A 54,237-nucleotide genomic window follows, 5' to 3' on the forward strand; every position below is an offset into this window, starting at 1 on the left:
AGATGATCGGACAAACTGAAAAGACTGCTCGGATCCATGAAAACACCTCCATGATCGAAGTGAATCAGAAATCACCTCCAATGGCGAGGTTGTTGCGGGTGTCCAGCTACCGTATTCCGCTTAATTTGCGCTACGTTAAAAGCCCCAGGAGACCAGGGCTACAGGCTAACAATGGCGGGGCCCAAAGCAAAACTGATGCGCACAAACTTTGCAATCAGAGTTAAGCGTATTAATTTTCGCAGGATACGCCAACGGTAGCCTGAAGCCTGTCCCTGACACTCGTCGGATTGGAGCGTCCAAATGCTGTGCCGAGCAAGTAGTCCAAGACACGACAGGATTGGTCTTTGAGAGAAAGTTCTTGATCTGCGCCGTTCTGAATAACATTCATGGCTTTCCGACGGTGCCCTGGGCCATATTGATGGCCGATGTTTATTAGGAGCGCTGCGAGCTGCGGGTAATCCTTAAACAGCGGTTGCTTTTGAAGCCGAATATACTCGCGATTACTTGAAGCAAGCCAACCGCGATAAGTTTCAGTGACGAGCTTTTTTTGTTCGCGTACTAAGTCAGTCAGTGTCGGCCAATTATCGTATGCGACTTTCAAGTCTCTCACACTCAGTTTTCGCATTGGTTCATTCAGGCACTGGTTTTGCAGATAGTAGGCCAACTCGCTAGAGGTATCGTCGCTATTAATTTTCTTTTCTGCGAGCTTCGAAAATAGCGTAGCGGCTTCCGGGTTCACCCCTATGTCATATTGATGTGGTCCGAAGCTAAGACCGCTATTTGCTAGTACAGCATCGACCATTTCAAAGGGAGATATTGTGCCGGTTTCGTTGCGAATAGTTACATCGCTGAGCTGTTGTTCGAAATCATTCAGGCCAAGTGTCCCTAGGTGTTCTCTCAGGAAATCCTTGTCCTGACGTCTTTGGGATGGGCCCGTTTTGAACGGTGCTTTTCGGTGGATGCGCAATTCAAGTGACATCAGCCACTCTGAAGCATACAGCAAAGACCTTCGGCAGGCAGAATTTGATTCATTTGGATTGCAACGGAAGTTGGCAATGCCGTTGCGCACTTTATCCAGATAGACAAATCTCTCTTTGATCAAAAAGAACTGACCGCTGTTTGCTTCTCCATAGTCAACGCTTCCGTTTGGCCGAATTTTTATTACATCTTCAATAGCGTGCCCGGTTGGTAGCGCCCTAAGTGTGAGTTCATAACCCTTGTCTTCTGTCGCCTTTACATCGTCAACACAGGCTACCCTGATCTTTGTACGGTAGCAACTCCATTGGCGGCTACTCTTGTCGGACATCAGAATAGGTAGAAAACGTTTTTTACCTACGGGTAAATCAAGTTCGATGGATGGGTCGGCAGCCAAAACACTATCGACAATATTGGATTTGATGCCACAAGTAGAGATTTTTCGATCCAAACGCCGTTTCAGCTTTCGCCAAGATGAGTCTTCGGCGAGTCGTTTAGAATTGAAGCGGCATGTCCTATCAATATTGTTGCTCGTATTATCACCACGTTGGCATGCGTTCGGATCATCGATGGCAAATTCGGCAATCAAAGGTAAGGACTGTGCGGGAAGAAAAATCGTCAACAAAAAAATGATCTTTAACACTCGATTGAATCTAATATTCATTTTAACCCCCAATCAGATGTTTAAAGGATCAATCGTGCAGCTTAAAACAATTCGCGCTTTGGCAAGATAGATTTGTATTTACTTAAGAAGGGCAGAGGGATGTACCATAGTCTGGCTGACCGTCCGCTTGAATATTCACGATCCTCTAGAATCAGTGAATGATGTAGCTGAACTTCATGCAGTTAAACCTATACAGGATTACTCTAACTTCTTTGCTGAGTATCCGACTACAACGAACTCATGAGTTGCTATGCAGTAGGATTCTTCACAAATTCTTCCGTCAAATAGATCGGGCAAAATTACGTTAGTGTAGTTTTGTTCAGAACCGGAAAAACGAATATCAATTCTCGTGTACGCCAAGTTCGAAATGTAAGATAGGTTAGTTGACCTGATTAAACTACAGCTTTCACGCTCTAACGCATTGAATGCCCAGCGTCTCCCAATATTATCTGCAACGTTTTCGTATGAAATTTCCATATATACTTCAATTTGTTTTAAGTTACGTAATTTAACACCTTCAATACCATAATACTCTAAAAAACTTCTGAGTAACTCGTGATCAATTCCACGCTCCGGTAAGTCTGAGTCAAAATTTAGTTTTATCGAAATAGACCTGCTTGGTTCTCTGTTAATTTCAGCAGTGCAAATTTGTGTAAATTTCTGAATTACACTATTTTTATTGGACTGAAACACAGATCCAATAGTAAGCGATTGCAGATCCTCTAAATTGCTTCCTTGTATTATATTATCTACGTAAGTTTCGTTCTTTAGCGAACAAGCAAACAAACTCTCACAGCTGCTTGCTGCCGAAGCTGAATGCATCAGGTAAAAAGGTAGCTGAAACGCGACCCAAAGAAACTGATATTTTGCTAACCTAAATGGAAGCATTTTTTTTCACGTTGATCGCAAAAAACTGATCTTTTCCTTGAATTCTTACGCTTAACCGCTTTCGAATTTTACTCTCCAATAGCTGTACGTTAACGGAACTCCCTTCTAAGGACTTTACGTCGATTTCAATATCGGCAACGTACGCTTTCTCAACCTGCCATTCTTTTGCCAAATACGGACATTCTTGAGCGAGTGCATAAAAAGCCTCCTCTAACTTTTTTCTGCCTATTTCTATCACCCTCAAGTTTGTAATATTTATCGTGATAGACTTCACATACTGAACGTCGTTTTCGCGAAACTCAAATTTGTCGCGTGCATCTTTAAGTCGCTTTTCAGGCTTAGATAATCTGAAAATACGACCGATATCGAAGCGGATGATCGAATCGATGAATGACCTTAGTGAAAACTCAAAATCGTAATTAATTTTCACATCTGGGAGATCTTTCTCCGTAACGTCGTTCAGAGAGTACAAAGAAGGTGGTGGCGCGCAACTATCTATCTTTGTCGAAGACCAAATTGCAGCTCGTCTGCGTTCATGGTCGACTTCAGCAACGATATGTTCTGGCTTCAACAGGACCCCAGGTAGGAACACAAAATTGTTCAGGGCGTGATCTCTTGAACCCGGCTTAGGTGCAGAGAAGGTTGGCCTCATTAGCACGGTATCTGCGCCAAGATGACTGTACACTGCTGTCCTGTCATCCAGTGAGGAGCAGGCACTTATCCATAGACAAGCGGCGAATGGAAGCCAATACTTTGACCCGTATGACATGTGCTTTCCTGGCTGGATCAAATTGCGATGAACAAGTTATGCATCAAGAGCAGGTTCGGTCGGTCAAAACCTTCCTCCAATACTTCTGAGTTGCAGCAAACGCGACGATGTTCTCGCCTGAAGAAAAAACAGCCATTTCTTTGCCATCAGCAGTTACGCTTCTGGTGAGATTTAAATTTGCACCTACTTTGGCACCGATGGATTCAATTACGAAGTCGACGAGTTTTCCATTAGCTGTTTGTTTAAAGATAAACTTCATTTCAATCTTACCTTCAGCAATGGAATTTAAAATGTATGTCCTTTTCGGTCCGCAAAAAACGGCCTTTTTACACCAGTCGTCATTCTGGTCGTCAAACATCGCTAAGACACCAACTTCATTTCGAAGTACGTTGTCCACTGAACTCACAATACTCGCGTCTCTAATCTTCAGGCTGTAAGATTGTATGTTGCTTGCTTCTAAGCTTAAAAGTGTAAATATGTCTTTTATCTCTAAATTTATTCCGCCAGAAGCCTCGAAGTCATATTGAATTTGGATCAATTCATAAGATAGGTTTGCCGCTAGTAGATTCGAAGAGGGTGCGCAGCTGCGTTGTGAGCTATTGTGAAATAATATATTGCGACTGGGACGTTTTATTGAGTCGTTTATTCCTGTGTGTACTGCACCAACTCTGATGGTTGAGTTTTTTGACCTTGCTTGAACTGGTAGAACTAGCTTAGCGCCACCAAAGGCAGTATTCAGTACATCACTGATCGCCGAAACCGAATTGTTAGTTACGTCTTTAGTAATTTCAGAGGCGATTGAACTGTAGATTCCTAAAAACAGGGAAAAAAATGAGAATATACTTAGAAAAACACTTTTCATATTGATGCCCCCCCCCCCGGCAAAAATCGTCACTAACGCGACGCAATGTTAAGGAAATATACATGTATTTCAACCTAGAATTTTAGTGATTTTTTTTCCCCTTAGAAGCTATTGAAAGAACTTAGGAAAATGTACCAAGGGTAGTTTCGCTCGGTGCTTTGGAAAGTTGCAAAAAAACAATGTGCGTAGATAACTCGGCTGTTGCCCCCGATTTCGACATCACCTGATTGAGAACCAAAAACGAGGATACGCTCAATGGCAAACACGAGTTAGCTGCTGTGCATCTGGGTTTGAGGCGTTGACAATGCGGTGCGGAGAGTACACAGAAGGGTGCACGTCGGATCATCCGCCGCCGTTCCGGGTTATGGGTCATTCTGAAAAAATAAATGAAATCAACTTATTATAGGAAATAGCCCTAGAACTCCCTCCGGGCCCACCATTTTCTTTTCCTGTCCGATCCGAAGACATCGGCCACGGTTAGTACCGGACATGGATTACACCCTTGTGCCGAACGGGTCGTTGGTTTCTTTCGTTTTCCTTGTTTCCCAATCGGTTTGTTGTGAAGAGGACGTGGGAGATTTTCCGTTCCGCTGAAACTGGGGGATTGACTTGCGCCTTGAAAATTCATCGTTTTTCGGTTGGCCGGGCCCTAATTGACGGACACGGCCGATGAAGCGATCCGGGATCTGCGGATAACAGACCATTGGGACTTTGAAAGAGCATGTGGCTGGCTTTTCCGCAGCCGAGCTTTGCCGCAATTCTGCGCTTTGCCGTTCAGATTTAATGTGATAGAAGCGCGCCGCACCTGGCTGACACTCACACGCCAGTTTCCGGTAAGCAATCCATCCCGACACACAAGTTGCATTCAAAAAAATGCAAATAAAATAATGCGCTTCCACTTTGGCTCGTCGCAAAATTTACGGAGTAATCGATGAGTGCTTGGTATGTTCTCTGTTTTTTATCAGCCGTTTCAGTTTTCCTCGCTTTTGCAAATCAGTATTTTCTAAGTACGCAAACAACCATTGCGATTACACGTGGTTCTGTTCTTTTGTCTGTTCTGCTGTTGCTTATGCTGAAGATCGGAGTTCACAGCCCAACGGTCATTTTGATTGAAAATGCTCTGGAAAATATCAATTTCAACGAACTATTACTCAAGGGGATGCTTGGATTTCTGCTGTTCGCCGGTGGTCTGGAGATCAATCTGAAGCTTTTGAAGAGCCAGAGATGGGAGATTGCGGTTCTGGCCTTGGGGTCCACCCTGTTGTCCACTTTCCTCATCGGCTATGCCAGTTACTGGCTGCTTGGTGCTCTGGGCTATCAGCTGCCCTTTATCTACTGCCTGCTGTTTGGGGCCTTGATCAGTCCGACCGACCCGATCGCGGTGCTGGCTATCATCAAGCATATGCGCGCGCCGGAAAAGATTGCGGTGCAGATCGAAGGGGAATCCCTGTTCAATGATGGTGTTGGTCTGGTCATTTTCAGCGTCATCTTTGCCCTTGCCTTTTCGGGTGTCGAGCCGACAGTCGAACGTGTTGCCGATATCTTTTTCGTTGAAGCTGTGGGCGGTATTCTGTTTGGGGGCGTTCTGGCTGTTGTCGCCCATTACATGATCAAAAAATCCAATGATCCCAGCATCGAGTTGCTGATTACCCTGGCGATCCCGACTTCCGGCTATGCCTGCGCCGTCATGATGGGCATTTCAGGCCCCCTGGCGATGGTGGTCGCCGGAATCGTGATTGGCAACATCACCAAGGCGCAAGGCTTCAGCAAGGACAGTCAGCGGACCCTGAAACATTTTTGGCATACGATGGATTCCTTCCTAAATGCCTTGCTGTTCCTGTTGATCGGCTTGATCCTGGTGATCCTGCCTGTTCAGTGGATGGAGGTCTGGCTGGGTCTGCTGATGATCCCTCTGGTGCTGGCGGCGCGTTTTATCAGCGTCTGGCTGCCTTACCTTGGTTTTACACGGTTCCGGCAATATGACGCCCATTCGATCAAAATTCTGACCTGGGGCGGTTTGCGTGGCGGACTGGCCCTGGCCATGGCGGCCTCCACACCCAAACATGCCGTGATGGTGCAGGGTGTGGATGTGCACACGCTGCTGCTTGTGATGACCTATATCGTGGTGATCTTTTCCATTCTGGTGCAAGCGCCGACCATCAGTCCGATGATCCGCGACAGTATTGCCAGACAGAATACCAAAGCGGGGTCTGCCGAAGAGCAGGCTGGTTGATTTGAGCCAATTGTCTGTTTGGGCGGTGAGGGGGAACCCGGCGGGTCCGTCGGACCAGCCCCTTTCAGGGCCGCGCCACCGTTTGGCGGTCTGTGCCTCAGGCGCCGCAGACCGGTTGCGCACGGTCACCCAAGATAGACAATGCCCGCCGGGTAGGAGATCCGCTTGGGTTTGCGGGTGGCCAGAAGAAAGCCGAGGGTAAGAGGGCCGACACGGCCGGCGAACATGATGAACATGATCACGATGCGCCCGGCCGTGTCGAAGTCGCCGGTAATCCCGCGGGACAGGCCGACCGTGCCGAAGGCGGAAACGGTTTCAAAGGCGATGTCCACGAAGGTGCCTTCGTGAAACAGCATCATCATGAACATGGCAACGAGGATCAGCAGCACCGTGGCCATGGCCAGCGCCAGGACCTTCATCACCTGATCGCCCCCGAGCCGGCGGCTGAAAACGTCAACATTCTGGCGGCGCCGGAAAAACGAGATCATCACCAGCAAGAGAACAATGAAGGTGGTGACCTTGATGCCGCCGCCGGTTGAGGTGCTGCCCGCGCCGATCACCATCAGGGTCATGAACATCAAGGTGCTGCCGTCGGTCAGGCCGCCGATTGGCACCGTGTTGAACCCGGCCGTGCGCGTGGAGGCCGCCTGAAACCAGCTGACCCATAGACGGTCCTGCCAGCTCAAGGGGCCGAGCGTGGCCGGATTCGACCATTCCATCATGGCAAAGGCCGTCGTCGACCAGAGGAGCAGCGCCGCGGTTCCAACCAGCATCAGCTTGGTGTGCAGCGAAAAGCTGTTCCAGCGGCGCTGGCGCCAGATGTCGGCGGCGACCGTGAAGCCGAGCCCTCCGAAAATGAACAGGGCCGGAATGACGATGTTGAGGAGTGGACTGCCAACCCAGCGGCTCAGACTGTCGGGAAAGAGGGCAAAGCCCGCATTGTTGAACGCAGAGATAGCATGAAAAACGGCGCTCCAGAGGCCTGGGAAAAACCCCAGATCCGGCACGAATACAAAACATAACAGACTCGCGCCAACCAGTTCACACAGGACCACGACCCGCAGGATGATCTTGGTCAGGGTCAGAAGATCCGTTGCCGAGGTCTGGTTCAGGTCCTCGCGCAGATAGAGCTGGTGGGTGAAGCCGACCGGCAGGCCGAGCATGGAAAGGATGAGGACGGCGAAGGTCATCAGGCCCAAACCGCCCAGCTGGATCAGGACAGCGATCACCGCCTGGCCGAAAAAGGTGAAATCGCTGCCCGTATCGAGAACCGCAAGGCCTGTTACCGTGACGGCTGAGGTGGCGGTGAAGAGGGCGTCGGACCAGGTGATCGGCCCGGTGGTTGCACCAGGTATCATCAGTGCGGCGGCACCCAGCAGCACAAAAGCGGCGTAGATCAGGATCAGGACGAGTGGCGGCGGCAGGTTCGAGACACGGTCTCTGGAGGGCGTGAGGGGCATTTCCAAAAGGCCTTTGCTTTCAGATCCGGTCGCGCATGTCATCGCCGAACTGCCGCAGCACCGTGCGCGTGCCGAGCAGCAGCAGCTTGTCGCCTTCCAGCAGAAGCAGCTCTCCGCTCTCGCAGGACAGAAATTTGGTGTCGCGCATGACCCCGAGGGCGCGCACTTCATATTTGGCAAACAGGGACGGGTCCTTGACCGCCTTGCCATGCAGCGGGGCAGGCACCTTGAAGTCGACGATATGATAGCCGTTGCCAAGGCTGACATAGTCCCGGATCAGGGAATTGTGCAGCATTTGGGCGATATGCTGGCCCACTTCCTGTTCAGGCAGGATTACCCGGTCCGCGCCGAGTTTCGTCAGGATCCGGTGATGGGTCTTGTTGAGGGCCTTGACCCAGATGGTCTCGACCCCCAGCAGCTTCACATTCATAGTGCACAGGATATTGGCTTCCAGATCCTCGCCGATGGCGACGATGGCCACATCATAATTGCCGACCCCTGCATCCTTCAGGGCGGCTTCATCTTTGCCGTCCGCGATGATCACTTCGGACAGGACGCCCGCCAGTCTGGCGACATTGCGCTCCTGGATGTCAATGCCGAGGACCGGGTTTCCGAAGCTGGCAAGCTCGCTGGCCACGGTGCTGCCAAAGGTTCCCAGGCCGATCACGGCGAAGCTTCTGACTTTCAAGGGCTCAGCCTCTGCAGTGTTGATGCTCACAGCATGTAATACGATCCGGAGGCGGGAAGAAACCGGCAGATGTCATTTTTAGCAAGAGCTGCTGCTGGCAGGCATTCCTCTGATGGACCCTCAGTGTGCTTTATTCGCTGCCGTTTGAAGGCGCGCGGACTGCGCTGAGACGGTCCGTCAGGCTGTGGATCGCGTCTGCGTCAGCATTGGCGAAGGCAAAGCGAAGGTAGGGCTCCTGCCGGGCGCCGAAGAAGGAGCCGGGCAAGGTGGCAATGCCGTGGGTTGTCGCAAGTTGGGTGGCCACCTGTTCGGACCCGATGCCGTCAAACGGGTGGCGGATATAGGCAAAATAGGCGCCCTTCGTCAGGAGCTGCCAGTCTTTCAAAGGTGCGAAGGCTGTGGTCAGGGCCTGCGTGCGCCGGGCGATCTCGGCGCGGTTGTCCTCCCGCCAGTTTCCCAGTCCGGCGAGGCCTTTGGCAACGGCCGACTGGGGCGGGCAGGGGGCGCAGATCTGAAGATTGTCCATGATCTTGGCGGCCGCTTCAATCACCTGTGCGCCCGCCGTGACCGCCCCCAGCCGGTGGCCGGGAATGCAAAAGGATTTGGAAAAGCTGTAAAGGCTGATCAGCCGGTCCTGCCAGCCGGGCCGGGAAAACAGGCCATGGGGCGCCGGGGTGGGGCTGGGCAGAAAGTCCCGGTAGGTTTCATCCAGGATCAGCCAGAGATTGCGCTCTGAGCACAGGTCAAACAGCTGGCCCAGCAGGGCGGGGGGATAGACCGCGCCGGTCGGATTGTTCGGGGTGATGACGGCGATGGCCCTTATGTCCGGGCTCAGAGCGGCGGCGATGTCGCCAAGATCCGGCAGAAAGCCGTTTTCCGGCTTTGCCGCAACGGTTTTTGTGCCGATGCCGAGCATGGCAAGACTGGTGTCGTGATTGAAATAAAATGGGGTGATCAGCAAAAGCGACTCCCCGGGGCGGGCCACGGTGAGGGCGGCCACCACAAAGGCCTGATTGCAGCCGGATGTGATTGCGGTCTCTTGGGGTGTGACCGGAGCCTGATAGAGATCAGCCTGATAGGCTGCGTAGGACTTGCGCAAGCTGTCCAGGCCTTCGATCGGGCCATACCCGAGGAGGGCTGGATCTCCGGCGGCTTCCTGCAGCCAGCCGCGCAGGCGCGGATGGGGTGGATAGCCGGGCACAGCCTGGGAGAGATCGATCACCGGCCCCGCGCTGCCGTCATAGCTGGCGAGCGCCCGTTGGACCCGCGGGATCGGGGGCGAGTTGAGCGTTTCGATACGCGGGCTGAGCGGAGCGGCGGGCAAGAGCGGGTCCCTTTTATGGTTTCGGAGCCCAGGTCTCGTCGGGCCCCGGGCCGTTATGCCGGTCAGGCGCGTTTGACGCCGGGCAGGGCGCACAGCATTTCAAACAGGAAGTTGGCGGCGATCACTGCCGTGTTGCCGCTTGTATCATAAGGCGGGGAAACTTCCACCAGATCCGCGCCGACCAGAGAAAGGCCCGCGCAGCCCCGGATGATCTCAAGCCCCTGGATTGTTGTCAGGCCGCCGACCTCCACCGTGCCTGTGCCCGGTGCGAAGGCCGGGTCCAGACTGTCAATGTCATAGCTCAGATAGACCGGAGCATCGCTGATTTTCTCGCGGATCTCCGCCATGAGCGGGGTCAGGGACTTGTGCCAGCATTCTTCAGCCGGGATCACCGTCCAGCCCTTGTCGCGGCCCCAGTCAAAATCGGCCGGGCTGTAGCCGCTGCCGCGCAGACCGATCTGGAACACCTTGTCGTTCTGCAGCAGGCCTTCCTCGTGCGCGCGGCGGAATGGACAGCCATGGGCGGCGGTTTCGCCGAACATGGCGTCATTGGTGTCCGCATGGGCATCCACATGGATCAGCGCCACCGGGCCGTGTTTTTGCGCCATTGCCCGCAGGACTGGCCAAGTCAGGGTGTGGTCACCGCCCAGCGTTAGCGGAACGGTGTCGTGGCGCAGGATCTCTCCATAGGTCTGGGCGATAATCCCGACGGATTTTTTGAGATCGAATGTGTTGATCGGAACGTCGCCAATATCCGCCACCTGGAGGCTGTCGAAAGGCGCGGCCCCGGTTGCCATATTGTAGGGGCGGATCATCCGGCTTTCGTCGCGTATCTGACGGGGCCCCAGACGGGTGCCGGAGCGGTTGGAGGTGCCGATATCCATCGGAATGCCGACAAAACAGGCATCAAGTCCTTCAGCCGTTGCCTGGGAGTGAAGGCGCATCATGGTGGCCGGGCCGCCCATGCGCGGCATTGTGTTTCCCCCGAGCGGCTGGTTCAAAAGTTCCGTCATTGTGTCCTCTTGTCCTTCTTGCCGTGACCTTCTCCAGCAGGGTTCTTCGTATAAATAGGTATTTTCCGAAAATAGCTTCGTGAAATGCCGAAGATATGGTCCGGAAACTGCCAAATGATCCTGCAGACTGGCCTTTCTTCAAAGTCAATTCCTGGAGCCAAAGCGGATGACGGTTACTTCGTTATATGTCGAAGTTATGCCCGTATTTTTTTGATGTTTTCCCAAGCCAGTCCCGCGTTTCCATGGAGGTAATACATCCAAAGGGGACAAAAATGTCTGAGCACTTCACGTTGATCAAACGCCGTACGCTTTTGAAATCCGCCATGGCCTCCGCCATGACCCTGGCAGCTCCGTCGGTCCTGAGAGCGGCTTCCGAGCCGCTGAAAGTCGGGGTCTATGGGGGGTATTTCCAGGACAGTTTCGACAAACATGTCTATCCGGACTTCACCGCCGCCAGCGGCATTGAGGTGGAGAGCATTGCCGTGCCGACCGGGGAAGCCTGGCTGATCCAGATGCAACAGGCGGCACGCGCCCGCCGGGCTCCGTCCGATGTGTCCATGATGGCGACCACCAGCGCGCTGCGGGGCATGAAGACCGAACTCTTCGCCAAACTTGACGAGAAAACGATCCCGAACCTGAAGAACATCAAGCCGGAACTGATGCTGCGCTACGAGGACGGTTCGGTTGCCGGTGCCGCTGCTGTATCCTGGTACATTACTCTGGTGCAGAACACGGATGTGTTCCCGGAGCAGATTGAAAGCTGGGCGGATATCTGGGATCCGAAATACAAGGATTCCCTGGGGATGCTGGCGCTGGTCTCCAATTCCTACCTTCTGGAAATCACCGCAAAGACGTTCTTTGGCGGTGTGGACTATCTGAAGGACGATGAGTCCATCATGGAAGTGCTGAACAAGGTGGCCGAACTGAAGCCGAATGTGCGGCTGTGGTACCGGGACGAGGCCCAGTTCGAGCAGGCGCTGAAATCCGGTGAGATTCCGATGGGCCAATATTATCACGATGTGGCCGGTCTGGCGGCCGCCGACGGTTTCCCCGTGCGCTCCACCTTCCCCAAGGAGGGCGGTCTGCGCGACAGCGGCAATTGGGTTGTTGCCGGTGCATCGGACAAGATCGATCAGGCCAAGGTCTTTATCGACTACATGTCCCAGCCGGAGATCCAGGCGATGCTCGCCCGCAAGCTGGGAACCGCTCCGAATGTGGACCGTTCGCTAATGGACCTGACCGACGCGGAATTCGCAGCCGTCTCCTCCGACATCGATCCGGTGATCCCGCGCTACGATCTGCACACGGAGCGGACCGAGTGGCTCAACCAGATTTGGTCGGAAATGCTCAACAGCTAAGCCCTCTTCCCCTGAAACCAGGCCGGCTCTGCTGCGGCGGGGCCGGTTCACTCTGCTTTTTTGGAAACCGCATGTCCGGATTAGTCGTAGACAAGCTGCACAAGTCTTTCGGTGGATTTGAAGCGCTGAAGGGCGTGTCCCTTTCTGTGGATCATGGGCAGTTCATCTGTTTATTGGGCCCGTCAGGCTGCGGCAAGACCACCTTGCTGCGGATTGTTGCGGGGCTGGAGCCGGCCAGCAGCGGGCGCGTTCTGCTTGATGGCCGCGACATTACCGGCGTGCCTGCCCACAAGCGCGACTTTGGCATGGTGTTTCAATCTCTGGCCTTGTTTCCCCATCTCTCGGTGGCTGAAAATGTGGCCTATCCCCTGGCGATCCGGGGTGTTGCCAAAAGCGAACGGCTCAAGCGGGCCGAAGCGGTGCTGGATCTGGTGCATCTGCCGGGCCATGGCAGCCGGGCGATCACCCAATTGTCCGGCGGGCAGCGCCAGCGGGTGGCGATTGCCAGGGCGCTTGTCATGGAACCGGCGCTGTTTCTTCTGGATGAGCCCATGTCCGCGCTCGATGCCAAGCTACGCGAATCCATGCAGGTTGAGGTCAAGCGGCTGCAGCGCCAGCTGGGCGTGACCTCCCTTCTGGTGACCCATGACCAGCGCGAGGCCATGACCACGGCGGATCTGGTGGTGGTTATGAACGGCGGTGAAATCCAGCAGATCGCTGCGCCGATCGAGATCTACCGCAGCCCGGCCAACGCCTTTGTCGCCGACTTTATCGGCATCACAAATTTGTTGAAGGGCGAAGCTAAAGCCGGTCTGTTTGAAGGGCCTGGCGGCAAGATCGCCGTGGACGGTCTGCCGGAGACCGGGCCGGTGACCCTGTCGGTCCGGCCCGAGGATCTGAGCCTGGCCACTGCGCCCTCAGATGCCTGCCTGAGGGGCACGGTCAGTTTCATCCGGCAATTGGGCGCAACAACGGAAGTCAGCATTTCCGGGGCCAACGAAAACGATCCGGAACTTACCGTCAGCCTGCCGGGCCGGGCGCCCTGTCCGGTGGCGGTTGGGGAGGCGGCCTATCTGACCTGCGACCCCAAGGCCGCCGTGGTGCTGGCCTAACCCATGCAGACCACTCGTCCGACGACCCCGCTGGGATATCTCCCGATCCTCTTGCCCGCCTTGGCGCTGGTGGCCTTTTACATGGTGCCATTCGGTACCATGGTCAGCCTGTCCTTTTTCAAAAATCTGGGCGGCGGCGCCTATGAAACCGTCTTCACAACGGCCAATTACGCCCGGCTGTGGTCCTCTTTTGTCTTCGGGGTGCTGATCACCTCTCTGGAAGTGGCCGTGCTGGTGTCTGTTCTGGCAGTCGCCATCGGCTTTCCCTTCACTTATGCGCTGGTGCGCAGCGGGCGCGCAACCCAGGTGTTCTGGCTGATCCTGATGCTGTCCGTTCTCTCCTTGTCGGAGGCTATTATCGGCTTTGCCTGGTCCACGCTGCTGTCGCGCACCGCCGGGGTCGGGGCGATGGCCGAGGCTCTGGGGCTCGTGGAGCGGGCCTCAAGCTATGCGCCGAGTTTCTTTGCTGTGATTGCCGGTGTCTTCTATATCGCGCTGCCTTATGCGGTGCTGCTGTTCTACCCGATCCTGAGCCGGCTGGATCCGGATATCGACCAGGCGGCCCGCACCCTGGGGGCTTCGCCCTTGCGCAGTTTCTTCGGGGTGATTGTGCCGCTGCACCGGGGGCCGCTGCTGGTGACCTTCATCATGATCTTTGTCTTCACGCTCGGTTCCTATCTGCTGCCGCAGGTGCTGGGGCGGCCGACCAACTGGACGCTGTCCGTGGTGATTTCCGATCAGGCGCTGCTGCAGGCCAACCTGCCGTTCGCGTCAGCCCTCGCGATCTTCCTGATGACGGTGGCCTGTCTTCTGGTGCTGACCGTCTATCTCTTCGGCAGAAAGGGGCAAAAGGCATGATTGGATCTTTGTTGAAACGCGCCTTTTTTACGGCGGTAGGGACTGTGATGATCGCGCCTTTTGTGGTGATTGCCGGGGTCTCGGTGAATGAGCGCCGGTCGCTCAACTTCCCGCCCGAAGGCTTCAATCCGAGCTGGTATGCGGATCTGTTTCTGGATCACGGCTGGCGGTCCGCGCTTCTGACCTCGCTCGGCGTTGCGCTGGGGGCGGCCGTCCTGTCCGTACTGGTGGCCTTTCCCGTGGCGTGGTTCAACTGGCGTTACCGCACCGGGTTTGGCCGGTTGGTGGCCGGGATCGGGGCCATGCCGTTTTTGCTGCCGCCGGTGATCACGGCGGTCGGGTTCTTGAGCTTCTTCATCATGATCGGCGCCTATGGAGAGCTTTGGACCGTCATTGTGGCCCATGCGGTGTTTCTGGTGACACTGCCCATTGTCACCCTGTCGCTGGGCTTTGAGGAAATCGATGACAGTCTGGTGGAGGCGAGCCGGTCCATGGGCGCTGATGAATGGACCTTGCTGCGTACAGTCGTGCTGCCGATGATCCGCCCCTATCTGGTGTCCGGCTTTGCCTTTGTGTTCGTCATTTCGCTGAATGAATACATCATCGCGACCATGACCGTTGGCGCTGTCACCGAAACCCTGCCGATGAAGATCTTCAACGCCCTGCGCTACGGCTACACCCCCGTGATGGCGGCTGCCTCCGTGGTGTTTGTGGCTGCGACCGTGCTGATCTTTGCCCTTGTCGCCTGGTTCGGTGACTTGCCTAAACTGATGGGAGCCCGCAAATCATGACATCTGCCCGCCGGATGCTGGCTGAAACCACGCTGTCCCCGTTCTGGCTGGACAATCCCGCTGCGCCGGAAACCTGTGCGCATCTGATCGGCCCCCGGGAGGCGGACTTGCTCATTGTCGGTGGCGGCTTCACCGGACTGTGGGCGGCCATCATCGCCAAACAGCGGGACCCGGACCGCGAGGTTGTGGTCATCGAAGCTGGCAAGGTCGCCCATGGGGCTTCGGGCCGTCCGGGAGGGATCGTCTCTGCCTCCGTCATGCACGGCCTTGCCAATGCCCAGCGCAATTTTCCCGAAGACCTGACGGTTCTGGAGGACTTGGGCCGGGAGAACATCAACGGCTGGCGGGCGGCGATCGAACAGTTCGGCATTGACGCCGATCTGGAATGGAACGGCGAGATGACCGTTGCTGTCGATCCCGCAGACCTGCCAAAACTTGAGCGTGAATACAAGCTGCATCAGGAGCATGGCCACAAGGTCGAGTGGCTGGACCGGGAGGCTGTGCAGAGAGAGGTTGCCTCGCCCATGTTCCAGAGCGCGTTCTGGAACCGGGGGCAGACCGGCACGGTGCATCCGGCAAAACTGGCATGGGGGCTGAAACAGGCCGCGCTGTCTCTTGGGGTTGCGCTTTATGAACACACGCCGATGGAAAGCGTGGAGGACAAGGGCAGCCACCTTGAGGTCAAGACCCATGACGGGCAGGTGCGGGCGCCGAAAGTGCTGTTTGCCACCAATGCCTGGGGAGCGGGGCACCGCAGGATCAAACGCTATGTCGTGGCCATGCGCGACCGGGTGATCGCCACCGAGCCCCTGAGCACAGAGCAGCTGGCCCGGGTTGGCTGGACCAGCCGACAGGGCATTTATGACACGCGGACGCAGCTGAACTATATGCGGCTGACAGCGGACAACCGGATCGTCTATGGCGGACGTATAGGCTATTATTTCGGCGATCAGACCGACCCGGCAGGCGACCGCAACCGCAAGGTCTATGAGCGCCTGGCTGGCTATTTCCTGAAGACCTTCCCGATGCTGGAGGATGTGCGCTTCACCCATGCCTGGTCCGGCCCGATTGACCTGACCACCCGCATGACCGTGCATTTCCAGCCCTATTATGGCGCCAAGGCGCTTTATACCGGAGGCTATTCGGGCTTTGGCGTCACCGCCACCCGCTTTGGCGCTCGCATGGGGCTCGACATTCTCGACCGGTCGGACCGGCCGGAAATGAAACTCGATTTTGCCAGGACCTTGCCTAATCCCCTGCCGCCGGAACCGTTCCGCTGGCTGGGCGCGGCGCTGACCATGCGCGCGCTGGATGAAGTTGACGAAAAGGGCGGCTGGCGCAAGGCCTGGATCCGTCTTGTCCATTCTCTGGGGTTTCCGCTATGAGCACTTTGATCCAAACCTTGCGTGACCGCCAGAACTGCGTTTTTCTGGATGGTGGTTTTCTGAAAGGGGAGGGGGCTGCCCGTCAGGCGGTGAACCCATCGACCGGCCGGGCATTCGCCGAATTTTCAACCGCCGTTCCCCGCGATGTGACCCAGGCAGCCCGGTCAGCCGAAGCTGCCCTTTCCGGCTGGCGGGATCTGGCGCTGCAAGAGCGCGCCAGGTATCTGCGCGGGTTTTCTGCAGGTCTGCGCTGCCGCCGGGAGGTCCTTGTGGAGCTGCAGATGCTCAACAACGGCAAGCCAAGGGCAGAGGCGGACTTTGATCTGGACGATGCGGCGGCCTGTTTCGACTATTATGCGGAGCTGATTGAGGGGGACGGTCTGAAAAGCGCCGACATGGCGCTGCCGGATGGCCTGCGCGGACACCAGACCCGCTTGCCCTATGGCCCGGCGGCCCTGATCGTGCCGTGGAACTTCCCTCTTGTTACAACTGCCTGGAAACTGGCGCCTGCTCTGGCTGCGGGCTGTCCTGCGCTGTTGAAGCCGTCCGAGTTCACCACGCTGGCCGAACTGGTCTATGGGGATATCGCAGTCGAAATCGGCTTGCCGGACGGGGTCCTGTCGATCCTGCCGGGGCTTGGCGAGATCGGGGCTGCGATGATTGCAGCCCGGGAAATCCGCAAAGTGTCCTTCACTGGCTCGACGGAGACCGGGGCCAAGGTGATGGCGGCGGCCGCCCAGCGTGTCCTGCCGGTTTCCCTGGAGCTTGGAGGCAAGTCTCCAATCGTCGTGCTGGAGGATGCGGAGATCGACAGCGCGGCGGAAATCGTTTGCGCGGGCATCCTGTTCAACACCGGTCAGATGTGTTCCGCGACCTCCCGGCTGATCGTGATGGACAGCGTGGCAGACGATCTTCTATCTGCCATCCGGGCCCGGCTGCGCAAATTGCGGGTCGGAGATCCCCTGTCCGGTGAGATCGATATGGGCCCGGTTACGACCTTGCCCCAGCGTGACAAAGTGCTCAGCTACTTTCTGGCCGCCCGAGCGGAGGGCTTGACCTGCCTTGCCGGGGGCACCGGAGGGCGGGGTGAAGGTTATTTTGTCGAGCCGACTGTCTATCTGGATGTTCCCGAAACAAGCCGCTTGTGGACCGAGGAAGTCTTCGGCCCGGTTCTGTGTGTCCGGCGGGTTGCGGAGGAGACCGAAGCCCTGCGCCTTGCCAATGCGACCGGCTACGGCCTTGCCGCCACCGTTGTGGGCGGGGATACGCAGCGGGCCGAGGCGCTGGCCGCCCGGATCGATGCGGGCCACATCTGGGTGAACACGCCACAGATCATTTTTCCGCAAACCTCCTGGGGTGGCTTCAAGGCCAGCGGCATTGGCCGGGAACTCGGGCCGGGCGGGCTGATGGCCTACTGCGCCCTCAAACATGTCACAACAAACTGATCGCTGGAGCTTTTCTTGAGGCAGACCGCCGACATTCTCTTTTACAATGCGCGCCTGATGACGATGGATGCGGATGTTTCCGGAACGGCGATTGCCCTTGCCGGGGGCGAGATCCTGGCGGTCGGAGACGACGAGACAGTCAGGGCGCTGGCCGGGGAGCAAACCCGTGTGATCGATGCAGACGGGTCCACGGTCATGCCGGGTCTCAATGAAAGTCATGTCCATGTGTTTGCCGGGGCGGCGGAACTGGCGCAGCTGTCCCTGTTCGAACAGCACGGGTTTGATACCATTTGCGGCCTGATCCGGGCCTATGCGGCCGAACAGCCGGACCTGCCCATCGTGCTCTGCAACACTGCAGATTATACAATCTTAGGCGAGGACACTCCGGTGACCCGGCAGGTTCTGGACGACATCTTGCCGGACCGGCCGCTGGCTCTGATGTCGCCGGATCATCACACGGTCTGGGCCAACACGGCTGCGCTTGCGGCTGCCGGGCTTCTGGAAGGCAAGGTGCTGCCCCCCGGCAATGAGATTGTCATGGGGGCTGATGGGTTGGCCGCGGGCGAGTTACGTGAACCGGCTGCGTTCGGGCCGATTTTCAGCTTGACTGTCAATGCGGGCCGGGACCGCTTGGGTCTTTCCACCGGCAAGGATCCGGAGGCTTCGCCGAGCGCTCAGGACCGGGCGGCGGACCGGGAAATTATCTACCAGGGCCTCAAACATATGGCGGCCTATGGGATCACCAGCTTCCAGAACATGGATGGCAACCGTTATACGCTGGAGCTGCTGGCCGAGCTGGAAGACGAAGGCCGCCTCATCTGCCGGGCCCGTGTGCCCGGCCGCTGTGTCGGCGGCGATCCGGCACCGGCGATTGCCTACGCCGTCGCGCTCGTCCGGGATTATGCCTCTGATACGCTGAGCGCCGGGGCGATCAAGTTTTTCATCGACGGGGTTCTGGACAGCCACACGGCGGTGATGAGCCAAGACTATGAAGACCGGCCGGGCTGGCGCGGCGAACCGCGTTTCGAGCCGGACGTATTCAAGCAAATGTGCATCGCTTCAGATGCGGAAGGCCTGCAGATCGCGGTGCATTCCATTGGCGATGGGGCGACCAGGATCACGCTGGATGCCTATGAGGCGGTGCGCGCGGCCAACGGGCCGAGGGACAGCCGTCACCGGATCGAGCATCTGGAAGTGGTGCGGGAAGAGGATTTTGACCGGCTGAAGACCCTGGACGTGATCCCTTCCATGCAGCCTCCGCATCCCCCGGGCCAATGCGGCCTGCCGATGGAGCCGACCGTCTCGCGAATTGGCACGAAAAACTGGTCCCGGGCCTATGCCTGGCGGCGGATGCTGGATCTGGGGCTGCCCTTGATCTTGTCCTCCGACTGGCCGGTGTCCCCGGTTGATCCCTGGGCCTCGATTCATTCTGCCATGACCCGCCGTCCCTGGCATGACAGCCAGCCGGACAACCGTCTGACGCTGGACGAAGCACTGGCCGGATACACCACCCATGCGGCCCATGCCGAATTCAAGGAAGACCGGAAGGGCCGCCTGAAGCCGGGCTATTTTGCCGATGTGATCCTGCTGGACCGGGACCTGACTGAGACCGGGCCGGAGGAGATGGCGTCGGTCAAATGCCTTGTGACCATCTGCAACGGCAAGGTGACCCAAGACACGCTCGGCTCCTGAAACGCCTATGACCTCAGTCATGCCTTTGAATTATTGTTGAGATCGGCGCGCGGGTGACCGGCGGGCCAGGACCGAACCGCCAGCGGCGGATCATTTCGATCAATGGGGGCACGGTCTTTGGCCCAAATTGTCCGGCCGGGCCCTCCCGGGTGGTAGCCCATTATTCTCTGGAAGGCTGAGGACGGCCCGCCAGTCTATATTTGCAACAAGGGCTTTATGTGGCCCCGCACGATCTCTCCGGCCGGCTGGACCGGGGCGAGCCGGTCGGGACAGACGAATATAAACTCCGCTGTGCCCCGGCGTTCAATGCCCCGCCCGGTGCCTATGACTGGTTGAACAACCGTCTTTTTGTTGCAGATTGCACTTTCACCCTGAGGCCGGGTGGGAAACGCTTGATACCATCCCAAGTGTGATTGGTATGAACTCCTTGTCTGTTTGCGCGTCCGGATGCACAAACGGTATCTCCTGTTCTGGAATGGCTTCAAGAGACACAAGGCGCATTGATGAAACGAGAGACGAGGCCTGGCCCCGCACCGGACCGGAAACTGAATTTCTCCGTGGAGACCATCGATATCCGGCTGATCCGGATTTTCATGGCTGTGGTGGAAGCGGGGGGCATGTCCGCCGCCCAGCTGGAGTTGAACCTCGCACTGTCGACCATTTCGGAGAAGATCTCCTCTCTGGAAAAGCGCTTTGGAGTGAAATTGTGCCATCGTGGCCGGGCGGGGTTTTCCCTCACCTCTGCAGGCACGCAGTTCCACGAGGAATGCGAACGTCTGCTCAGCGCCATTGATACATTCGGCCAGCGGGTGGGGTCGCTCACGGCCAAAATGCCCAAATACCTGACGGTCGGGTTGATCGACAACATGATTTCCGATCCGGGCAGCCCGATCAGCCATGCGCTTGGACGGTTCGCCGAAGAGGCGTCCGGAGTGCATATCCAGTTGATGACGCTGACCCCGAATGAACTTCTGGCTGAAGTGCTGGCCCGTCGGATTGATATGGCGGTCGGCAGCTTTCCGAAGATCATTCTGGGCCTTGAATATCTCGATCTTTACAAGGAGATGCATCATTTCTACTGCGCAGAGGGCCATCCGCTCTTTGAGGTGCCGGATGAGGAGATCGGCATTGACACGATCCGCCAGCACAGGATCGTGTCACGGTCATACTGGGGCGCGCGGGATACGCGTATCTTTGCCATTCCGACGGCCCACGCGACAGTGTCGGACATGGAGGCCGAGGCTCACCTGATTCTGTCCGGTGCCTTTTTGGGGTATCTGCCTGAACACATGGCAGACGTCTTGTCAGAACGGGTCAGCCTGCGGCCGATCCGCACCGATGTGTTTTCCTATCCGGCCCAGTTCCAGATTGCTCTGCGCCAGAACTGGCAGAACCAGAAGGTGTTACGGCTGATGGTCGAGTGGCTGCAGGACGGCCTGCGTTTGAACCGTCCGGATCAAGCGTAAGCAATGTCTTCCGGGCAGCCAAGGCCGACACTGGGGCCGGTTCAGCGCCCGCAGCCGGCGGCCGTTGCCATCAGCCCTCGATTGGAGCGGTGGAGCAGTTTCTGCAAGGTCAGGTCTTCGGCTTCCTGCAGGGATTTGGTGGCGCGCGGCTGACTCATTCCGATGATTTCTGCGGCCCGTTTGAGCGAGCCATTGCCGTCAATGGCCGAAATTCAGAGGGAGCTGTCTTGGGGGGCGTCTGGTAAGTGGTTGCATAGTCGAGGATATTGTCAATTTTTCATTTGGTTATATCAATGTTCGAAGACAACGGATTTACACCCTGTTATTTGCGCGTATTTTCGGCAAAAGAGACAAGAAGCATCCTCCAAACGGTCAAATCTCCCTAACCAGGGTGTCTGTTTGGGTACATCTGGGAGATAGGCATGGGCCTGATCAATTATGTCACCCGCGTTCAATTCGGGTTTGGCGAAATCACAACACTCAAGTCCGAGCTGGACCTTGCCGGAATTTCCCGCCCGCTGGTTGTGACCGACAAGGGTGTGCGTGAGCTCGGCTTCCTGGACAGGGTCGAAGCGGTTCTGGGTACCGCGCCTGCCGGTGTCTATGACGAGACCCCCGGCAATCCGAATGAAGCTGCGGTGCGCACCGCGACGGACCTTTTCAATGAGGTCAAGGCCGACGGTATTATCGCGATCGGCGGCGGGTCTGCCCTGGATCTGGCCAAGGCGGTCGCCATCCTGGCGGCCCATGGTGGGGCGCTGAAAACCTATGCCGTTATCGAAGGCGGGATCGAGAAGATCTCTGACAGGACCTGGCCGACTATCGCCATTCCGACCACATCCGGGACAGGCAGTGAAGTGGGCCGTGCGGCGATTGTCATTCTGGATGACGGCCGCAAGGTTGGCCTGCTATCGCCTTACCTGATCCCGAAGGCGGCGATTGTGGATCCGGAGCTGACCATGAGCCTGCCGCCGATGTTGACAGCGGCCACGGGCATGGACGCGATCTCCCATTGCATCGAGACCTATCTGGCCCCGTCTTTTAACCCGCCGGCGGACGGCATTGCGCTGGAAGGCCTGCGCCGGAGCTGGTTGAATATCCGCGATGCAGTTGAAAACCCGAAAGACCGGGAGGCCCGCGCCAATATGGCAATCGCCGCGACCATGGGCGCCATGGCGTTCCAGAAGGGCCTTGGCTGTGTTCACAGCCTGAGCCACGCTCTGGGGGGCATCAATCCCAAGCTGCACCACGGCACCTTGAATGCGGTCTTCATGCCCGCTGTCCTTGACTTCAACAAGAATGCGCCGGACGGGGGCGGCGAGAACAAATATAACCGTATGGCGGGTGTCATGGGTCTTGAGTCCGGTGACCAGATCAGCGGCGCGATCAAGGAAATGACGGCTGCCATCGATCTGCCGACCACCTTGTCGGAAATGGGCGTCACCAAAGACCTGTTCGACCGGATCATCACCGGCGCCCTGGCGGATCACAGCCACAAGACCAATCCGATCGAGGCATCGGCCGAAGATTATCTACATATGCTGGAAGCTTCTTTCTGAGGACTAGAGTATCTTGCAAACTTATCGCACGATGCTCTAGCCTCTGGAGAATGGCCGCCGGAATTACGCGATATATTAGGTCAGGCGCTATACGACCTGATCAAATACCGGCCCGGATTGCAGGCGCAATCCTGCCATGAAACTTGATCAGCAAGACAATGCTCTGGATGCATGGCCACTGGCGTCTCCACGGCTGGGGAGACGGCAGGTGGCATTTGCTGTCGACTGCCAGGTGTCTGTCGTCAGAGGCCATTGCGCGCATCCGGTCTTGCTTGGGTGCCTGTGAGCTCCAGCAGCTGGCGCAGGACTTCCGGCCGGTCCCAGTGGGCCGGACCGGTCATGCGGCCGAGCTCGCGGCCATCCGGGCCGATCAGCACCGAACTTGGAATCCCAAAGATGGTCAGCGCGCGCATGGCGCTTTGCCCCGGATCGGAATAGGCGGGAAGGTCCCGCAGGTTATTGCGTTTGTAAAAGCGCTCCACAGTGCCGATGCCAGTCACATCAACGGAGATCGGCAAAATACGGATGGGATAGCCCTTGAGGCTGCGGGCAAGAGCGTCAAGCGACGGCATTTCTTCCCGGCAAGGTTCGCACCAGGTGGCCCAAACATTCACAAAGAGATAGCTGCCCCGGAAATCGGCCAGTGTCAGGCTGTTTCCAGCGGCATCCTGGAAGGAGACTTCCCGGACCGGCTGCGGGGTGCTCAGCACGGACAGCTGGCCCGTGGGCAGGTCGGCTTGAAAAAGCTTGGGAGAGAGCGTTGCAACAGCAATAAAGCTGCCAATCAGCAGGGAAAGCGTCACCAGGGAAGACCGCATCCGGATGGGAGACCCCTTCTGCTTAGCATGAAAAATACGCAGCGGAAGATTAGCGGCATTGTGGCCAGTTGAGAACTGGGGCGGTGGGATTTTGAGAGTGAGGCCCTTGTTTCGAAGCGTTTGGGCAGAGCACGCGCCAAGCCGGGGGTAGACATAAGCCTCTGGTTTGGCGCGTGACGCGTTCATCCGGTTTCAAATCCGATACAGCGCGATGTGTTCTTGCGGCTGTGACTTTGCGAATGCAAGGCGGTGCGCGTCAGTCTGCCTTTGCCTTCAGGAAGTCCCCCACCTCCAGCAGAATGAATTCATTGTCGTCCGGGGCACCAAGGCGGCGGCCGGAGGAGAAGGGGAAATTGTTGTCGTTGCCGACAATGATATGATTGCTGTCCACGCGATCGACATTCTCAATGGTCACAAAGGGAAAGGTGAACCGGCCATCTTCCCGCCGGCCCTGACGGGCCAGACCCTTCGGGTCCTTGATGTTCAAAAGGTCGATATAGGCAACCTTGTGGACGGGCTGGCCCGGTTCGGAACCAGCCATATCAATCAGATAGACCCGTTTGAAGGCTGCCGGTTTTTCAAAGCAGTTGCCGTTATCACCGGCCTTGCAGGCCAGCTCCGCATCACCCTGGCCGCCGTCGCGCTCAAGGATCAGGCCCCGGGTCGCGTCGATCATGTTGAAATCGCCGATGGCGTGGCTGTCTGATTCCAGCGGATAGATCCAGAACCGGCCGGTCCAGGCGCGGGTTTTGGCGTCCATTTCCAGTAGCCGCAGGGCCGTGCGCCCGTCGGCCGTGGTTTCATAGCGGCCGGAGGCAGCATCCCAGAGAGGACCTTCCAGCAGCGGATAAAGGGTTTTGCCGTCAACCGAAGAGGCAAAGCCTTCATAGCCGCGCGAGCGTTTTGCGTTGGGACCGGAAGCTGCCTTATCCGGGTTGGACAGGGACAGGAATGGATTGTCCGGTGACTGGACAGGCGTGCCATCGATGATGGTGTCGTGGATTTCCTTGATTACGCCCGTGGTCTTGTCGGCAACCAGCACGAAGGGGCCGAATTCATCACCGATGACAATGTCGCCGCCAACGATCTGAAAGCCCTCAATGTCGAAATCCGAACCGGTGAGATAGCGCGTGTCCGTGCCTTCCATGGTGATGGGAAAGGGCACGATCTTTTGCGGATCTTTCAAAAAGACTTGGCGGAGGACCTCCACCTTGCCGGTTTTGAAATCCGGTTTGAGGATCGAGAAGAACAGCATGGCGTCCGGAGAATTGGCCTTGCCGCCAAAGCCGTTGTCGGTCAGGACGGTATAGGTCCCGTCTCCCATGGCCTTGATGCCGGAAAATCCCTGCAGCGGCTGGCCTTTGAACGGCAGGGCCTTCCCGCTGGCCGGGGCCGCTGTGGAGCGGCGGTTGCCTTCGCCGGTGAATTTTCCGGAGGTCTGTAGAGCTTCCGGGGCATCGGCCGGGGGCTCGATCAGGGTTTCGGCGGGCAGGACGGCATGGCCGGCAAGGGTCGCGCCGTATTCGGCGCTGTCAGCGAGCGCGGACGTGGCGGTGGCGGTCAGGAACAGAGTGATCAGCATACGGTGCATAGGGGCTCCTCATCAGGTCTGCGGATGATGGGGGCAGCGTAGACCGCCGCCGTCACAGGGGCGTGTCGCAACCGTATCAGATCCGTGAAGCTGCGCGGTAAAGCAGGCCGGGTGAAAAGCCAAAGCCTGCCGTTAAGGCTCTTTTGCTGCGCCGCATAATCACTTGGTCCAATAGACAGGGGCTTGATGGTTTTCCACTGGCGGATTTTCGCGCCGCTGACCGCAGAGCCGCGTGTTCCAGATCAGCCCGCCAAGGTTAAAAATGGCTGAAATCTGCCAAATTTCAAAGCTCTCCCAAAGTCTTACGTCCTTCGGAGTTCCGTTAAGATACGTAGTCTACGACCTAAGTCGTGTCAGCCGTTAGTAGTGTTGAAACCGGGTTTTTGGCTGCTACTGTCCCGGTCTCAGTTCTGATCAGTCTTCCAGTCTTGGTTGGAAAAGACGTTCCAATCCAGTTCGGCCGCGGGTGAGGTTGGGCCGTGCCGGGTTGGGCGAATGAAGACACTGTGCCCGGTCCTTGGTGGCGTTCCCGGTTGTTGACAGGCCTGGGGGCGCTGGACGTGCCGAGGCTGAGACTGATTGGGCGGAATTGCACCCCCGTTTCCCTTGCTGGCTGCGGTCACAAGGGATCAGACGGACGAAGTGGAGGAGACGACATGTCTGACAACTCATCCAAAAACGCTTATTGGTCCGCCAATATGCGGATCATCTCGATCAGCCTTGTCATCTGGGCGCTGGTCTCATTCGGGTTCGGCATTCTGCTGCGCCCTATGCTGAGCGGCATAGCCGTCGGCGGCACGGATCTCGGCTTCTGGTTTGCCCAGCAAGGCTCGATCCTGGTCTTCCTGGCCATCATTTTCTTTTATGCCTTCTGGATGAACAAGGTCGACCGTGAACACGGTGTGGACGAAGAATAAGGACCGCTGAACAGATGGATCAGTTTACTATCAATCTGCTGTTTGTGGGCGGCTCCTTCGCGCTTTACATCGGCATCGCTATCTGGGCCCGTGCCGGCTCGACCTCCGAATTCTATGCGGCCGGGCGTGGGGTCCACCCCGTGACCAATGGCATGGCGACAGCGGCGGACTGGATGTCTGCTGCTTCTTTCATTTCCATGGCCGGGCTGATTGCCTTCACCGGCTATGACAACAGCTCCTTCCTGATGGGCTGGACCGGTGGCTATGTGCTGCTGGCACTTTTGCTTGCGCCCTACTTGCGCAAATTCGGCAAGTTCACCGTCTCCGAATTCATTGGCGACCGGTTTTACAGCCAGACCGCTCGGATCGTTGCCGTGATCTGTCTGATCGTTGCCTCGACCACTTATGTGATCGGGCAGATGACCGGTGTCGGCGTGGCCTTTGGCCGCTTCCTGGAAGTGGACAATACGACGGGGCTGCTGATCGGCGCCTGCGTGGTCTTTGCCTATGCGGTTTTTGGCGGCATGAAGGGCGTGACCTATACGCAAGTGGCGCAATATGTGGTGCTGATCACAGCCTATACCATTCCGGCAATCTTTATCTCGTTGCAGCTGACCGGGAACCCGATCCCGGGCCTTGGTCTGTTCGGCACCGATGTGGCAAGCGGGGAGCCGCTGCTGACCAAGCTGGATCAGGTGGTGACGGATCTGGGCTTTTATTCCTATACGGCCCACCATGCTGATACGCTCAACATGGTTCTGTTCACCTTGTCACTGATGATCGGCACGGCCGGGCTGCCCCATGTGATCATGCGGTTTTTCACCGTGCCGAAGGTTGCCGATGCCCGCTGGTCCGCCGGCTGGGCGCTGGTCTTCATCGCGCTGCTGTATCTGACGGCTCCGGCGGTTGGCGCCATGGCTCGTCTCAACATCACCGACATGATGTGGCCGAATGGCGGGATCAGCGGTGGGGCTGTGACCGTTGAGCAGATCGAGAACGACCCGAAATATGACTGGATGGACACGTGGCAGAAGACTGGTCTCCTGAACTGGGAAGACAAGAACGGCGACGGCAAGATCCAGTACTACAACGACAAGAATGCGGACATGCAGACCCTGGCTGCGGAAAAGGGCTGGGCAGGCAATGAGCTGACCAAGTTCAATCGGGACATTCTGGTGCTCGCCAATCCGGAGATCGCCAACCTGCCAGGCTGGGTGATCGGTCTTGTGGCCGCCGGGGGCCTTGCAGCCGCCCTGTCCACTGCCGCCGGATTGCTGCTGGCCATTTCGTCGGCCGTCAGTCATGACCTGATCAAGGGGGCGTTCAATCCGAACATATCGGAACGGGGGGAATTGCTGTCGGCTCGCATTGCCATGGCCGTTGCCATCGTGGTCGCCACCTATCTGGGCCTCAATCCACCCGGATTTGCCGCGCAAACCGTGGCGCTTGCCTTCGGTCTCGCGGCGGCCTCGATCTTCCCGGCGCTGATGATGGGGATCTTCTCGACCCGCATCAACAACTCTGGAGCCGTGGCCGGGATGCTGGCAGGCCTCGTGGTGACCCTGGTCTATATCTTCCTGCACAAGGGCTGGTTCTTCATTCCAGGAACCAACACCTTCTCCGATGCGGATCCGTTGCTTGGTCCGATCAAGTCGACCTCGTTCGGTGCGATTGGTGCGGCGGTCAACTTCCTGGTGGCCTATGTGGTGACCGGTATGACCAAGGAAACGCCGCAGGCGATCAAGGATCTGGTGGAAAGCGTGCGTGTGCCGCGTGGTGCCGGCGTGGCGCAGGAGCACTGATCAAGGCTGCGGGCGGCCTTCAAAGGTTGCCCGCCCATCTGTCATCCTGCCCTGTCCGGCCACCCGCCGGACGGGGCATTTTTGACTTGGAGAGACCTTTCACAGGCAGATGACATGTCCTTAAACGCCGAACAGATCTTGACCTTTCTCAAGTCCTTGCATCCCTACGATGCCTTGCCCGAGGACCTTCAGAGCCATCTGGCGTCCCGGTTTGCCGTTCATGATGTGGCGCCGGGCCAGAAGATCTACACCTATGGGGAAGATTTGCCCGGGCTGTTCATCATCTATGAAGGGGCGGTCAAGATCCGGGATGAGAACAGCGTTCTTGTCAGTCATCTGGTGCTGCGCAACACGTTCGGCGAACGGGGACTTCTGAAAGACGGCAAGGCTGCAACCTCCGCCGAGGCGGATGAGGCATCTTCGCTGCTGGTGCTGCCTCCAGAGGACTTCCGGTCACTTCTTGATGAGCAGCCGGTGGTGGCCCGGTTTTTCGACCGGGCGCGGAAATCCAGCACGCGGGGCCGCGATCTGGCAGCCAGCCGGGCCGAAACGCTGATGGCGCGCAATCCGGTGACCTGCGGGCCGCAGACAACGGCGCGGGAGGCTGCCGGGCAAATGCGCGACCAGCATATTTCCTCGCTCTGCGTCACGGACCCTGAGGCGGCCTTGCTGGGGATCGTGACCAACCGGGACCTTGCGGGCAAGATTGTGGCGGAAGGCCGGTCCGTGGAGACGCCGGTTGCCGAGATCATGACCCGGGACCCAGTCACGCTGCCGCCGTCCGCCATTGGAACCGATATTCTGCATCTGATGATGGAACGCCGGATCGGGCACGTTCCCATTGTCGCGGCGGGGCGGCTAGCCGGTATAGTGACCCAGACCGACCTGACCCGCTTTCAGGCCATCAGCTCGGCCGATATGGTTGGCCAGATTGCGCGGTCATCTTCAGCGAAAGAGATGGCTTCGGTCACCGCGCGTATCCCGCAATTGCTGTTGCAGCTGGTTGCGGCCGGCAGCCCGCATGAGGTGGTTACCCGGCTGATCACCGACATTGCCGACAGTGTGACGCGCCGGCTGCTGGCGCTGGCGGAAGCACGGCTCGGACCGCCGCCCGTGCCCTATCTTTGGCTTGCCTGCGGATCGCAGGGACGCCAGGAGCAGACAGGCGTCAGCGACCAGGACAATTGCCTGTTTCTGGACGATGGCGTGCAAGAGGATGATCGGGCAGGCTATTTCGCCGATCTCGCCCGCTTCGTGTGTGACGGCCTGAATGCCTGCGGCTATGTCTACTGCCCCGGTGACATGATGGCGACGGCCGACCGCTGGCGTCAGCCGGTCCGGGTCTGGAAAAGCTATTTTGACGGCTGGATCGGCAAGCCTGACCCTGAAGCGCAGATGCTGAGCTCCGTCATGTTCGATCTGCGCCCCATCAGTGGCGACATGGGGCTTTATGAGACCCTGCAGGCGGACACACTGGCAAAGGCGGCGGGCAACTCGATCTTCGTGGCGCATATGGTCAGCAATTCTCTGAAGCACACACCGCCGCTCAACCTGCTGCGCGGACTTGCAACGATCCGCTCAGGAGAGCACAAGAATTCGCTCGACATGAAGTTGAACGGTGTTGTGCCGATTGTGGATCTGGCTCGCATTCACGCGCTGCAGGGGCAGATCCAGCTGGTCAACACCAAGGCCCGTCTGCTGGAGGCGCGGGCCAACGGCCAGCTCAGCCAGTCGGGTGGCAGCGACCTTCTGGACGCCTATGACCTGATCGCGGAAAGCCGCCTGTTGCATCAGGCGGATCTGATCAAGCAGGGACTGGCGCCGGACAATTTCCTGCAGCCGTCGACCTTGTCGGACTTTGAGCGCAGTCATTTGCGCGACGCCTTTGTGGTGGTGAAGACCATGCAGTCCGCTATTGGACAGGGCCGGGGCATGCTGGGATAAGAAAACAACGGGCAAGGCCAGACCGGTCTTGAGGGAGAACAGACATGTTTGTCGAACTAATCGCAGCATTTGTGGCCGGAGTGGCCGCTGCGGGCCTGGTGCTGCTGTTGAACAGGGTTGTTGGCGGGCGCCTGCCGCGCTGGCTGGCTCCGGTGGCCGCAGGGCTTGCGATGATCGTGACCACGATCTCCAGTGAATATGGCTGGTACAGCCGGACCCGGGACGCCTTGCCAGACGGGTTTGTGGTGGCGCAAACCGTCGAAAACCGGACATTTTACCGGCCCTGGACCTATGTGCAGCCCTTTGTCGACCGGTTTGCAGCAGTCGACCGGGAAACACTGCGCTCGCACCCGCAACGGCCTCAGGAACGGTTGGCGGAAACCTATTTCTTCGGCCGCTGGGCCCCGGTCAACAAATTGACGGTGCTGGCCGATTGTGCGGGCCATCGGCGTGCCGCACTGGCAGACGCTGTCTCTTTTGAGGCCGATGGCACCGTGGCAGGCGCGGACTGGGTGCCGGTGGCCGAAGAGGATCCGCTTTTGAGCGCGATCTGCGGAGTGCCGTGATGTTTCTGTCGCTCAGCCTGCGCCTCAGGACCTTCCTGCTGTTTTTGGGCGCTGCCGTGGTCAGCTGCCTGCTGGTGGGCGCTGCCCATTATTTTGCCTTTTCCCGCTTGAACGACAGCGGACCGGTCAACGCCTTCCTGATTTCAGGCGCCCTGTCCGTCTTTGCCATCCTCGCGGTCACCACGAAGATCTGGCTTCTGTTTGACGAACATGTCGCCAAGCCGGTTGAGCAGATGGCCGCAACCATCCGGACCCGGGCCCATGCGGGGGTGGATGCGGATGTTGATCTGGATGCGGCGCGGTTCCTGGGGGATCTTGGCCCGGCGGTGCATGCTGTCAGCGGGGAACTCTCCAAAGTGTCTGCAGGCGCGGAGGATCTGGTGGCGGCGGAAACAGCGCATTTGCTGGCGGAAAAGGCGCATCTGTCCATGCTGTTGACTGAGATCCCTGTCGCTATCATCATGGTCAGCCCCAACCAGAAGATCATGCTCTATGACGGTCAGGCCGCAGATGTTCTGGGTCAGGTGCATGTGCCCCGCCTGAGTGCGTCTGTGTTCGATTATTTCAATGAAGAGGATCTGGCGGCAGCCCAGAAGAAGCTGGCCGAGGGGCGGACCGAGGTTCTGGCCAATATCCGCTGCAGCCGGGGGAACCTTAAATTCGAATTGCGGTTGAAGACCCTGAAACAGGTGCCGGGCTACATGATCCTGGTGGATGCGACCCGGGCCCGGATCGCGCCGGAGGCCGAGCGTCCTCTGATCTATGATTTTGACTTTACCGAACAGGAGGCAGAACGGGAACTTGGAGACCGGGCGCTGGAAAAACTTCAGTTTGTCGTGTTCGACACGGAAACGACCGGGCTGATGCCCAACAAGGACGAACTTGTTCAGATTGGTGCTGTCCGGGTGGTAAATGGCCGGATCATTCCGGGGGAGGAAGTGGATCAACTGGTCAATCCGGGCAGGCCCATTCCAGCTGCGTCAACGCGGGTTCACGGGATCACTGACGGGATGGTTGCTGGGGCGCAGGATGCAGGCGAGGCAGTGGGGGCGCTGCACGGCTTTGCCCGTGACAGTGTTCTGGTGGCCCATAATGCCCCCTTCGACATGGCCTTCCTGAACCGGCATGCGCGTATATGCGGGTTCACCTGGGACCAGCCAATGCTGGACACGGTGTTGCTGTCGGCGGTGCTGTTCGGGGAGACGGAAGACCATTCTCTGGACGCCCTGTGCCAGCGCCTTGATGTTCAGATTGCACCGGGTCTGCGCCATACCGCGCTGGGCGATGCCACCGCTACGGCGGAAGTGCTGTGTAAGATGTTGCCGATCCTGTCCTCCAGAGGCTACCGCACCTTTGGCGATGTGATCACCCAGACCCGCAAACACGGCCGCTTGCTGCAGGATCTCAACTGATCCCGACCGCTCGCCGGTCATAGAAAAGGGAAGCGGCGGTGGCCGCTTCCCTCTGTTTTGCTGACAATGCTCCCAGCCGTTAGACGGCGAAGATATCGCCGGACAGGTCAAGCTGTGCCACAAGCGGATCGTGGTCGCTGGCCCGTGTGTCGGTTTCGGCGAATTCAGAGTTCACGTGAACGAAGTCGAACACGGCACCATCGGCCAGGTGGTCGCTGACCAGGAATTGGTCGAGGGCCTGGGAATTGCCCTGGAAGATGAAGCTGTAGATTTCATCTTCGTCGACCGTGTTCACCAGGTTGGTGAGACCGCCGCCGCCTTGCTCGAGGGTTTCGACCGGGGAAATGAACTCGAATTCGTTCATGTCACCGAGAACGATCACGTTGGCATCTTCATCTTCGAAGACCAGCGTATCGACATATTCACGGACCGCCGCGGCCTGGGCCTGACGTTCGTCAAGGCTGCCATTGACCGTTGTGTCTTCCTGACGTTCGTCGAATGGCTGTTCCAGGCCGAGGATCGGCGCGGAGCCACCTTTGGAAGACAGGTGGTTGTTGACGATCGTGACTTCGTCCCCTTCGAAAACGAAGGAGGCTGCCAGCGGCAGACGGGCGCCTTCAAAGGCACTGCCTTCACTCTGGTCGCCGACTGCTTCCACCGATCCTTCTACCAGATCGACACGGTCCGTGTTGTAGAGGAAGGCCGTGCGGATGTTGCCACCCGGCTGACCGCCAGATTGGCCATCGGTGATGAACGTGTTGTCGATGAACTCGTAGTTCAGGCTGCCATTGATGAAGCCGTCATCGGCCCGGTCGATTTCAAGCGCCAGGAGCTGCAACGTCTTGCTGGCCGAGGTGACCCCGTCGTCAAGCGAACCGCTGTTGTCCTGGATTTCCTGAAGGGCGATAATGTCCGGTGTGCCCAGATTGTTGACGATCTGCTCGGCAATCTTGGCAAAACGGCCATTGGCCAGGTCCGCATCGCCGTCGCCATCGTTCGGATCAAGGTTCAGAACGTTGTAGCTGGCCACTTTGAGCAGGCTGGGATCATCCACCAGGTTGGCGGTTTCCGGTTGAAGGTCAGCGGAGACGATCTGGCTGGTGAAATCGACGGTCGGTGCAATTTCGAAGTTTCCGAAACTGTAGGTCACGACCCCAGTCACATCGCCGAGCTTGTCACCCACATTCACGTCCGGAAAATCGAAATCCAGAATGCCGGAGTCGAAATCGATCTGAATTTTCTCCGGATTGAAGTCATCCGGCGAAATGTTGAGCGTGCCCCGCTCGCTGAGACCAGTTGCATCGGCCCCCTGATCAACAACCCCGAAGATTTCTCCGAACCGGTTGGTGCCGGCAACGGCCTGGACATCCTGGGCCGTCACGAGCATGCCTTCCAGGCTCTCGAAGAAGTCGATGCCGTCGGTTTCCGGATCGAAATTGCCCTCGCCGGGGATCGTTCCGAAGGCGTCGTCATCGATGATTTCGCTCGGCGGCACGCGGCCGCCCTGGCCGATCACGGTGGCCGCGATCACGCCTGTTCCGGTGACCGTGATGGTTGGGCTCACGATCTGGGTCGTGGACAGGTTGCGGGTGCTGGCACCGCCTGGCGTGAACTCGGAGACCGAGCCTTCTACATTGACCGCATCGCCTGCTGAGACCGACGGTGTGCTGCCGGTATAGACGAAGATGCCATCGGATGTCGCGATGTTCCCGTCGCCTGTCGGGTCCTGCATATAGAAGCCGTTGCTGCCGACGGCGGTCACGATGCCGGAGGTGAGCACAGACTGGCCTTCATAGGCCGATATGTGCCCGGCACCCTGGATGTCGTAGATGGCCAGTTCCAGCGGGCCGGTGCTGCCACCGCTGCCGCCTGCCGTTGGAGTGTTGACGGATGGATCGTTGTTGAAGTCCAGGATCGACCAGTCCGCAGCCGTATCCGTGTCAACGCCATCTGTGATGCGGCCGGCACCAGCAGGCAGGAAGCTGCCATCCGGGCCAACGACAGGCGCATCAAAGAAGAAGCTGTCGCTTTCCCCGCCATCGGTAACCCCGACCGCATCCAGCACGACTTCAGAGCCAGACACAGATGTGTCCGTGATGCTTGCGGTTTCCACCAGAGCAATCGTGTAGGAGCTGTTTTCGACGAAGTTGTTGGAGAGGGACGCATCCGGCGTGACGCCGTAGGTGGAAGCGGCATTGTCATTGGCCACCAGGTAGAAGCCATTGTCTCCGATAACCGCATCGTCCGGGAAGTCGAACTGCTTGTCGATCTTGCCGTTGGACGATCCGGCATCGCTTTCCACGACAATGATGCTGAGGCCGGCCAGGGACTGGCCAGGTTCACCGTATAGCTCGATATATTCGCTATCGGCTCCTGTGGTGCTGCCCAGAACTTCGTTGATCACGAGTTTCTGGTCATCTGACACTCCGTCAAAAACATCATCTTCGCGGAAATCAAGGTTCTGGATGCGGCTGTCCGTATCCGCACCGCCGTCAGCTTCGTCATAGGCGTTGTCCGCATCGCCGAAGTTGTCGTCGAGATATTCGGCCAGCGCGTCCTGCTCGGTGCCGTCATCTGCAAAGGTGGCGTCACCACTGGTGGTGCCTTCCTGTTCCAGGGCAACGAAATTGATCCGGGCAAGGACGTCCGGGTCCTGAACGTCGCCGACAGACGGATCGGAGTTGGTGTTCGGGAACGGATATCCGTCGCCGCCGCCGATGAAGTTGCCGTCATCGTCGAAGCGTGGGGCAGCCAGAAAGTCCAGCGTGACAACACGGAAGGTCTCGGTGGTGTCTCCGGCGAGTTCGCCATCCACAACCAGGTCCGCGATCAGATTGCCGTCGTCATCGAAGATACCGGCATTGACGATGCGGCTGCCTTCGGGCAGGTCGGGATCAAAGGACATCTTGATGCCAGAAATCTGCGGGAACCGGCCGGATACGCCCGGCAAGGCGCTGACGCCATGCTCAAGCAGTGCGACAATTTCTTCCTTGGTGAGTGTCAGAAGCACCAGGCCGTTGTTGAAGGCGAGGGTGGTTTGAATGTCGTTTTGAGAGATGCCGCCTTCCGGCTTGACCACATTGCCGTCGCCGTCAACGACTTCCTCGTTCGGAAGACGTTCCGCTTCGGTGCCGCCTGCCGGGACAATGGTCTGGCCGATGGAGGCGCGGATGCCGCCACCATTCTTGATGGAAATGACAACCGGGTCATCGCCTTCGAGAAGGTTGTCCGCATATTCGCGGTTCGCATCGGCGGTCAGGTTGCCAAGATTGGTTTCCTGGGTGCGCACACCGTCCGGATCGTCTGCGTCGCCGGTGCCGGACCGGTTGCCGTTCAGGAATACGTTGGAAACACCGAAGACATTCGATTCCGTTTCAACGATCTGATCCTGGATGGCATCCACGATTGCCTGGATTTCCGGATCGACCAGATCTTCGGCATTGAGATCGGCGACACCCTGGTCGTCGGTCGCATAAGCCCCTGAGACATCTTCATCGTAGCTTTCAGGAATAATGTTGCCGTCTTCATCAAAGTCGACAACCAGGCGGCCAACATATTTGTAGCTGCCATCAGTGTTGACCACAGCGGTGGTGGTGCCGCCCGCATTGGTGATGAACTCTGGATACTGACCCTGGTCACTGTCGCCGTCCCGCGGACGGTCATTGTCGTCAAAAAGGCGGGTGTTGGAGCCGCCAGCTACAATAATATCGACATTTTCCAGACGAGTGGCGAGGGCTTCTTCAATGTTGATCTGCTGCATATGGGCCAGCAGGACTACCTTGTTCATGCCTTCATTGTCGGCCAGAAGCGTGTCGACTTCCGCCTGGATCAGCGCCGCCAGGGCATCAAGTTCAGCGTCGGTCGGGTTGGTGTCGGCCCAGTTGGGCAGAACCCCCACATCTCCTGGGCTGGAGATGGACGCCAGGGTCGGCGTCGTTGCCCCAACAACACCGATCTTTTCGCCATTCACGTCGATTACGGTGGAGGAGGTGACGACGTTGCCCTGAGGAGCCTGACCGCCAGCGGTTTCAAGCGGTGCCATGTTGGCATCCGTTGAGAAATCCAGGTTGGCGGAAAGATACGGCATGTCGGTGCCGGTGAAATCCTGGCCATCGAGGGCGGTGCCGGACAGGGCGCTGAAGTCGCCCGTGGCATCTCCGCTGATGAGGCCGGCTAGCTCGCCTGTGCCGAAGTCGAATTCGTGGTTGCCAAGGGCAATGGCCTGGACGCCCAGCTCGTTCTGGATCTGGATGTCGGCAATGCCGCCGGAGCCGAAGACCGCTTCCGAAGCATCATAAAAGAGGCCAGGAATGAAGGCGTCGCCGGAGGACAGGGTCAGCGTGTTGTCGGCAAGTCCGTCATTACCGAGATCTTCCGCCCGCAGGGCGTTCAGCACAGCCGAGAGGTTCGGCGCGTCATGAATGGCTGCTACACCGGCTTCCTGGTCAGTGAAATGGAGCAGTTCCAGCGTGAACACTTCTGGCTCGATCAGGCTGACGGTCTGGTCCTTGAACTCCAGATATTCGAAATTGACAAACCGGTCCCGGCCGTCATTTTCGCCATCGCGCAGATCCTTGATCGTGCCCGCCTCCCGGTCGAGTTCATAGTCGGCGCGGTTGCCGGAAAAGACGAGCGTGTCAATGCCAGCGCCACCGTCGGAATAATCGTTGCCTTCTCCGCCTTCGACCCGGTCATCTCCCTTGCCGCCATATTGCTTGTCGTTACCCTTGCCACCGCTCAGCTCGTCATCGCCACCAAGACCTGCGATCAGATCGTTGCCGCCATTGCCTTCAATCTTGTTGTCTGCGCCGTCGGCGGTGATCACGTCGCCAAAGTCGCTGCCGGCGACGTCAGTCACTTTTGACAGATCATCGTGATCGATGGTGCCGTCTTTGATGCCCTCGGTCAGCTTGAGCCAGCCTTTAGATTTGTTGGAGAGGTTGGTTCCCCAATTCTGGTCAAGGCGAACATAGAGACCCTGGGCCGCACCGGAATAGTCGATTTTGCTTTCATCAAGAGCCAGGAACTCGAATCCTTCCAAAGCGGAAGGCAATGCGTTGGGCAGGCCGCCCTGGTCTTGCTGGGCGCTTTGCGTTGTGCGGCTGTTGGAGATGTTCTCGTTCAGCTTCTCAATTGCTTCTTCGAGCGCCTTGTTGTTATCGTCCAGGACGGTGTTCTGGTCCGTGCCGCTGTCTTGCGATCCGTCAGATCCGCTTTGAAAATCCATGATGTCCCTCACCCCTTAATTGAACACTGTTAAGCAAGAAAACCGGGTCTGAGCAAAAGTAACCAACGACACCCATGTTGTTAAAAAGTCCAGCTGGATAGCCGTCTAAGATACTCAGAAAATACCGATAATTGCGTAGGGCGCTGGAGGTATCAGCGTTGTTTGACAGATTAATGAAAAGTTAATTACAGAAATGACCTGAAACAAATGTCTTATTAGCCGTAGAAGCTTATTCGTAATTGAGCTCATTAAGTTAGAGATTTTTCTTTCAATTGAGCTGCTTGTGGAGAGGATTTTTTTGTTTCTCCTTGTGTGGGAGGTATTCGCAGCGCCTGAGGACGGGTTGTTGCACGGGGGCGTGGATCTTCCGGTCTTCTGTCAACAGTATCTTGCCACTCAGGCGGCGGTGCGTGCTTCTACCCCGGCCCGTTGCGGATCGAGCCGTTCGGACCGGTAGTCGGACCAGTTCATCTCTTGCGCGGCGTTTGGGCAAGGGGAGCTGTCCAGTCTGAGAAGGAAATCTTCAGTCACGTCATTGCACCAGCCTTCTGCGGGATTGAATTCCAAAATGGCGTGCAGGTTGTCAAATTGTCCGGAGCGCAGATCCTTCTCCACGGCGGCGGGCGTCATGTCCGTGAGATCGCGTTCCAGCGTGTAGAGACATCCATTCAGTTCGCAGACAATTGTGAAAAATGACCTGTCCAAACCCAGTTGCATTTCTGCGCGCCTCCTATGACATCACCTCCATAAAATATACGCAATAAGCGTACAAATCAAGTGCGGCGTGTGGAGCGTATGCGTTCGTTCTTGTGGGGGTTAGAGAGGTTTGAAGACCATGACAATCTTGGCCTTGATCTTGACCTCTGTGTGGTTGGCATCTCCTTCCCGGTAAAGGATCGTATCCTGAAACCGGGGGTCACTGGATTCCGGCATCAGCTCGGACTGTCCGTTCAGCTTGATGAGGCGTTTGGCTGTGCGTTCAATCGTCATGCCATCGTCCCGGGACCTCTCAACCAGGACCAGATCGTTTTCTTTCAATTCAATGCCTGCGGCCAGATAGTCAACGCAGAGAAGCAGGTCGCCATTGGCTGCAATCCGGTTGAGGGATTCTCCGCGGACCTTGACCACATACTGGGCTTGTGCGGGGAAGCGGATATCATATGAAATTGTTGATTCTAAAGCATTTTCCGCTTCAAATAGAGCTGCTTCCATCCACAGGCCTGCGGCAACTTCTCCGACAATCGGAACGCCGTTTTTGGGGATTTGAGGCACTTTTTTCTGGATCTCCGCAACAGCTCCGTCTGCCAAGGCGAGCACATCCTCGCGCGTGATGGCCGGGTTTCCTTTGCCCGGTAGAACGGTCAGTAGCTTGCTGATGAAGTTTGCTGGCAGGCCTGCGTCCGGATAACTGGCCGAGAAATACCGCTGGATCGACGAGGCTTGGGAGTAACCCATTTCCCGGGCGATGGCCCGCAGTGACAGGCCGGACCGGTCCTTCAGGTGCTGAAGTTTTTCGTGAAGAGAGGTTCCGGTCATCCAGGGTGTGCCGTCTGTTCGCTAAAAGAGACGCGATTCATACCGTATGAGTATTGCGTTGACAAGTGTACGTTATATACGTACGTTTTCTGCGATCTAAAATTGCAAAAGAGGAGTCGGCAATGCGAGGAAGAGGTGGCCTGAGAGGATTCGGCGCATCCGGGCTAGGTACGGACAAGGGTCTGCGGATCTGGAATGGGAGCAAATGGTGAGGGACTTTAAGGAGCAGATGGAAGAGGCCCGGGACAGGGTGGAGCGGTGCCGGTTGCGGGCAGAGCGGCCGAATGCACGTCTGGAAGATGATTTTGCCCTGGAAAAGGCGCGCAACCGCTTGCTGACATTGGAGTTGCGCAGTTTGAAGTCCCAAGTGGGGGCGGTGGTGCCTTCTAAGGGGGTAAACTCGCGCGGGGACTCTGCTTGCAAGCCGCAACCGGGGTGCGGGTCTGCGCGTAAAGCCGCTGGAAAAACAATAGGAACAAAACATGAACTTTTGCGTTTGAAGCCTCGGGACCGGGCTGAGGCGGCCTTTGCCGCCTTGCAGAAAAGCGGGGATGCGGGAAAGGGGGTAGAGTGATGGCTTCCGGCGGTCACGTAGACAGAATTGCGGCGGAATTCGGAGTGCACTTCATCTCGTCTGCCAGGCGTCTGGAGGGGCGTCATCACTGCAAGGCCCGCAAGACCTGTCAGCAGCTATTGGGCAAGCATGGTCCGGAGCATCTGCGGCTGGTCTTTGGTCTGATCAATACGCCGCAGAACAGGGGCAACTGGTCTGCGCCGGTTCTGACAGCCGTGTCCTGGCTGGTTCGCAACAAGCCGGGTCTTGTTGCCGAGGCGGATTTTGTCAGCCGGTTTGACCAGATCGATCTGGGCGGGATGCTGATCTGCGCCAAGGATATCAATCCAGGCGCGCCGACACTGACGCTGGCTGTCCTTCTGTCTTACGAACTGGATCGGTCATTATCGTCAAAATTACCAAGTATGGTGGCGTGATGTTAATCGTAAAGAAAGATAAGATAGGTATTTTTGCTAATATTTTGCGAGTGCTGGCCTTGAAACTGGAATCTGGATCTTGCGTCAGATTTTGGTCGAGGTGGGCCTTGAAAGACGGTGACACATGCAACAAAGCATGGGCCGGTTGGGGGCTAGAACATGTATCAGACAAAGGCGCAGGTCCACGCTTTCGAACGTGGGGGGGAGGCGTACCGGGAAGGGAAATCGCAACGCGACAATCCTTATCCTCGGGAAGTCGATTATTTCTTCTTCTGGGAGCAGGGGTTTCTGGAAGCCCGGGATGCGGCACAGGGCTAAAGGGTAAAGGGGCCCTGCAAGGCATATTTTCAGGCTGGAATGAGAGGGGGGTTTTTACCCCTTCGATCTCAACAGTTGGCTTGGAGGTGCTTTGACATGGGATCGTCCCGGATACCTGAAGATCCGGATGCTGTGATGGGGCGTCTGGTCGAAGCTTTTGAAGTCATTGCTGTGACTGGCAAGGGGGACGGGCCGAAATCGGTTCTGGCTGCCTGGCCGGATTACCGGCGCAAGATTGCTAGGCGCACACGTGTTTTTCCGCCCCGGCGCATTTCGGAGGCTGAAGAGGCGCTGACCTGGTTCACGCTGATCGATGATGCCGATGCGCGCCGGGCCTTGCAGTTTGAGGTGATGTGCAAGGCTGGTGGCGGCAAGTTCAGCCGGATTTGCGAGACATATGGCTGGAAGCGCAGCACAGTGACGAGCCGGAACAAGGTGGTTCTGAAGAGACTGGCCGGGCGGACGCTGGCTACTTGAGCGTTTTTCAATTTAACATATGACCCGGCTGCGCTGGTTTGCCAGCGCAGCCGGGATCGGCGGCGGCTTTGGCAAATCTTGATGCGGTGCGCTCAATTTACCGGCTGAGAAAAATATTTTATGTCAGCAGGTTAACGGAATTTTGGGTCTTGGGAACGGTTTCAGACGGTCCCGTTTTCTGGACGGTTCCTCAAAAGGCGGCTAGAACGGGCGTCATCACAGTAATCTGGGCCCTTGCAACTTGCGGAAGCTGGTGCCAATTGTGCGGCGGCGTCTGGCAGGACAGCTTGTTCCGGTTTGGCGGCTTGAGAGCAGATTGGCCCGCTTTCCGGTTGTTGTCAGGGTGGGGCGGGGTATCCCTTGTCTTCTTGATTGTTTTTTCGTTAAAATTCCGATTGGTAAAAAAGCGGATTATCTGGAACTTGTTGTGGTATCATTTAGGTAAGCTTCCACAATTTATAGTTGGTCTTACGGTGAATTGTAAATTCTTGGCTGTCAAAACTTTCATTTTTGCAATATGCTTGCAATTTCTGTCTTGTTTGCAAGCGATGGCATTTGCAGATGACGTAGAGATTATAGTGCGTGATCCCGCTTATTATCATGCCGGTCACCGCCGTTTCATTGAAGAGACTCTTGTCATGGCGCTCGACAAGGTCGGGGTAACTGCTCATCTGGTCTATGCAAAGACGGATTTTTCACGCAAGCGGATGCTGCAAGAGCTGATTAAGGGGGAAAATCTTCAGGTTGTCTCGCACGCGCCGACTGCCGGATGGGAAGAGAAGCTGATCACGATCCGCATCCCTTTGCACAAGGGGCTGCAGGGCTACCGCCTGTTTGCCATCAACAAGAAGGACGCAGACACGCTGGCCGCTGTCGAAACGCTTGAGCAACTGAAGCAACTGCCGACCGGCTCCGGCTTGCAATGGGCCAGTACGGAGGCCCTACAGACATCCGGGTTTCGTGTGATCACGGCCGAAGGGCTTGGCTCTCTCTATGAGATGTTGCGCCTTGGGCGGATTGTTACATTCGGTCGGGGTGTGTTCGAGATTTTCAACGAAATCGGGGATTATGACCGGGGCCGGGGAGATCTGGTGGTCGAGCAGACCTTGTGCCTGTTCGTGCCCCTGCCGGTCTATTTTTTTGTCAGTCCGCAATATCCGGAACTTGCCCGGCAGATTGAGAACGGCCTCAAACTGATGATTGCGGACGGAACATTCGAAGCGCACTTCCGGAAGTATCATCTGGAGGCCGTTATGCGTGCCAGGCTGGACCAGCGAAAGGTCTTTACGATTGCAAATCCAAACCTGAGCGCGCTGACGCCTCTGGATGAGCCGTCTTACTGGTTTGATCCCAAGGACTACCGTTCTGAAGAAGCGGACGAGCAGACCCAATAGTCTACGGGCTGCCAATTCTTTCCCGGAACCGTGTGCCACGCTGACCGTATGCCAACCTTGAAGCGTTCCCTCGAAAACGTGCGGCATTTCAACGGGTTGTCCTTTCTCTGACTGAAATCAAAGAAGTCAACGCAAACGAAAAATGGTTTGCGGCCACAGGACTGCAAGGCGCTTTAGAGCGCCAAGTTTTGGGGTGTTTTTTATGCCACCCCGAAAGCAAAGCCTGCGCCCATTCACATCGGGCAGGCTTATTTCACTGATTTTATTTTTAATCCGACCGGTGAATACAAATCTCAATTGATACAGAGCGCCGGTTTTATATGGAACGGGAAAGACTGACCATGTCTGAAACTGATGAGAAGGCGGATCCGCTCCTGTGGTCAACACCGGCTGAACGGCAGAAGATCTGCCGGGATCTGTGCGCCCACATTGCCGAAGGGTTTTCGATCGAGAGTTTTCCGGCGGCCGACCGGAGAACCATCCGCTACCACGCGGAGCAATTTCCCGAGGATTTTCCTCCGGACAAACTGGAGGTAGCGGCGCGCAAGGGGCTTCTGGAATGGGAGCGGATCGGCAAGGAGGGCGTGCGCGGCGAGCTGGCGAAATTCAACGCCAGCGCCTGGTCGCTCACCATGAGGAACAGGGCGGGCTGGCGGGAGCGGTCCGAGGCCGAGATCTGGACTGTGCTGGGCGGCCCGGAAGATGCGGCCAGGATCGAGACCTTCAAGCCGCGCAGCTCCGCGGAAATCGCGCTGGGGGTGATGGCATTGTTGACGGGTGAGGGCATCAAAGGGAATGACGACAGCACTTCAGACGCTGATTGACCATATTGACAAGATGGCGGCTCCTGACCGGGTTGCCTTGCAAAAACAGCTGGATGAGACGGGGGTTCTGACCCAGTTCGACATCTGGCAGCCGCAGAGGGGGCCGCAGACGGAGGGGTATTTTTCCCAAGCGGATCTGACGCTCTATGGCGGGGCGGCTGGTGGAGGCAAAACTGACCTGATTGCGGGCCTGGCCCTGTTCGCCCACCACAAGGCGGTGATCTTCCGCCAGTCGCTGAAGTCCCTGAAAGGCCTGATTGAGCGCATGAACACGCTGATGCGCCGGGCGGGGATGGGCAAGATCACCGGAAATCCGCCGCGCTGGACCGGGCCTGAAGAACGTATGATCGAGTTCGGCCATTTGGGTTTGCCGGGATCGGAAGAAGACTGGCAGGGGCGGGATCATGATCTGAAAGCCTTTGATGAAGGCGCACAGATGGACCCGCGCAAGATCCTGTTCGTGCTGGGTTGGCTGCGCACCACCCGGCCGGGACAGCGCTGCCGGGGGCTGATTGCCACCAATCCGCCGCTGGGCGGGCAAGGGGATTACCTGATTGAATGGTTTGCTCCCTGGCTCGACCCTCTGCATCCGCTCTTCGGAACCGTGAAACCCGGAGAACTGCTCTGGGCCGTGTTTATTGACGACGGTGATACGGTGCGCACCGTCTGGGTGGACGGGCCGGAGCCGGTGGAGGTGGAAGGGGAGCTGCGCACTCCGAAAAGCCGGACCTTCATTCCCGCCCGTCGCGGGGACAACCGCTATCTCGGCGAAGATTATGACGCCCAGCTGGACCAGATGCCGGAGCCCATGCGCACGGCCCTTCGGACCGGCGACTTTCAGGCTGCACGTCAGGATCATGACTGGCAGGTCATCCCGTCCGAATGGGTGGATGCTGCCTTCAAACGCTATGACGAGGGAGTTGATGCGGGCAAGCCCATGGACGTTCTGGCCGTTGATGTGGCCCAGGGCGGCAAGGACAAGACGGTGCTGCAACCCCTGCATGGCTGCCGTTTTGAAGCGGCCGTGATCCGCAAGGGAACCGACACGCGGGACGGGGCGGATGTGGGCGCGCTGATCGTCCGCGAACGGCGGGACAATGCGCTGATTGTGGTGGACTGCACCGGCGGCTGGGGTGGTGACACAGTCGGGTTCTTGAGCCGTGAAAACAGCATCCCGGTGGAAAAATGCGTGTTCTCGGCCCAGTCCGGGGAAACGGCGAAGGACAGCCGCATTCCCTTTTACAACCTGCGCGCCCAGCTCTACTGGCGCTTGCGCGAGGCACTGCACCCCACAAGCGGTCAGGGGCTGGCCATCAAACGCTCCGCAGCCGTGAAGGCGCAGTTGACGGCCCATCGCTGGAAGCTGAAGGGCGGCAAGATCCTGATTGAGAGCAAGGAAGAGATCAAGGACCGTCTCGGGGCGTCCCCGGATGAGGCGGACGCAATTGTTGAGGCATTGGGATGGAAAGACAAGGCAACGGTCAGACAGGTGATGAAACAGGACCGGCGGAGCCGCTCGGCGGCGCTGGACGATCCGCTCGACGGCTTCTGATCCGGGACCTGACCGTGCGCGATGCCAGCTATATTGCCGCGAATTTACGGGCACAGGATTTCCAGGAAATTGCCTGTCTCTGGGAGACCTGGGACACCCGGGCGCTTGGGATCTGCGCGCTGGAAACCGCCGTTCCCGGTATGGCCTGGGCGGTCTGGTATGAGGGCCAGCCGGCAGCAGCCTATGGGTTCAGCCGGGCGTCAGCCTTCGACCCGGATCATTGGCAGGCCTGGGCTTTCGGCACGGACCGGTTCAAGCGCTGCGTGCCGCTGATGACCCGGCATCTCAACGATATCCGGCCGATTGTTGAGCGAGAGTGCCGCCGGTTGCAGGTGATCGCCAAAAGCGATCACGATATTGCCCATGGCTGGATTGAAGGCTTTGGCGGACAACGGGAAGGCAAGCTGCGCGCCTATGGCCGGGGCGGGGAGGATTTTTTTGTCTATGCGTGGGTGCGGCCGGGAAACGGGATGCCGCCTTGCGATATTCCGAAGAGCCTTCTAACCTGACAGGGCTTGCTGGCGGTGCCGGGCGTTTGGGGGATTTTTTACGCAGGCTCAAGGCTGTGGCCAAGTGGCAGGGCAAGGTTGCTGGCGGCATCTATTGCGCGCTCAGTGCCCGCCTGGCCTTGCAGGAAAGATGACAAAGACTGTATTTTCAAGCCATTGCGCGCAACGGACCGTGTCCGCAAAGCATTGACATCTTACAAAAAACACCTGCAGCCTGTCTGAGCCCCTGTTCAAGACATTCCGCTCGCATGGACGGTTCGTCAAAACGGGGCTAAAACAGACCTCATCACATTACATTGGACAAATGCGGCTTTGCCCGGAAGGCTCTTTCAGAGCACATCGCGTTTCATCGGGTTTGTCTTTCGTCGCCTGACATCAGCGATTTCAACGCAAAAGACCAGGCAGTTTAAAACCGGATGACCGTGGCACGCTCAAAGGGCTTTTGCGGATCTGTGCCCGCGTCCGGACATGGGGCCGCTACCACGCGGCAGAGCGCGTAATCTCATCGAAAATCAGTCAGGTGAAAAGGTGCTGCCGGGCGTTCCGCAAACGGACCGGCGGGACGGCCTGTGCGCTGGCTGGCCTTTTGGATAATTTCAGGAAAGGAAACAAGCATGTGCCTATTCGGAGGGGCTTCCAAGCAGCAGGACCCGGAACCGACACCGCCGGCGCCGCGCGACCCGGACCCGCAGCGGCAGGCCAAGAACCTGCAGGAAAATGACCGGCGCCGCCGGGCGGCCGCCTATAGCACCCGGGCCACGACCCAGACCAGTCCGTTGGGCGTTTCCAACTATGGCAGCGCGTCGCGGCCCGGTGTCACCTTGCTGGGACGGGCATAAGGCATGGGGATTGTTGAGGATCTGGCCCAGGAGCTGCAGGGCGCGAAGTCCGAGCGGCTCTGGTATGAAACCGACTGGCAGGACTATGTCACCTATACCGCGCCGGACATGGAGCGGTCCTTCAACCGGCCGGGGGGCATTTGCGCGCCGGACGGCATGAGCGTCTACCGGCGCTCGGCGGCGCGCGAACGCTCGCGCAAGCTTTATGACCCGACCGCAGTCTGGCTGCTTGACCGGCTGGCCTCCGGTGTTGGCTCCCTGACCATGCCGGAAGGCTTCAACTGGCATGGGGTTGCCTTTGGAGACCCGTTCGCCCCGCCGCCCAGCCAGGAAGACGAGGAGTTTTTCGAGCTGGTGCGTGATCACCTGTTCCGGGTGCGCTATGCGGGCCGGTCCGGCTTTGCGCTGGCCAACCGGTCCCGGCTCCTGTCCACCATCAAGCTGGGCACCGGTGTGCTGTTTCCCATCGAGAACGAGAGCAATCTCGTCGATATCCGCACCCCGGTCCATTACCGCTATGTGCCGCTTTACGAGGTCTATCTGATCGTGGATGCGCAGGGCAATGACTGCGGCTTTTTCCGGGTGCGCACGCTGAAAGCCTGGCAGGCGGTGAAGGAATATGGCAGCGCGGTTTCGGCCCGGGTGAAAGAGGATGCGGCTGACCCGGTGCGCAAGACCGCCGAGCACCGATTTGTCCATGCCTGCTTCCTGCGCGAGGGCGGTTATGACGAGGCGGCTGACATTCGCAAGTCGCGCTATGAAAGCATCCATTTTGAAGAGGAAAGCCGCCATATCTGCCGCAAAGGCGGCTATTTTGAATATCCGCTGGTGATCAGCCGCTGGGACCGGGACGGCCTGTCGCCCTATGGCTCGCCGCCCCAGGCCAAGCTGATGAGCGACATCAAGAGCCTGCAGAGTCTCGCCCGGGACGGTTTGATCGCAAGCTCCCAGGCGGTGCGGCCGCCGATCGCCACCCACCGGCAGGAACGGCAGCTGGATCTCAATCCCGGCCGCACCAATCCGGGGCTGATCGACGAGCAGGGCCGGCCCCTGTTCCGGCCCATGCTGGAAACGGTGAACCCGGGCGCGGCGGATAGCCAAATTGAGAACATCCGCGAGAAACTGCGGGTCGGTCTTTATGGCGACCTGTGGCAGACGCTTCTGGACGGCAATGGCCGCACGGCGACGGAAGTCAATATCCGCCGCCAGGAAATGGCCGACATGATCGGGCCGTTCTCCACCAACATCATGGCGGGCAATGAAACTCTGTTTGAGCGGGAGATCGGTATTCTGGGCCGCCGGGGCGCCTTTGCCAAAGGCTCGCCCCTGGAGCCGCCCCAGAGCGTTGCGGAAAATGATGTGACGCTGACTTCGACCGCGCCCATCGACCAGATGCGCGAGGCCGGGCATTTTGAGGCGATCATGGGCTTCCAGGAATATCTGGGCATTGCGGGGCAGGCAGATCCGGCGATCCTGGATCTGCACGACCGGGTGGAGGAATACGACCTGACCCGGCGCTCTCTTGGATTGCCGGCCAAGCTGAAACGGCGGCCGGAAGAGGTGGAGGCCCTGCGCCAGCAGAAGGAGGAGGCCGCGGCCCAGCAGGAGCAGATGGCGGCAGGCGAAAGCCTGGCCCGCATGGCCAAGGACGGCGCCCCGCTCCTGAAAACCCTGAACGAAGAGGGAGGCGGCCTGGATGCTCTGGCGCTCGCTTAAGCGGACCGCCCGGCTGCGGGCGGACAGGACAGCCGCCATCGAACGGGCCTACAGGTCCGTTTTTTTATGCCCGGAGGGGGAGGTGGTTCTGGCGGATCTGGCTGCGGAATGCGGGATCTACCAGGCCGCCCCGGTGGATCTCGCCCCCCGCGAGAGCGGCTATCTGGACGGGCGCAAGGCCTTGTTTGCCCGCATCTTGTCCATGATCCGCATTTCACCGGAAGAACATACCGCGCTGCAGGAAGCCGCGCGGCTGGAAACCCTGCCCGATCTGGGCACTGACGAGGGATTGTGATGAACGCGTTTTCCAATGCCGGGTCCGGCGATGACATGGCCACTGGTGACAGCTCCCCGGCACAGGGGGCAGACCAAGCCTTTGACGGGTCTTTCAACGGGACGGAAGCCGAGCCGACGCTTGACGGCGACTTGACGCAGGCGCTTCAGGTGCCGGGCCAGGAGGCAAGCGAGGAGGACAGGGCGGCCTTTTATGCCGAAATCTCCAAAAGCTGGACGCCCAAGGGCGGCTACCGTTTCAGCCTGCCGGACAGCCTGCCGGAGAATTTCCCCTATGATCAGGCCTTTGCCCAGGAGGCGAGCGGCTGGTTCGAGGAAGCGGGCCTGCACCCCGCCGCAGCGCAGGCGCTGCATGACAAATGGGTGGGCAAGATGGCGCAGGAGTTCTCCGCCCAGGAAGACAGCGCGGCAGGCGCTGCCCGGATCCAGCAGCAGGCGGCAGAGACCGCTCACCGGGAACTGGTGCAGGAATTCGGCCCCCCGGAAAGCGACGGCTACCAGAACGCGGTCGCCCGGGCGGACCGGGCTTTGACCGGCCTGAAATCTGCCGGGATCGACCTGGCCGACTGGTTTGCGGGCAAAGGCGCGCTGAGCCGGGCCGACCGGAACGGGCTGCAGCAGGTGGTGGACCCGGTGGCGGTGAAGCTGTTGAGTTTCATCCACGACCGGGCCTTTGCCGAAGACGGCTTTGCGGGCCTTGGCGACGACGGCGGCGGCGGCAACCCGTTCGCGCCGGGCAGTCTCGATCTGCAGCAGCAATCGGAGCTTCTCGACCGCAACCCGGCCCGCGCCCGCCAGATGATCCTGGCCGCCGGCCGGGACCCCGGGTTGTTCCGGGTTTAGGTTGTAGCCGAAACGTTTCGACATTTTGCTTTCAAGTAATCGTCTTCTGGTCTGCAGGCAATGCAGCTGATTGGGGTTGGGGTCGGAAAATTTTTCCAAATCAGGAAAGCGAGCGAATATTTTGGCCTTCTTTGGTCTGAAGAGAAAAGTTCTTCATTTTTCATTGTGCGTTCCGAGTAAGCGTCAGAATTGTGTCAGTAGAGCTGGCCGCTCCGACGAACAATCCCACCAAAAATCTGAAAAGGAACATCTATGGAAATTCAACTGAGCATGTGGCAGCTGTATGAACTTTTGTTTGCAGTTAGAAAAGAAGCCGACCGCATTGGCATGCCGCCGAAAACGCTCTTGACAATAATGGCTTATGAGACAGCGGGGACACTCGATCCGTGGAAAAAGGGGCCGAAAACACAATGGGGGAGGCACATTGGCTTAATTCAGATGGGGGAGCCTCAACGCCAAAGATACGGATACACGAAAGATTCTAGCATTTCCGAAAAAGTAAAGTCGAGCGCAGACTATTTGGTTGATCGGGGTTGGTTGCCTGGAATGAGCGAAGTTGATGCTTACAGCATTGTCAACGCGGGAAGACCAGGGCTTGAAAATAGAACGGATGAGAACAACGGGGGCGCGCCGGGGACAGTCGCAGAAAAAGTTGGGGGCGAGACCTGGCGAACTTATTCGCGGCAAATGTCCGACTTGCTCGAAAGAGTCGGGCCGACAAGAGCTTTGAGCGAGTTTGCTGACAAAACGGAAGATCAGCTCGCCTATGAAAATCTGCGTGTGGGGCCAACTTTCGGAGACATTGGAGAGACGCTGCCAGAAAAGTTCGACACTCTTGAAAAAGCACGCGCCAATATGTTTAAGATTCCAGACTTGACCGCGTGGCCGGATGCACCCAGACCTAAGCCGGATCGATCTGGATTGCCCGGGGGAATGATCACAGGGCATTCTTTGAAGGATATGTCAGTGCCTTTGGTCGCTCCTGATTTCGAAGATGATGAACGCCTACTTGACCCGCGTCTCTTGGACACTTCAAAAGTACCTGTGCCATCTCCGAAACCTCAGCGAGACCGGGCGATGAAAGGGGCTAACCCCTTCGATCTCGAAACATCTGACCTCAAACAGCAAGCAAGGCTTATCGAGGAGAATCCTGTGCTGGCAAAGCGGATGATCCGGGCTGCTGGACGGGATCCGGAATTGTTTGGGTTTGCGTGAGGGCGGTGGGGGCCGTGGCTTTTGAAGGCTGATGGCCCCTTGTTCCGGGTGGGGGCCTATCTTGAGAAAAAAGCGTGTGGGCGGTCCTTCGGGATTGTGGCTGCCGGGTTTGCCGGTCGAGGCGGCAGATTGGGCGGCTGGTTGACGTCTGAAGCGGGCCGTTCCCCCTTTGTCATCCCGGCCGCCGCGCAGGGGCGGGCCAGTCTCCTTTGCCCGCTGACATCGTTAGATCGCACGTGTTTTGGGAAACACCACAGCGCGCACAATCAGCCTTCTCAGAAGACAAGGCAGATCCGGTCAAAAATGTCAGCATGGCAGTTCCTTTTGGCACGATTGAAGGAATCCTGCAGCACCTCTTTGCTGCGAGGCGTGCCTGGAAGAAGAGGGGAGCATCTTGGCGCCGCCCTTCTTCTGACAAGGGCCGACTTATGCGATTAAAACAGGTTGTGACATATTCTGGTTGTTTTTGCAGGGGTATAATGAGAACGTAAAGCGAACATTTCAAGTGCCGGGAAAGGTGTCACCGATGAAGGGGCTGCGAACGGGTCTTGTTGCTTTGGGGGTGGTGCTCGCTGCGCTTCACCCTGCCTTTGGGTCTGAGGAGGAGGGCCGGGAACAGTGCCCGAGTGAGCGGGAGTGGGGATCGGTTCTCGATCCGGAGAACCGGCCGCTGCTGCTGAATTTCGCGATGGGGGTCGTCGGAGGCCATTCTGCCGATGGGGAGGATGTCTCGGGGATCGTTTATGCAGAGCGCCTTTATTTCCTGTTCATCCATTCCTATCAGGACACGCCAGACTACAGAGACATGTATTCGGGCCTTTTTGAAGCCTTGCGGCAGAACCCGGTCACCCTGGTGCATTTTGGAGACGCGGCGTTGCGCGACATGAATGCGTGCATGACCGGCGGTGGGGCGGCCGACTGCGCAAAGATGGCGCTCGACAAGGGCTATGTTGCACCGCTGGCAGAGCTGATGTCGAAGCCAAGCCTGAAGGAGCCTCTGGCGTTTTTCAAAGCGTTTTGCGAGGCTGATACCAATCACAATTGATGATGACCTATTTGACCGGGCTTTGAGGGTCTTCGGCTAGGAGTGCGTCGCAGGTCGATACGGGGTATCGGGCCAGACGTGTGACAACGTCCGAAGACCCTCCAAGCCCGGCCTCCGGTGACCCAATTGCGCCCAACGGACATCGTTGCACCGCTTATCCGGTCAACCAGACCGGGTCGCGCGATGCACCTAGCCGTTGAACGCAATTGGGACATCAAATAGCTCATCATCAATTGCGATTGGTATGACTAGGGGCGTTGGCTGCCGCCCCGCATCCTGCCAGCATCCTGGGGAAAGGGAGAGTGGCCGGGGGAATTGCGCTATGCCGCCGACCCCAGATGCACAAGGGTGATTTCGGGCGGGACGCCGAAGCGGAGCGGCAGGATCGAGCAGCCCAGGCCACCGGAAATGATCAGGTGCCTTTCGCCCGGTGGCTGGCCGGACCCGGCCACGCCCCGCAGCGGGCTCCGGGACTGGATATGGCCGTAATTGCGGGCCTTGCCAAGCGTGGTGCCGCTGACCGGTTTGTAGCCGAAAAAATTGATCTGTCCGCCATGGGTATGCCCGCACACGGTCAGGCTGACCCGCTCGGGGACTTTGCGGAAAATCCTGGGTTCATGGGCCATGAGCAGCACGGGCGCGTCATCGGTGACCTGGGCCAGGGTGCCCGGCAGATCGTCCTTGCCCTGCCATCTGGGGCGGTTGGCCTGCTTGTTCGGAACGAGGGCGATCTGATCATCCAGCCCGGCCAGCCAGAAGGGCTGGCCATCTTTTTGCAACCGGACGGCACGGTTCTGATACAGCGTGATCCCGGCCTCGATAAGGGCCTTGCCGGCCAAGGGCAGGCCTTTGCCGGTGCGCTGCACCGTGAGGTCGTGCCACCAGTCATGATTGCCCAGAATGGCATGGGTGCCGAGCGGGGCTGTGAAACCGGCGAAAACCGGCGCCCAGTCCTTTGAGTGAATGGACCCGGTGCGGAACCTGTGGCCGGGCTCATAGTCGCCCAGCATCAAGACGATATCGGGGTTGAGGGCGTTGGTGCGTTCCACAATGAAGCGTAGCCGCTCCAGCCCCATCCAGGGATCACACACATGGGGGTCGGCGATCAGGGCGGCGGTCAGTGACAGCCCCTCCGGCCACCGGGGCGGGGTCAGAAAATAGCGTTGGGTGCGCAGCCGGAACGGTTCGATGCCAACCGCATAGGCGGGCAGGCTTGCGGCGCCCAGACAGGCGGCTGCAAGCCCTTTCAACACAAAGCGGCGGGTGATCATCGCACGGGGTTCCTTTCGTTCCCTTCCAAATCGGTACGGGACAGTCGTACCGGGAAACGGGGCTGAAGCGAGACGTATTTTTGCAGATTTTCAGGAGTGTTTCAGGGCGCTCTGCTCAGCTTTGAGCGGATCAGCCTCGGGCCCTCCTGGGGTTTTCCCACGGTCCCTGGGCACATCGCGTTTCATCGGATGTGTCTTTTGCTGCCTGACATCAGGGGTTGCCGCAAAAGACAAGACGGTTTGAACCGTTCGCAACGCGATACGCCCAGGGGCGTGGCGACACCGGGCCTCAGCGCCTGCCAAATGGGGCCGGAGGGCCCTTTGCTGCCTGAAATTGAGGATTTCAGCGCAAAGGGGCGCCCAGACGGCCGACGCGGCAGACCTTGAAGCCCGCAAGCCGGCCTTGTCAGGCCGGATCTTTCAAACTCCAAACATGGACAACTCTATGACGTCACAGATTTCTGACATTGTGGTGCCGCGCGTGTTCACGCCTTACATGGCGGAAAACAAGCCGGCCAAACTGGTGATGCTGGAAAAATCCGGCATTCTGGCCGCTCCGGCACCGGAGATCGCCAAGCGCTTCAAGGCGGGCGGCAACCAGATCGAGGTGCCCTACTGGGAAGACCTTGATGACACGGAACCGACCGTGATCGACGACAGCGACAACAAGATCGCCACAAGCAAGATCACCGCCAGCGACATGCGGGCCTACAAGCACCGGCTGGCGAAAAAATACGGCGCCAAGACCGTGGCCAGCTATGCGGCCACCGGCCGGGGCGACAGTGCCATGAACCGGGTTGCCGAGCGCATCAGCGCCTATTGGGGCCGGCGCAAGGAAGAGCGTATCATCGGCACTGCCGAGGGCGTGATTGCGGGCAATGTGGCCAACAATAACAGCGACATGGTGTTTTCCGTCTATTCGGACGTGGCCTCCCCGACTGCGGCCAACCGGATCAGCTACCAGGCGATCAACCGGGCGCGGCTGACCATGGGTGAAAATCTGGATGACTTGCGGGTCATTGCCATGCACAGCTTCGTCTATGGCACGCTTCTGGACGATGAAAAGATCGAGTTCAAGAAGCCTTCGGAAGCCCCGTTCGAAGTGCCTTACTATGCGGGCATGATGGTGCTTCATTCGGAAAAGATGCCGGTGAGCGATGGCACGAATTCGCAGGAATATTCCTGCTTCCTGTTCGCGCCGGGGGCCTTCATGCATATTGACGAAGTGCCGAACCGGGAAACGATCTATGGCAATGAGGGCACGGAGATCACCCGGGACCCGGATATTGGCGATGGCGGCGGGGCGGATTACCTGACCACCCGCCGGTTTGAAATGATCCACCCGGCCGGCATGGATTTCACCGGGGCCTCGCTGGCCAAATCGCAAGGCGCCAGCCTGGCGGAACTGCGCAGTGCGGCCAACTGGACGCGCAAATACACCCGCAAGAATGTGAAGCTGGCCTGCCTGAAGGTGAATATCTGATCCGGGTCTGACGGCCAGGTCCTGCCCCCCGGACCGCATGTGCGGCTTGATCTGCCGCGCTGACCGGTGCCTTGCACGAACGCGGCCCCGGGGGCGGGGCTGCTGGCAGGGCTGCTGGCGGGGCTTGATCTGGACGGGGCGGCTTCAGATCTCAGAAGCCGGGAAAAGCCTTCGGAGTGAAACGGAGGGAGTGCATTTTCTGGTTGCTGGCAGGAACGTTTCATGAACAAATGCGCAGTGCAACACGAGGCGGCACATGGCGGATTTTGACGATATTACTGACTGGTGGGACGAGTTACAGGACTATTTCGAAAAAGGCGGTGATGAGGCCTATGACTACCTTCATCGGGATGGTCTTGATGTGTGGAAACTGGAGATCCCTGTCGCGCAGGTTCAAGAGTTTGCTGCACTTCTTCTGAGGCATGAGGAAACCCGATACATCCTGACCAAATTGAGCGCGTGGGAAAAAGTGAAGGACTCTCTTGGAGGCTCTTGCGACGACACCGACCCGGAATGGCTAGATGCTCCGGTTGGAGCCATTCAACTCTTTTATGCTTTTTACGAATGGTACTGCATGAAAACAGACCATCCGGCGAGTGACTTTCGTCTGTTCAATTTTGGGGAAACGGCTGCGATTAACGTTCTTGAGGGAGTGTTCAGTTCTCTCGAATCCAGGGAGTGCGTTGACTTTATTGAGGAGAATCTTGATTTCAATTTGTTTCGGGAAGATGAGTCATGACGTCCAAGAAAAATGGAAAATAACTCGCAACTGATCTGATGATTAAAGACATAAATTCGATCTACTGCAATAGAGCAAGCGCCTTTGCGAAGAAGAAATGTCTGATCTATCGGGAAGCATGCGCAGGTCAGAGAAGGTCATGCTTCTGAATGCGGTCAAGATTGTTGTTGGTCATCAGACGGGCGGTGCCAGCAGACTTGGAACAACTCATGAACCTCTTTTGCGGCAAATCGCGTTTAAACGGCTTCAGATTTCCCTGTCTCTCGGCTGCGCCTCGAACGCGAAATCTGAAACATTCTGACTTCAAGTAAACGCGGCGCGCTCGAAGAGAAATAGCAGGACAAACGACATGGCGGATTTTGAGAATATCACA

General features: G+C 58.0%; 48 protein-coding genes and 1 pseudogene. 33 read left to right on the forward strand and 16 right to left on the reverse strand.

The genetic code is table 11. The features are described from left to right. Positions 1-224, forward strand: a 224-nt coding sequence (locus ACXAIC_RS20605) for a hypothetical protein (RefSeq protein WP_475184666.1), incomplete at its 5' end; no start/stop codon positions are given. Between the two features lie 5 nt (positions 225-229). Here ACXAIC_RS20605 and ACXAIC_RS20610 read toward each other — a convergent pair. The 4 genes from ACXAIC_RS20610 to ACXAIC_RS20625 form a co-directional block, all read right to left on the reverse strand. Next, on the reverse strand, positions 230-1,639 hold the full coding sequence (locus tag ACXAIC_RS20610; RefSeq protein ID WP_475184672.1) for a hypothetical protein: 1,410 nt from the start codon (positions 1,637-1,639) through the stop codon (positions 230-232). Between the two features lie 198 nt (positions 1,640-1,837). After that, on the reverse strand, positions 1,838-2,527 hold the full coding sequence (locus ACXAIC_RS20615; protein ID WP_475184676.1) for a hypothetical protein: 690 nt from the start codon (positions 2,525-2,527) through the stop codon (positions 1,838-1,840). Further along, positions 2,514-3,296, reverse strand: coding sequence for a hypothetical protein (locus tag ACXAIC_RS20620; RefSeq protein WP_475184680.1), 783 nt, complete (start codon positions 3,294-3,296; stop codon positions 2,514-2,516). Before ACXAIC_RS20620 ends, ACXAIC_RS20615 begins: the two co-directional genes overlap by 14 nt. A gap of 43 nt (positions 3,297-3,339) precedes the next feature. Continuing rightward, positions 3,340-4,158 (reverse strand): hypothetical protein, encoded by an 819-nt coding sequence (locus ACXAIC_RS20625; protein ID WP_475184686.1) that lies wholly within the window; start codon positions 4,156-4,158, stop codon positions 3,340-3,342. A gap of 1,069 nt (positions 4,159-5,227) precedes the next feature. Between ACXAIC_RS20625 and ACXAIC_RS20630 the strand changes: the two genes are divergently transcribed. Next, positions 5,228-6,391 carry a cation:proton antiporter gene (locus ACXAIC_RS20630; protein ID WP_475184691.1) on the forward strand — a complete coding sequence of 388 codons (1,164 nt, stop codon included), beginning with the start codon at positions 5,228-5,230 and terminating at the stop codon, positions 6,389-6,391. A gap of 125 nt (positions 6,392-6,516) precedes the next feature. Here ACXAIC_RS20630 and ACXAIC_RS20635 read toward each other — a convergent pair whose 3' ends face one another. From ACXAIC_RS20635 to speB, 4 genes are all read right to left on the reverse strand, one after another. Then, a complete protein-coding gene (locus tag ACXAIC_RS20635) occupies positions 6,517-7,851 on the reverse strand; it encodes a TrkH family potassium uptake protein (RefSeq protein WP_475184693.1) in 1,335 nt (444 codons plus the stop codon). Between the two features lie 19 nt (positions 7,852-7,870). After that, positions 7,871-8,569 (reverse strand): potassium channel family protein, encoded by a 699-nt coding sequence (locus ACXAIC_RS20640; RefSeq protein WP_475184698.1) that lies wholly within the window; start codon positions 8,567-8,569, stop codon positions 7,871-7,873. A 100-nt stretch (positions 8,570-8,669) separates the two neighbouring features. Then, a complete protein-coding gene (locus tag ACXAIC_RS20645) occupies positions 8,670-9,863 on the reverse strand; it encodes an aminotransferase (protein WP_475184700.1) in 1,194 nt (397 codons plus the stop codon). A 62-nt stretch (positions 9,864-9,925) separates the two neighbouring features. Beyond that, entirely contained in the window at positions 9,926-10,876 is a 951-nt protein-coding gene (speB, locus tag ACXAIC_RS20650; protein WP_475184703.1) for an agmatinase, read from the reverse strand. A 272-nt stretch (positions 10,877-11,148) separates the two neighbouring features. Between speB and ACXAIC_RS20655 the strand changes: the two genes are divergently transcribed. From ACXAIC_RS20655 to ACXAIC_RS20695, 9 genes are all read left to right on the forward strand, one after another. Then, positions 11,149-12,234, forward strand: a complete 1,086-nt coding sequence (locus ACXAIC_RS20655; protein WP_475184707.1) for an ABC transporter substrate-binding protein — start codon at positions 11,149-11,151, stop codon at positions 12,232-12,234. A 71-nt stretch (positions 12,235-12,305) separates the two neighbouring features. Then, a complete protein-coding gene (locus tag ACXAIC_RS20660) occupies positions 12,306-13,346 on the forward strand; it encodes an ABC transporter ATP-binding protein (RefSeq protein WP_475184711.1) in 1,041 nt (346 codons plus the stop codon). Positions 13,347-13,349: 3 nt separating this feature from the next. Beyond that, positions 13,350-14,204, forward strand: a complete 855-nt coding sequence (locus ACXAIC_RS20665) for an ABC transporter permease (RefSeq protein WP_475184715.1) — start codon at positions 13,350-13,352, stop codon at positions 14,202-14,204. Continuing rightward, positions 14,204-14,995: an ABC transporter permease gene (locus tag ACXAIC_RS20670; protein ID WP_475184822.1), complete on the forward strand. Its 792-nt coding sequence runs from the start codon at positions 14,204-14,206 to the stop codon at positions 14,993-14,995. The genes ACXAIC_RS20665 and ACXAIC_RS20670 overlap by 1 nt, the downstream gene beginning before the upstream one ends. Continuing rightward, complete coding sequence (locus ACXAIC_RS20675; protein WP_475184718.1) at positions 14,992-16,380, forward strand: NAD(P)/FAD-dependent oxidoreductase; 1,389 nt, start codon at positions 14,992-14,994, stop codon at positions 16,378-16,380. The genes ACXAIC_RS20670 and ACXAIC_RS20675 overlap by 4 nt, the downstream gene beginning before the upstream one ends. Then, positions 16,377-17,825, forward strand: a complete 1,449-nt coding sequence (locus ACXAIC_RS20680) for an aldehyde dehydrogenase family protein (protein ID WP_475184721.1) — start codon at positions 16,377-16,379, stop codon at positions 17,823-17,825. The genes ACXAIC_RS20675 and ACXAIC_RS20680 overlap by 4 nt, the downstream gene beginning before the upstream one ends. A gap of 15 nt (positions 17,826-17,840) precedes the next feature. After that, entirely contained in the window at positions 17,841-19,517 is a 1,677-nt protein-coding gene (locus tag ACXAIC_RS20685; RefSeq protein ID WP_475184723.1) for an amidohydrolase, read from the forward strand. A 218-nt stretch (positions 19,518-19,735) separates the two neighbouring features. Further along, the gene (locus tag ACXAIC_RS20690; protein WP_475184728.1) at positions 19,736-19,930 is read left to right on the forward strand and encodes a DUF3237 family protein; all 195 of its coding nucleotides are present in this window, start codon (positions 19,736-19,738) and stop codon (positions 19,928-19,930) included. Between the two features lie 90 nt (positions 19,931-20,020). After that, positions 20,021-20,983 (forward strand): LysR family transcriptional regulator, encoded by a 963-nt coding sequence (locus ACXAIC_RS20695; protein ID WP_475184731.1) that lies wholly within the window; start codon positions 20,021-20,023, stop codon positions 20,981-20,983. Positions 20,984-21,024: 41 nt separating this feature from the next. Here ACXAIC_RS20695 and ACXAIC_RS20700 read toward each other — a convergent pair whose 3' ends face one another. Then, on the reverse strand, positions 21,025-21,195 hold the full coding sequence (locus tag ACXAIC_RS20700; protein ID WP_475184825.1) for a helix-turn-helix domain-containing protein: 171 nt from the start codon (positions 21,193-21,195) through the stop codon (positions 21,025-21,027). A 210-nt stretch (positions 21,196-21,405) separates the two neighbouring features. On the opposite strand from ACXAIC_RS20700, the gene ACXAIC_RS20705 reads away from it, so the two are divergent. Continuing rightward, on the forward strand, positions 21,406-22,542 hold the full coding sequence (locus ACXAIC_RS20705) for an iron-containing alcohol dehydrogenase (protein WP_475184735.1): 1,137 nt from the start codon (positions 21,406-21,408) through the stop codon (positions 22,540-22,542). Between the two features lie 242 nt (positions 22,543-22,784). On the opposite strand, the gene ACXAIC_RS20710 is transcribed toward ACXAIC_RS20705, so the two are convergent. Beyond that, positions 22,785-23,360: a TlpA family protein disulfide reductase gene (locus tag ACXAIC_RS20710; RefSeq protein ID WP_475184738.1), complete on the reverse strand. Its 576-nt coding sequence runs from the start codon at positions 23,358-23,360 to the stop codon at positions 22,785-22,787. Positions 23,361-23,616: 256 nt separating this feature from the next. Continuing rightward, positions 23,617-24,951 carry an esterase-like activity of phytase family protein gene (locus tag ACXAIC_RS20715; RefSeq protein WP_475184743.1) on the reverse strand — a complete coding sequence of 445 codons (1,335 nt, stop codon included), beginning with the start codon at positions 24,949-24,951 and terminating at the stop codon, positions 23,617-23,619. A 656-nt stretch (positions 24,952-25,607) separates the two neighbouring features. Here ACXAIC_RS20715 and ACXAIC_RS20720 point away from each other — a divergent pair. From ACXAIC_RS20720 to ACXAIC_RS20740, 5 genes are all read left to right on the forward strand, one after another. Then, a complete protein-coding gene (locus ACXAIC_RS20720) occupies positions 25,608-25,868 on the forward strand; it encodes a DUF4212 domain-containing protein (protein WP_475184746.1) in 261 nt (86 codons plus the stop codon). Between the two features lie 14 nt (positions 25,869-25,882). Next, positions 25,883-27,670, forward strand: a complete 1,788-nt coding sequence (locus ACXAIC_RS20725; protein WP_475184750.1) for a sodium:solute symporter family protein — start codon at positions 25,883-25,885, stop codon at positions 27,668-27,670. A gap of 114 nt (positions 27,671-27,784) precedes the next feature. Next, a complete protein-coding gene (locus ACXAIC_RS20730) occupies positions 27,785-29,614 on the forward strand; it encodes a DUF294 nucleotidyltransferase-like domain-containing protein (RefSeq protein WP_475184754.1) in 1,830 nt (609 codons plus the stop codon). A gap of 44 nt (positions 29,615-29,658) precedes the next feature. Beyond that, a complete protein-coding gene (locus ACXAIC_RS20735) occupies positions 29,659-30,180 on the forward strand; it encodes a hypothetical protein (RefSeq protein ID WP_475184755.1) in 522 nt (173 codons plus the stop codon). Continuing rightward, entirely contained in the window at positions 30,180-31,592 is a 1,413-nt protein-coding gene (locus ACXAIC_RS20740; RefSeq protein ID WP_475184759.1) for a 3'-5' exonuclease, read from the forward strand. Before ACXAIC_RS20735 ends, ACXAIC_RS20740 begins: the two co-directional genes overlap by 1 nt. Positions 31,593-31,671: 79 nt before the next feature. Here ACXAIC_RS20740 and ACXAIC_RS20745 read toward each other — a convergent pair whose 3' ends face one another. The 3 genes from ACXAIC_RS20745 to ACXAIC_RS20755 form a co-directional block, all read right to left on the reverse strand. After that, positions 31,672-36,819 carry a 5'-nucleotidase C-terminal domain-containing protein gene (locus ACXAIC_RS20745; RefSeq protein ID WP_475184763.1) on the reverse strand — a complete coding sequence of 1,716 codons (5,148 nt, stop codon included), beginning with the start codon at positions 36,817-36,819 and terminating at the stop codon, positions 31,672-31,674. A 396-nt stretch (positions 36,820-37,215) separates the two neighbouring features. Further along, complete coding sequence (locus ACXAIC_RS20750) at positions 37,216-37,536, reverse strand: hypothetical protein (RefSeq protein ID WP_475184764.1); 321 nt, start codon at positions 37,534-37,536, stop codon at positions 37,216-37,218. A 99-nt stretch (positions 37,537-37,635) separates the two neighbouring features. Continuing rightward, entirely contained in the window at positions 37,636-38,355 is a 720-nt protein-coding gene (locus ACXAIC_RS20755; protein WP_475184767.1) for a LexA family protein, read from the reverse strand. Positions 38,356-38,928: 573 nt separating this feature from the next. On the opposite strand from ACXAIC_RS20755, the gene ACXAIC_RS20760 reads away from it, so the two are divergent. The 14 genes and pseudogenes from ACXAIC_RS20760 to ACXAIC_RS20825 all read left to right on the forward strand — a co-directional run bounded on the left by ACXAIC_RS20760 (position 38,929) and on the right by ACXAIC_RS20825 (position 50,371). Then, entirely contained in the window at positions 38,929-39,345 is a 417-nt protein-coding gene (locus ACXAIC_RS20760) for a hypothetical protein (RefSeq protein WP_475184771.1), read from the forward strand. A 159-nt stretch (positions 39,346-39,504) separates the two neighbouring features. Next, entirely contained in the window at positions 39,505-39,663 is a 159-nt protein-coding gene (locus tag ACXAIC_RS20765; RefSeq protein WP_475184772.1) for a hypothetical protein, read from the forward strand. Between the two features lie 96 nt (positions 39,664-39,759). Continuing rightward, positions 39,760-40,140 (forward strand): DUF6362 family protein, encoded by a 381-nt coding sequence (locus tag ACXAIC_RS20770; protein ID WP_475184773.1) that lies wholly within the window; start codon positions 39,760-39,762, stop codon positions 40,138-40,140. Positions 40,141-40,208: 68 nt separating this feature from the next. Next, positions 40,209-41,534, forward strand: coding sequence for a hypothetical protein (locus ACXAIC_RS20775; protein ID WP_475184778.1), 1,326 nt, complete (start codon positions 40,209-40,211; stop codon positions 41,532-41,534). Between the two features lie 341 nt (positions 41,535-41,875). Beyond that, on the forward strand, positions 41,876-42,358 hold the full coding sequence (locus ACXAIC_RS20780; protein ID WP_475184782.1) for a hypothetical protein: 483 nt from the start codon (positions 41,876-41,878) through the stop codon (positions 42,356-42,358). Next, positions 42,330-43,910 (forward strand): hypothetical protein, encoded by a 1,581-nt coding sequence (locus ACXAIC_RS20785; protein WP_475184787.1) that lies wholly within the window; start codon positions 42,330-42,332, stop codon positions 43,908-43,910. Before ACXAIC_RS20780 ends, ACXAIC_RS20785 begins: the two co-directional genes overlap by 29 nt. 14 nt (positions 43,911-43,924) lie before the next feature. Next, positions 43,925-44,419 carry a hypothetical protein gene (locus ACXAIC_RS20790; RefSeq protein ID WP_475184789.1) on the forward strand — a complete coding sequence of 165 codons (495 nt, stop codon included), beginning with the start codon at positions 43,925-43,927 and terminating at the stop codon, positions 44,417-44,419. Between the two features lie 8 nt (positions 44,420-44,427). Further along, positions 44,428-44,553: pseudogene (locus ACXAIC_RS20795) on the forward strand (LysE family translocator); the annotation flags it as partial. A gap of 480 nt (positions 44,554-45,033) precedes the next feature. After that, entirely contained in the window at positions 45,034-45,258 is a 225-nt protein-coding gene (locus tag ACXAIC_RS20800) for a hypothetical protein (protein ID WP_475184793.1), read from the forward strand. A 3-nt stretch (positions 45,259-45,261) separates the two neighbouring features. After that, positions 45,262-46,974: a portal protein gene (locus ACXAIC_RS20805; protein ID WP_475184795.1), complete on the forward strand. Its 1,713-nt coding sequence runs from the start codon at positions 45,262-45,264 to the stop codon at positions 46,972-46,974. Beyond that, complete coding sequence (locus tag ACXAIC_RS20810) at positions 46,955-47,269, forward strand: Bbp19 family protein (RefSeq protein ID WP_475184797.1); 315 nt, start codon at positions 46,955-46,957, stop codon at positions 47,267-47,269. The genes ACXAIC_RS20805 and ACXAIC_RS20810 overlap by 20 nt, the downstream gene beginning before the upstream one ends. Then, positions 47,269-48,111 carry a hypothetical protein gene (locus ACXAIC_RS20815; protein WP_475184799.1) on the forward strand — a complete coding sequence of 281 codons (843 nt, stop codon included), beginning with the start codon at positions 47,269-47,271 and terminating at the stop codon, positions 48,109-48,111. Before ACXAIC_RS20810 ends, ACXAIC_RS20815 begins: the two co-directional genes overlap by 1 nt. Before the next feature lie 252 nt (positions 48,112-48,363). After that, positions 48,364-49,326 carry a hypothetical protein gene (locus ACXAIC_RS20820; protein ID WP_475184803.1) on the forward strand — a complete coding sequence of 321 codons (963 nt, stop codon included), beginning with the start codon at positions 48,364-48,366 and terminating at the stop codon, positions 49,324-49,326. A 526-nt stretch (positions 49,327-49,852) separates the two neighbouring features. Next, positions 49,853-50,371 carry a hypothetical protein gene (locus ACXAIC_RS20825; RefSeq protein WP_475184805.1) on the forward strand — a complete coding sequence of 173 codons (519 nt, stop codon included), beginning with the start codon at positions 49,853-49,855 and terminating at the stop codon, positions 50,369-50,371. A gap of 320 nt (positions 50,372-50,691) precedes the next feature. On the opposite strand, the gene ACXAIC_RS20830 is transcribed toward ACXAIC_RS20825, so the two are convergent. Further along, positions 50,692-51,642: a metallophosphoesterase gene (locus ACXAIC_RS20830; RefSeq protein ID WP_475184808.1), complete on the reverse strand. Its 951-nt coding sequence runs from the start codon at positions 51,640-51,642 to the stop codon at positions 50,692-50,694. Between the two features lie 445 nt (positions 51,643-52,087). On the opposite strand from ACXAIC_RS20830, the gene ACXAIC_RS20835 reads away from it, so the two are divergent. Continuing rightward, positions 52,088-53,125, forward strand: a complete 1,038-nt coding sequence (locus ACXAIC_RS20835; RefSeq protein WP_475184810.1) for a hypothetical protein — start codon at positions 52,088-52,090, stop codon at positions 53,123-53,125. 256 nt (positions 53,126-53,381) lie between these two features. Further along, positions 53,382-53,864 carry a hypothetical protein gene (locus ACXAIC_RS20840; RefSeq protein ID WP_475184814.1) on the forward strand — a complete coding sequence of 161 codons (483 nt, stop codon included), beginning with the start codon at positions 53,382-53,384 and terminating at the stop codon, positions 53,862-53,864. Positions 53,865-53,991: 127 nt separating this feature from the next. On the opposite strand, the gene ACXAIC_RS20845 is transcribed toward ACXAIC_RS20840, so the two are convergent. Further along, positions 53,992-54,237: hypothetical protein (locus tag ACXAIC_RS20845; protein WP_475184818.1), on the reverse strand; the 246-nt coding region annotated here is incomplete at its 5' end.

The sequence above is a fragment of the Roseibium sp. AWQ4_254 genome, assembly GCF_056161025.1.

Coding starts and splice junctions, on each gene's coding strand:
- ACXAIC_RS20610 (WP_475184672.1), bottom strand. CDS start 1,639: ATGAATATTAGATTCAATCGAGTGTTAAAGATCATTTTTTTGTTGACG.
- ACXAIC_RS20615 (WP_475184676.1), bottom strand. CDS start 2,527: ATGCTTCCATTTAGGTTAGCAAAATATCAGTTTCTTTGGGTCGCGTTT.
- ACXAIC_RS20620 (WP_475184680.1), bottom strand. CDS start 3,296: ATGTCATACGGGTCAAAGTATTGGCTTCCATTCGCCGCTTGTCTATGG.
- ACXAIC_RS20625 (WP_475184686.1), bottom strand. CDS start 4,158: ATGAAAAGTGTTTTTCTAAGTATATTCTCATTTTTTTCCCTGTTTTTA.
- ACXAIC_RS20630 (WP_475184691.1), top strand. CDS start 5,228: ATGCTGAAGATCGGAGTTCACAGCCCAACGGTCATTTTGATTGAAAAT.
- ACXAIC_RS20635 (WP_475184693.1), bottom strand. CDS start 7,851: ATGCCCCTCACGCCCTCCAGAGACCGTGTCTCGAACCTGCCGCCGCCA.
- speB (WP_475184703.1), bottom strand. CDS start 10,876: ATGACGGAACTTTTGAACCAGCCGCTCGGGGGAAACACAATGCCGCGC.
- ACXAIC_RS20655 (WP_475184707.1), top strand. CDS start 11,149: ATGTCTGAGCACTTCACGTTGATCAAACGCCGTACGCTTTTGAAATCC.
- ACXAIC_RS20660 (WP_475184711.1), top strand. CDS start 12,306: ATGTCCGGATTAGTCGTAGACAAGCTGCACAAGTCTTTCGGTGGATTT.
- ACXAIC_RS20665 (WP_475184715.1), top strand. CDS start 13,350: ATGCAGACCACTCGTCCGACGACCCCGCTGGGATATCTCCCGATCCTC.
- ACXAIC_RS20675 (WP_475184718.1), top strand. CDS start 14,992: ATGACATCTGCCCGCCGGATGCTGGCTGAAACCACGCTGTCCCCGTTC.
- ACXAIC_RS20680 (WP_475184721.1), top strand. CDS start 16,377: ATGAGCACTTTGATCCAAACCTTGCGTGACCGCCAGAACTGCGTTTTT.
- ACXAIC_RS20695 (WP_475184731.1), top strand. CDS start 20,021: ATGAAACGAGAGACGAGGCCTGGCCCCGCACCGGACCGGAAACTGAAT.
- ACXAIC_RS20705 (WP_475184735.1), top strand. CDS start 21,406: ATGGGCCTGATCAATTATGTCACCCGCGTTCAATTCGGGTTTGGCGAA.
- ACXAIC_RS20710 (WP_475184738.1), bottom strand. CDS start 23,360: ATGCGGTCTTCCCTGGTGACGCTTTCCCTGCTGATTGGCAGCTTTATT.
- ACXAIC_RS20715 (WP_475184743.1), bottom strand. CDS start 24,951: ATGCACCGTATGCTGATCACTCTGTTCCTGACCGCCACCGCCACGTCC.
- ACXAIC_RS20720 (WP_475184746.1), top strand. CDS start 25,608: ATGTCTGACAACTCATCCAAAAACGCTTATTGGTCCGCCAATATGCGG.
- ACXAIC_RS20725 (WP_475184750.1), top strand. CDS start 25,883: ATGGATCAGTTTACTATCAATCTGCTGTTTGTGGGCGGCTCCTTCGCG.
- ACXAIC_RS20730 (WP_475184754.1), top strand. CDS start 27,785: ATGTCCTTAAACGCCGAACAGATCTTGACCTTTCTCAAGTCCTTGCAT.
- ACXAIC_RS20735 (WP_475184755.1), top strand. CDS start 29,659: ATGTTTGTCGAACTAATCGCAGCATTTGTGGCCGGAGTGGCCGCTGCG.
- ACXAIC_RS20740 (WP_475184759.1), top strand. CDS start 30,180: ATGTTTCTGTCGCTCAGCCTGCGCCTCAGGACCTTCCTGCTGTTTTTG.
- ACXAIC_RS20745 (WP_475184763.1), bottom strand. CDS start 36,819: ATGGATTTTCAAAGCGGATCTGACGGATCGCAAGACAGCGGCACGGAC.
- ACXAIC_RS20750 (WP_475184764.1), bottom strand. CDS start 37,536: ATGCAACTGGGTTTGGACAGGTCATTTTTCACAATTGTCTGCGAACTG.
- ACXAIC_RS20755 (WP_475184767.1), bottom strand. CDS start 38,355: ATGACCGGAACCTCTCTTCACGAAAAACTTCAGCACCTGAAGGACCGG.
- ACXAIC_RS20760 (WP_475184771.1), top strand. CDS start 38,929: ATGGCTTCCGGCGGTCACGTAGACAGAATTGCGGCGGAATTCGGAGTG.
- ACXAIC_RS20765 (WP_475184772.1), top strand. CDS start 39,505: ATGTATCAGACAAAGGCGCAGGTCCACGCTTTCGAACGTGGGGGGGAG.
- ACXAIC_RS20770 (WP_475184773.1), top strand. CDS start 39,760: ATGGGATCGTCCCGGATACCTGAAGATCCGGATGCTGTGATGGGGCGT.
- ACXAIC_RS20780 (WP_475184782.1), top strand. CDS start 41,876: ATGTCTGAAACTGATGAGAAGGCGGATCCGCTCCTGTGGTCAACACCG.
- ACXAIC_RS20785 (WP_475184787.1), top strand. CDS start 42,330: ATGACGACAGCACTTCAGACGCTGATTGACCATATTGACAAGATGGCG.
- ACXAIC_RS20800 (WP_475184793.1), top strand. CDS start 45,034: ATGTGCCTATTCGGAGGGGCTTCCAAGCAGCAGGACCCGGAACCGACA.
- ACXAIC_RS20805 (WP_475184795.1), top strand. CDS start 45,262: ATGGGGATTGTTGAGGATCTGGCCCAGGAGCTGCAGGGCGCGAAGTCC.
- ACXAIC_RS20810 (WP_475184797.1), top strand. CDS start 46,955: ATGCTCTGGCGCTCGCTTAAGCGGACCGCCCGGCTGCGGGCGGACAGG.
- ACXAIC_RS20815 (WP_475184799.1), top strand. CDS start 47,269: ATGAACGCGTTTTCCAATGCCGGGTCCGGCGATGACATGGCCACTGGT.
- ACXAIC_RS20820 (WP_475184803.1), top strand. CDS start 48,364: ATGGAAATTCAACTGAGCATGTGGCAGCTGTATGAACTTTTGTTTGCA.
- ACXAIC_RS20825 (WP_475184805.1), top strand. CDS start 49,853: ATGAAGGGGCTGCGAACGGGTCTTGTTGCTTTGGGGGTGGTGCTCGCT.
- ACXAIC_RS20830 (WP_475184808.1), bottom strand. CDS start 51,642: ATGATCACCCGCCGCTTTGTGTTGAAAGGGCTTGCAGCCGCCTGTCTG.
- ACXAIC_RS20835 (WP_475184810.1), top strand. CDS start 52,088: ATGACGTCACAGATTTCTGACATTGTGGTGCCGCGCGTGTTCACGCCT.
- ACXAIC_RS20840 (WP_475184814.1), top strand. CDS start 53,382: ATGGCGGATTTTGACGATATTACTGACTGGTGGGACGAGTTACAGGAC.